This is a genomic window from Streptomyces sp. A3M-1-3, from assembly GCF_024213665.1.
Classification (GTDB): Bacteria; Actinomycetota; Actinomycetes; order Streptomycetales; family Streptomycetaceae; genus Streptomyces.
In genome coordinates, this window is the sequence record NZ_JANAVP010000016.1 from 57,672 (window position 1) to 115,342 (window position 57,671).

The following is a 57,671-nucleotide window of genomic DNA, read 5'->3' on the forward strand; positions in this document are numbered from 1 at the left end:
CCGGCCGACCACATACCGCCCATGCTCCTCCTGGAGGCCGCACGGCAGGCGGCCCAGGCCGTGTGCGCGCCGTACCGGGTGCTGCCCGTCGAAGTGCGCAGCGCCCACCACGCCCGTGCGGAGCTGGACCTCCCGTGCTTCGTCACGGCCATGAAGCTGCCGCTGCAGGACGCCACCGAGGACGCCGCCGTGCGGGTCACCGCCGTGCAGGAGGGCCAGCTGGTCTTCGACAGCCTGGTTGTCGCCGCCTTCTGCGACTGACTCCCCCGCCCGGTCCCGCCCGCGTACGGCCGGATTCTCGCTCCCGCTCACAAACATAGCGAATGTTCAGTATTCTTTTATCGTTCATGACCACTCGGAAGAACCGGCGGGGGGAGATTCTCGTGTCTGTGCATCGCTCGCACCGGCAGCATCCGGATGTCACCGGCTTCGCGGAGAGCCTGTTCGCGCTGCTGCCGCGCACCGACCAGCGCCGGTGGGCCGAGGTCTATCTGCGCGGACTGCTCACCGTTCCGGGCCGCAAGACGCTGCAGCGGCTGGCGGAGACCGTGCCCGGCTCCCGCACCGCCTCGCAGTGCCTGCAGCAGTTCATCAACGCCAGCCCCTGGGACTGGGCGCCGGTCCGTCAGGAGCTGGCCGTCACCGTCGCCGCCGCGCGGCCGACCACGGCCTGGACCATCGGCACGGCCGTGATCCCCAAGCGCGGTGAGCACTCCGTGGGTGTGCACCGCAGGTTCGTCCCCAAGGCCGGACGCACCCTCAACTGCCAGGTGGGCCTCGGCCTGTTCCTGTCCAGCGAGGAGGACGACATCCCGGTCGACTGGGAGATCGTCCTCGACGAAATATGGCGGGCCGACACCAACCGGCTGCAGCGTGCCCGCGTCCCGGAGGACGTCGCCGTACGGCCAGAGTGGGCCCAGGTGCTCGACCTCGTCGACCGCCGCCCCGGCGGCCAACTGCCGCACGAGGCGCCGGTGATCGCTGACCTGCAGAGCGTGGAGAGCGCGGACCGGCTGCTGGCGGGCCTGGCCCACCGAGGCATGGACGTCCTGGCACAGGTCCCGCCCGGGCAGATCCTCGTCCCCACGTCCGCGTCCCCGAACCGAGGTGCCTCCGCACTCACCGCCGAGGCCCTGCTGCCGTCCGGCCCCGCGCAGCACCGGCTCCCGGCCCTCACCTCCCTGCCCGTCCGGCTGCCCCGCCGCGACGGCGCGTACCGGCTCTGGGCCCACCGGCCCTCGCCGGATCCCCGCGCGGTGCGGTTCTACCTCACCAGCCTCGCCGAGGCGGGGGCGGACCGGATCGTCTCCCTGCTGCGCCACCAGGTGCGCACGCGCGCCGTGATGGAGGCCATGGGCGACAGCTTCGGGATGCTCGACTTCGCGGGGCGCTCCTTTTTTGGCTGGCACCACCACATGACGATGACGTCCGCCGCGTACGCGTACAGCCGCCTGAGCCTCTCCGGCCGGCAGACGGCCGCGCGGGTCACCCCGCCGCAGCGGGTGAGCGCCTGCCCGCCGCTGCCGGCCGGAGGGACCGCCGTGCACGCGGGCCGCCGGCGCAGCCCCCGGCTGAGTCAGGCCACCACGTCTGGTTTCGCCGACTGAGGGGAGCATCCGGGGCGGAGCGCGCCACGGGGCGATACGGCTGATGCCGGCCTCCGGGTGCTTCCGCGGACGTGGCGCGGACTCCATACTCAGGGATCGGCTCCAGTCGATGCGGGCCATGCCGAAAGCCGAGGAAGGCGTCAGTGAGCTTGTCCGCCCACTTCGACTCGGCGGGGATCTGATGCATGAGCAGGGTGCGGCAAACAGGACGATCGTATCGTTGCGATCACCGCCGCCGCACCCAGCCCACCGGCCTGACAAGCGGCTTGGGCGCCCAGGGAACTGGACCTCGGCGAGCCCTGCACTCGGATCATCAGCCTGTCGCACATCTCGCCGCACACCACCCGTCCGAACGCGGTGTTGTCGACTAGCGACAAGAACAGAACCCCGGTCAACTCCCGCCAACGCCGCCACAGTCCACTCCCCTGCACCGGCGCTGCTCAGATGGCCACCCCTTGGCCACCCATCCCTTCACAGTTACTGACCAGCGAGTCAGTCACAAGCAAAGAAATTGCAGGTCAGCTACCCAGCGCACCTTCGGTGCGCTGGGTAGCTGACCTGCAACGATGGGACTTGTCTAGGGTCCTGTTGGCTGCACGGAAAGAAGCACTCTCCAGGTGAGCAAGCGTATCGGGTTGTACCCGCGTGTCCGCGTCGAGGGCGGTGGCCGCGGGGCGGTCTCGCAGGCCGGGTCGGTCCTCCTGGTCGAGACGGTCCGCAAGTCCGGCCTGGACACCGCGATATCCGCGGCGTTGGCTCCGTGGCGCAGGCCGCGGGCCGTGCATGACCCGGGCAAGGTGCTGCTGGATGTCGCGCTCGCGACGGCTCTGGGCGGGGACTGCCTGGCCGATGTCGCCATGCTGAGGGCCGAGCCCGGCGTGTTCGGCCCGGTGGCGTCCGACCCGACGGTCTCCCGTCTCCTCGACGCCCTCGCCGCAGCCGGGCCGAAGGCCCTCGCAGCGATCCGGTCGGCGCGGGCCGACGTGCGGTCACGTGTCTGGGAGTTGGCCGGGGCCAACGGCCCTGCCGCCGACGGGCACGTGACCGTGGACATCGACGGCGTGCTGGTCCTCGCACACTCAGAGAAGCAGGACGCCACCGCGACCTGGAAGAAAACCTTCGGCAATCATCCGCTCGTCGCGTTCGTCGACCACGGCCAGGCCGGCTCCGGAGAGCCGGTGGCCGCCCTGCTGCGGCCCGGCAACGCAGGCTCCAACACCGCGGCCGATCACATCACCACCACCCGCCTCGCGCTGGCCCAACTCCCCAAAGCCCTGCGGCGGGGCCGGCAGACGCTGATCCGCACCGACTCCGCAGGCGGCACCCACGCCTCATGGGCAGTGGCTCTCCAAGCCGGGCCGGTGGCTGTCGTATTCCGTCGGCATGACCATCACCGACACCCTCCACCAGGCCGTACTCAAGATCCCGAAGCGGGCCTGGACACCGGCCTGCGCAACCTCCCCCTGCACGACACAGCCCAGAACCAGATCTGGCTGGAGATCGTCTCACTCGCACTCGACCTCCTCGCCTGGATGCCGATGCTCGCTCTGACCGGCGCCACCCGCCGCTGGGAACCCAAGCGCCTTCGCCTACGCCTGCTCTCCGCTGCCGCACAACTCGTGCACACCGGCCGCCGCCGCTGGCTCCGCTTCACCGCCAGGTGGCCCTGGACCGAAGTCATCACCCAGGCAATCAACCGGCTGCAGAGCCTGCCAAACCCGGGCTGACCAGCCACGTCAACCGCCCCAACGACAAGCACGATCGCTCCGGGAAAGTGGAACCCGGCGCCCACCCGGCCCGACAGCCGGGACGTCAACCTGCCCCAGCCCCGGAAAAGGGGCGCCACACAAGCACAGAGTCCCCGTCAGCACACCGACGAGGACTCATGAACGATCGAGGCTAACGCAACGGTGTTGAGGTCAGAGACTCACGGCCGTCCATCACAGCAGGTCACCGCGTTCGCTGGTCTCTTCCGCGACATCTGATTCCGGCGGATGCGGCGCACCACTTCGGACTACGACCGGCCCGGAGCCTGCGAGCCGTCGTGTCCGACTCCGGCCGCGGTTCCGGCCGCCGCCTCCGGACCGAACTCGGCCTCGGCGGGGAGCCGCTGAGGCATCTGGCTCGCGGCGGCGGTGATGAGCAGGGCCGCGGCGATGGCCGTGGCGATGCCGGTGCGGAGCGAGGTGGCCTCGGCGACGAAACCGATGAGCACGGGGCCGATGAGCAGCCCCGCGTAGCCGATCGCGGACACCTGGGCGACGGCGGCGTCCGCGCGGCCGGGGGCGAGGGCGCCGGCCAGGGACATGCACAGGGGCACCACGATGCAGACGGCCAGCCCTGTGAGGCCGAATCCGGCGATGGCCCAGACGGCGGAGGGGGCGATGACCACGAGGAGTACGCCCAGCGCGGTCGTGGTGCCGGCGGCCGCGAGGAGTGACCGGCTGCCGTAGCGCAGGCGCAGCCGGTCGCCGAAGAGCCGCCCGGAGAACGTGGCCAGTTCGTACACCGGGTAGGCGATGGCGGCGACGGCCTCCGTGGTGTGCAGGTCGCGGGCGAGGAGAAGGCCGCTCCAGTCGGCCACCAGCCCTTCGAGGAGGAGCGCCAGGAAGGCCACGGCACCGATCAGATAGACGATTCCGGGAAGGTTGCGGCGGTGTGTGGGCTCCTCCGCTTCGACCGGCTCGTCGAGGTAGGTGCGGCCCACCGCGAGGGCGAGCGGGAAGGCGACGACCGCGACGCCCAGCACCGAGGCGGTGTAGGAGACGTCCAGGGCGGCGAGCAGGACGGCGAGGAGTCCGCCGGCCACCGCGCCGGCGCTCCATCCGGCGTGGAACCCGTTCATCAGGGGGCGGCCGGTGCGACGTTCGACCAGGCTGCCCTGGGCGTTCATCATGGCCTCGGCTATACCGGAGGCGACCCCGAAGCCGGCGGCGGCCGCGAGCAGCAGCGGAAACGAGGAACTGAGGGCGATCAGCCCGACGGCTACGGTGACCAGCGGGGTGCCGACGCGCAGCAACAACCGGTTTCCCAGGGTCGCGACGATCCAGCGCATGCACTGCATGGTCACCGTGGCGGCGACGCCCCAGGAGAGGATGACCAGCCCCACGTCGCCGGTGTCCAGGCCGAGTTTGGCGGCGAGCCCCGGCAGCCTGGCCGCCAGGATGCCGTTCACCACGCCGACGAGGGCGAAGGTGGCGACGACTCCTCTGTGGGAGCGCCGCAGGGTGCCTGCCGGGGAACTCTGCATGGTCCGTCTTCCTGTGTGCGCTGACGAGTTCCTGCCAGGCGTCTCGGGCCGGCACGGCAGGTTTTCTTCTTGATCAGAAGTGTGCCGGAAGACTTGCGCTCATTACTAGATCATCTCGTAATATCTTCTTGCCCGACAGGAAAGGGGAGTTGAGACTCGTCCGGCTCCCACCAGCAGCCACGACCGCCTTGCACGCCCGATCCCCCGCATCCCCGTGATCCAGCCGACACCGCGGCGTCCGAACGAAGGGCCGCCGCGCGAGTGAAGGACGAAGGTTTGCTTTCCCGACTGCACGACCCCGCGTCGCGGGGCTTCGCGAGCGACAACTACGCAGGAATACACCCGGAGATCCTGGCCGCCCTCGCCACCGCCAACGAAGGGCACCAGGCGGCGTACGGGGACGACGTCTACACGGAGCGGCTCCAGCAGCTCTTCCGTGAGCACTTCGGTGAGCGTGCGCGCGTCTACCCCGTTCTCAACGGCACCGGCGCCAACGTGGTGGGCCTCCAGGCGATGAGCGAGCCCTGGGGGGCCGTCATCTGTGCCGAGAGCGCCCATGTCAACACCGACGAATGCGGAGCCCCGGAGCGGGTCGCCCACGTCAAACTGCTCACCGTGCCGACTCCGGACGGCAAGCTCACACCCGCGCTGATCGACCAGCAGGCATGGGGGCGGGGCGATGTGCACCGTGCACAGCCGACCGTCGTGGCGATCACCCAGCCCACGGAACTCGGCACCCTGTACACGCCGCAGGAGATCGCCGACATCTGCGCCCACGCCCACGAGCACGGTATGCGCGTGTACCTCGACGGCGCGCGTCTGGCCCATGCGGCAGCGGCACTTGACGTGCCGCTGCGCGCCCTCACCACCGACGCCGGGGTGGACGTCCTTTCCTTCGGCGGCACCAAGAACGGCCTGCTGCTCGGCGAGGCCCTGGTCGTACTGGATCCGGACGCCGTACGCGGGACGGCCTTCCTGCGCAAGGCCGCGACGCAGCTGGCGTCCAAAATGCGCTTCATCTCGGCGCAGTTCATCGCCCTCATGGAGTCCGGGCTCTGGCTGGCCAACGCACGGCACGCCAACGAGATGGCGCGGCGTCTGGCCGACGCGGTGAGCGGGATGGCGGACGTACGGATCGTCCAACCGGTGCAGACGAACGCGGTCTTCGCCATCCTGCCCGCGGACGCGACCGCCCGCCTGCAAAAGAGCTTCCCGTTCTACGTCCGGAACGAGCGGACCGGCGAGGTCCGCTGGATGTGTTCCTTCGACACCGCCCCTGAAGATGTCGATGCCTTCGCCGCCGCCATTGCCCGGGAACTCACCGGAGACCGGCACGTCGCGGAAAGGGCGACGCATTGAACGCCGACCCCAGCGGACAGCCCCTCTCCTCCCGCGTGCGGCACGCCCCGTTCACGGGCGGTCGCGGCATCGAGGCCGGGCTGACCTGGAGCCAGCAGGAAATCTGGGCGCTGATCGAGAACGCAGGACCGCACGACCACGTCTACAACGTCGTCGAAGAGTTCCGCGTGCCGTCCGGCGTCCGCCCCACCGAGGCCCAATGCCTCGAAGCGCTCTCCTTCTTCCTCTCCCGCCACGAGTCCCTGCGCTCCGTGTTCCCGAGGGGTCAGGGCGGCCGGGTCGTCCAGCGTGTCCTGCCCGAAGGCCGGTTGCCCGTCGAGTTCGTCGATACGAGGACACCCGGGGACGAGCAGGTCACGGCGCTGAAGGAGTTCTTCGGCACCAGGCGGTTCTCGTTCGCGGATGAGCTGCCCCTGCGCCTGGTCCTCCTGGTCACCGAGGGCCGGGTGTGGGGCGGCGTGTATGTGTTCTCACACCTGGCCATCGACTGGTACGGCCTGCGGCACCTGGCCGACGAGGTGACTGAGTACTTCCGGAGCGGCCGGACGCTGCCGGCGCTCGCGCCGGACACGCAGACGCCCGCCGACCTGGCGGTGTGGCAGGAATCGCCGGTGGGGATCCGCAAGCGCGACCGGACCCTGGGCCACGTGGCATCGCTCTTCCGCGACCGGACGCCCCTCGCGCTGCCTCCGGCCGTGGCGGACCTGCCCGAGGAGAAGGCGTACCGGCAGGCCGCCCTCCGCTCACGCGCCGCCCACCACGCGGTCGCCCGTATCGCGGACAGCACCGGCACGAGCGCCGCGGCCGTCATCGTCGGCGCGACGGCGCTGGTGCTGCGGGATCTCACCGGCAGCGACCACGTCGACCTCCATCTGACGAGTTCGCAGCGGTTCGGCCGGCAGAGCCGCTCCATGGTGGCGACCCTGATGCAGGAGACGTACTTCTCGGTGGACCTCGCAGACGCCGATCTGCCACAGGCGGTCAAACGGTCCTGGCTGTCCGCCATCACCGCATTCCAGAACTCCGGATGCGACGCCGACAGCATGAACCGGCTGCTCGCCGAACTGGGCGGCGGCGCGGACGCACCCCTGTGGTTCCCCTACTGCGTCAACGACAGGCGCACCCTGCCGGCGGACGGAACGAAGCCGCGGGACGTCCCCGCCGCGAGCATGCTGGCCGACACCGTGCTCACCTGGCTCCCGGTCACCGAGGAAGAGCCCTTCTACCTCGTCGTCGACGACGGCCTCGACCACCTCGAGTTCTCCCTGACCTGCGACATCCGGCACTTCACCGAGACCGGCATGGAGTCCTTCCTGCGTGAACTGGAGGGCTCCCTCATCACGTTGGCCGACTCCGGACTTTGAACGCGCCGCCGCTTCGGCGGTCGGCCACCACACCAGAAGAAGCACCCACCGAAAGATCGCACCATCATGGACGATTCCGGCTTCAGCACCATGCTCACGCGGCTCTCCGAGAAGTCGCGTGACGACTACTACAACCCCTACACCAAGTTCTCCTGGCCGGACTCCGTGTCCGAGGAGCAGTGGTGGATGAACCCCGACTACCTCACCGTCTCCGGCACCGGCCTGATCGACGACGAGAAGACGCTCAAGGCCCTCGCACGGTACGAGACGGTCAACTTCTTCAGCCTGCACGTGCACGGCATCCGTGAGCTGATGATCGAGGTCGCGAAGCGCATCCACACGCCCGACTTCGCCGAGTACAACGAGTACCTGCACCACTTCATCGGCGAAGAGAACGCCCACATGTGGTTCTTCGCCGAGTTCTGCCACCGGTACACCGGCGGGATCTACCCGGAGGCGGCGTCCCCGCTGCGCCGCGAGGGGTTCGGCGACCTCTGGGACGACGTCGTCGTCTTCTCACGGATCCTCATCTTCGAGGAGATCTTCGACTACTACAACAGCCGCATGGGCAAGGACCCGCTGATCCCGGACATCCTCCGTGAGATCCACTCGGCGCACCACCACGACGAGAGCCGGCACGTCGCCTTCGGCAAGCAGCTCGTCAAGCGCCTGTACGACCGCGCCGCGGCGGCCGATCCGAGCCGCCGGGAAGAGATCGAGAAGTACGTCAAGGACTACATGACGTACTCCGTGCGCAGCCTCTACAACCCGCAGATGTTCCGTGACTGCGGCGTGGAAAAGCCCCTGGAGGTCCGCCGCAAGGCGCTGTCGCATCCGGTCCGCGAGGCGTTCCACGTCAAGCTGATGGCCCGCGTCGACCGGTACTTCGTCGCCAGTGAAATCTTCCGCACCTCTTGGGGGCTCGACCATGTCAACGCTTGAGAACGCAGCACGCGAACCGCACGCGTCGATGGAAACAGTGCTCGAGTTCCTCCGGAAGCTCAATGCCTCCGTGGACACCATCGACCGGGACCGGGACCTCATCGACGCCCGGGTCCTCGATTCGCTGGCCTTCGTGGAATTCCTCCTGCTCATGGAGGAACTGACCGGTGAGCCGATCGACCTCGCCAAGACGGACGTGGACAACTTCCGCACCCTCAACCGCATCGACGCGCTGATCACGAAAGGGGCCGGCCATGCGCACGCCTGACAGTGGTCTCCACTCGCCTGTCGGCGTGAGCGACGGCCTGGTCACCCTCGGCCCCGAGGCAGTCCGCCTCCGGGCAGCGCTGGACACGGTGTTCACCGGCTGGGCCGCCGCTGCCGATGCGGCGGACGTCCTCTACCCGCCGTTGATCCCCGTCGCCGACCTGGCCCGCTTCGACTACTTCACCAACTTCCCGCACCTCGTGCTGGCCGCGGCGCCCATCGACCCGGCCGCGGTCGCCGGGCTGCCCACGCACCCGGCGAAGCCCGGCACGGGGCTCGGCGGCCACCAGCTCGGCGAGGCGGGGTTCGTCCTCCCCTCGGCCGCCTGCTACAACGCCTATCTGTCCCTCTCCGGCACCGAGCTGGACGAGCCGGCCACGTTCACCACCATCGCCCAGTGCTTCCGCCGCGAGACGCGGTACGAGGGGCTGCGCCGGCTGCACGGCTTCACGATGAGGGAGATCATCGCCGTCGGCGACGCCGATGCGGTGAAGAGCCACCTCACCACCCACAAGGCGCTCATCCTCGACTTCGCCGCGCACCTGGGCCTGAGCCTGACGACCGAGGTCGCGACGGATCCGTTCTTCGACGCCAACGGCTCACGTGCCGTCATGCAGCGGCTCTTCCCCACCAAGGAGGAGTTCGTCGCCGACGGAGACCTCGCGATCGCCTCGGTCAACTACCACCGCAACTTCTTCGGCGAACGCGCCGACATCACCTACGCGGGCGGCGAGGCCCACACCTCCTGCGTGGCCTTCGGCATGGAGCGGTGGCTGCACGTCCTCGCCGGCCGCTTCGACGGAGACTGGGGCGCCGCCGAGGAAGCGGTCAGGTCGTTCTCCGGGCCGGGGGCGCCGTGACGGAGCTGCTGATGCCGGCCGAATGGGAGCCCCACGAGTCCTGCATGCTCGCCTGGCCGCCGTACGAGTCGCTGTGGGGCGAGAGCTTCGCATCCGTCGAGCGGGAGCACGCGGCGATCGTCCGAGCCATCGCCGCCTTCGAACCGGTGACCGTGCTGGTCCTGCCCGGCCAGGCGGAGCGCGTACGGGCGCTGTGCGAGGTCGAGGTCACCACGGTCGAGATCCCGATGGACGACGCCTGGCTCCGCGCGACCGGGCCGATCGTCGTGCACGGCCCGCGAGGGCGGGTCGGCGTGGATTTCCGGTACAACTCCTTCGGCGAGCGGTTCCACCCGTACGCGCGGGACGACAGGATCACCGAACGCCTCTTGCCCGTGCTGGGCATCGAGCGCCGGGCCACCATGACGGTCCTCGAAGGCGGAGCGATCAGCGTGGACGGCCAGGGCACGCTGATCGCCACTGAGCAGTGCGTACTGAACGCCAATCGCAACCCACGGCTCGGCCGCGCCGATATCGAGGCCGAGTTCAGGGCCCTGCTGGGCGCCGCCAAGGTGATCTGGCTGCCGTACGGTCACCTCGCCGGTGACACGGACGGGCACGTCGACCACGTATGCCAGTTCACCGCGCCGGGCCGGGTTCTGGTGGAGTCGTGCGGCGACGCCTCCCGTCCGGACCACGCCCGGCTGAAGGCCAACCGCGCCGTACTCGAAGCCTCCACCGACGCCGCCGGCCGGAGGCTGGAGATCCTGGAGCTCCCTCCGCAGCAGCAGGTGCGTATCCACGGCCAGGACGCGGTCGTGAACTATATGAACTTCTACATCGCCAACGGCGGAGTGATCATGCCGCTGGCCGGCACCAGCACGGACGACGAGGCGCGGGCAGCGGCGGCCGCGGCCTTCCCCGGCCACCGGGTCGTCGGCGTCGAAGCCCGCGCACTGGCAACCGGCGACGGCGGGATCCACTGCGTCACCCAACAGCTCCCGGCGCGGCGCACTCAGGAGGGGTGAGCACCTCAGAAGAGCTCAACCCCGACATCCTCGACACGGTCTTCGGCGGCCGGAACTACTGGATGCCGGCCGACGCCGAACAGCGCCCAGACGAACGCTGGCGCGTCTGGCTGCAGACCTACCGCGAAGCGCGGCGCCGGCTTCGCCCACCAGCTGCAGTTCGAACTGGTGCCGCGCACCGGGCAGCCGCTCTACCTCGTCTTCGGCACCGGCTGTCGGCGTACACCGGAATGTGGCTCTGGCAAGATTTTCGTAGCCGAAGGTCATCTCAGAGCGACGGTCAGCCGGTCCGTGTAACGGCGGCGTAGGTGGGCGATCAGTACGACGCGGTGGCGGAGGAGTGAGACGCCAGCTCGTCCTGCCATGATGCGTTTCTGGAGTTTCACGTCGGTGATGCGGCCTTCGTTGACCCCAGAGTTGTAGGGGGTGGTGATTCCCTGGGCGACCGCGTGCTGGTCTTCGCGCAGGGCTCTTGCGACGCCGGCGAGAGGCGCCAGTCCGCTGGCGGTGAGCTGGTCGAGCCAGTCCGGCAGCTGGGCGGCATCGCGGGCATCGAGCATGGCGGCGAACTGGCGGACCAGACTGTGGGTGCGGTGGAGTTCCGGGCAGTGTGCGAGGAGCCGCTGCAAGCGCTGGGTGGTGTGCGGGGTGTGCCGGTCGGCACCTCGGCGCCCGCCGCTGTTCGCATCCGGGGCGCACGCAGAAACGTCCAGCGGACCCTGTACCACGCCGGAGTCGACAGAGTGGCGACCTTCGAGGAGTGACCGGGCGCTGCACGCTCATGGTCCGTTTCTCCGGGCCGTTTCTCAGCGTGGACGTCTGCGGCCCAGTCGGCGGCGTGAACCAGATCGGACTCGCCGCGCGGTCGGAGCAGTTCCGGTGTGCACGGGCGGGAGGGTCAGGTGGGGCTGCGGCCTTCGACGGCTCCAAAGGGGCGGTAGTCGTCAGCCCTGCGGTACGGATATGCTCCCCGGCATGGTTGCGGCCCGGCCGATTCTCAGCGTGCTGCGGTCCCGCTCTCGTGCAGCGGGCCCGACGTGGGTGCTGGCCACGCTGCTCCTCGCACTGATGTACACACACGGTGTCAGCGGGGAGAGCGCCGCAGGCCATGCGCACCCCGGGGCGTCCAGCTCGGTGACCGTGGACGTCCAGGCAGTCGCTGCGGCCGAGCACAGCCACGAGGGGCCCGGCTCGCACTCCGGGCAGCGGCATACCGACCCTCACGATGCCCCAGAGCCCGATCACGCGGCGCATCAATGTGTGTCCGGCCAGCCCGTGCAGGGTGCTGGGCTGCCCGCCCCGTGCGAGGCCCCGGCGGTTCGGCCTCCGCACTCGGTCGTACCCGCCGCCACTCGACCTGCCGCCGCCCCCTGGGCGTCTCCCCCCTTGCAGGACTCAGCGGTCCTACGGATCTAGCCTTCGCGCCTCGAACCGGCCGACGGCACCGGGCACACCCCGCGCCATTTACGCCTCCGTGTCGGGGGGCGGCTCGGCCATGTCTCGCTGTTCGCCGTCTGCTGCTCCCACAGCGAAGAGCGGCGCGGTGCACGGGGCCGGCCTCGGTCCGCTGTTCCCGGGGCCATCAGTCCCCAAGTCCCCCATCGAACTCACCCGCGAAAGGCCAGTTTTGTCCTCCTCATCCACTTTCGTCACGACCCCGCCCCCCACACAGCCGGCTCACAGCCACCGCCGTTCCACCAAGAGGCGGGAAGGTGCCTCCCTGCCGTGGCGCTACCTCGGCTATGTCGGCTACTACGTGGGTGCCGGACTCATCAGTGGCGCGGTCGTCCATCACCCCATGGACCCGGCCCGCTACTCGATGATCGCTGGATCCGGCGTGCTGGTCTTCCTGGTCGCAACCGTCCTCAACGACTTCATCCTCGCGTCCGAGAAGCCCGCCCTGTCACGCGTGCTGCGGGTGCTCGGCACCTCGACGATGCTCTCGTTCGGCCTCGGCATGCTCAGCGGCGGCATGCAGCATTTCGCCGACCTCCCGTACCGCTGTGCCGTGCTGATACCGCTGGGCATCGTCCTGTCCTTCGTCGCCTACTTCCTGAAAGAGGACAAGACGCCGTGGCGGCGCATCTTCGGTCTCATGGGCCTGGCAGTCCTCATTGTCACGGCCATCACCTTTGCGGGCCTGCGCCACATCGCCCCAACCATGGCCGAGCAGCCCGGGGGACACACCCACAGCGATGTAGTGACCGAGAAGGACAGCGGCGAAGGACATGACGGCGGCCAGGGCAGCGGCACCGTCAAGCCGACCTCCAAGCCCACCGCGCCCACGAAGGACACCGACCCCAGCGAGGAGCCCGGGCACGACGACGGCCATCAGCATTGAGCCGAGGTGGACGACCGTGCCCGGCTCGGCGGCTGGCACGCAGTTTCAGCAGCAGGGTGACGCAGAGCAGGCCGGTGCCGTCGACGGTGAGGTCCGCGGCCGGTATGGGGCCGCGGTCATCGGTGCAGGGTCTGGGTGATGCGCCGAAGGCGGCGGGGCCGGCGCCTTCCTCGAAGGCGCAGATCTCGTTCAGGGGCCAGCCGTCGTCGAGGGCGTCGACCAGAGCGTCGCCGGTGTGCGGCACGGTGTAGACGAAGCTCCCCGCCGGGCCGCAGGACACGGCGGACCGTCGCCGACCGCCGCGTGGATTTCCTTGTCGTCAGCCGGCGCCCTTGGCGAGCAGTGGCAGGTCGTGGGCGAAGTCATCGGTAGTGGTGCCGCTGGTGTAGATGACGTGGGCTTTGTCGTCGGCGGGTGAGAAGGCCACGACCTGGGCGCCGTGGTCGGAGGTCACGGTGCCGTCGTGGTGCTTTTTCGGGTCCTCGACGGAGATGCCCAGACTGAGCGCGGCCTTCTTGACCTTGGCGAGGTCGCCGGACAAGCCGGTGAAGTTGGGCCCGAACGCCGTGAGCCACTTCCCGAGCTCCTTAGGGGTGTCGCGCTCGGGGTCGGTGGTGACGAAGACGACGCGGGTGTTCTCGCGTACCGCGGTGGATTGCTTGGTGAGCGCGAGGGAGATGTCGCCCATGGTGGTGGGGCAGGCGTCGGGGCAGTTGGTGTAGCCGAAGAAGACCAGCGTCGTCTTTCCGGCGGTCTGCTTGCGCAGGTCGAAGGGCTTGCCCGTGGTGTCGCTGAGGACGAGCTCGGGCTTGGTGAACGGGTTGTCCAGCGTGGTGCCCCGGTAGGGGGAGTCGCTGGCCGCGGAGACGACTGCGGGCCTGTCCGCGTCGCGGTGCGGCGTGGTCGTGCCGCAGCCCGTACCGGCCGTGCCGAGGGCAAGGACGGCTGCCGCCAGGCTCAAGGCTCCGGTGCGGTGCATCGAGGGTTCAGTTCCAATCAACGTGAGAGGCAGTGCCGGGGCCTGCAGGGGGACGCAGGCCGGCCAGAGTGACCTTAACGAGCCTGTGGACCGCGGCTTTCGAGGGCAGGCTGCCGGCAGCACTGAGGGCATGGAGGCAGTAGCCGGCCAGTTCGTCGGGTGCGACGTCATCTCGCAGATCGCCGCTCGCGACGCCCTCGGCCAGCAGGTCCCGGATCAGGTCGTGGAGCTGCTGGTGTGCCCGGGCGATGTGCTGGCCCTGATGCAGGAGAGCGGCGACCTCGGTGCCGTGGTGCTCGTGCCGCCCCTGGGACATGAGCGCGTATGCCTCCAGCACGGCTTCCAGCCGCCCGCCGGGGCTGCCGGATTCATCCCTGACCGCCCTGAGGTGGTCGAGGTGCGCGGTGACCTGCCGCTCATGCCAGGCGGCGAGGATCGATTCGACGTCCGGGAAGTACTTGTACAGCGTCGCCCGCCCGATACCAGTCGTCTCCGCGATGCGCGACATCGTCACCGAAAGCAGTCCCTGCTCGGCCACCAGCGCAGCCGTCGCGTCCAGGACCGCATCACGCACCGCGTGGCGGTGCGCCTCGATCGTCTCGTTCCACAGCTTCGGCATTCCCCGAATATACGCGCCGACGCTGACGTGACACGACGTGCATGCTGTAGACATACTGTCTTGCAAAACGCTCGATCGACAGAAACCGCCGGAGGACAAGCCATGGCTGAGCTGCCGCCTTCCCCACACGCAGGTGACGGCACGGATGCCGGAGGGCCGGGCCGCGGACCGGCTCACGCCAGGCCGCGATGGGTGAGCGTATTCGCGGCGATCGCCATCGCCCTGATCCTGGCCTTCGTGATCCTGCACTTGGCCGGCGGCGGCATGGGGAGCCACGGCTGATGGCCATGACGCCGCGCCAGCGCAAGCTCGCCCTCACCGCGCACGTCACCGCCTCGGTCGGATGGCTCGGCGCAGTCGCTGTCTTCCTGGCTCTCGCCGTCGCCGGTCTGACCAGCCAGGATGTCCAGCGGGCGCGATCCGCCTACGTCGCCATGGAAATTTCCGGCTGGTACGTCATCGTCCCGCTTGCCTTCGCCTCGCTGCTGACCGGGGTGCTCTCGGCTGTGGGCACCACGTGGGGGCTGGTCCGCTATTACTGGGTCGTGGTGAAGCTGGTGATCACCGTCCTGGCCACGATCGCCCTGCTGGTGCACATGCAGCCGGTCAGCTCCATCGCCGACGCAGCCGCAGGAGCGGCCTCGTCCGGTGGCGCTCTCCACGAGCCGAGGGTCCAACTGGTGATCCAGTCCGCTGCCGCCTCGCTGGCGCTGCTGGTCGCGACCGCGCTGTCGGTGTACAAACCGCAGGGCCGCACCCACTACGGGCAGCGCAAGCAGTACCAGCAGCGCACCCGGCCGGAGGCCGCCGACTCTGCCGCTCCCGCAGGACCGGCGCCTTTGCGCTGATGGGTACGACCTTTGTGCCTCGGTACACCTCCAGCTAACCCCCTCGGCGAGATAGGCGCCCGGGCATCTTCGTCTGCACTCGGGCGCGTTCTCTGCGTGCCGGATGTCAGTGGTAGGCGTGGACGACGGCGTGTCCCCTGCCGCGGCCGATCATCCACTTGTTCACCGGGGTGGTGACCAGAAAGGCGACGGCGAAGCCGCCCAGCAGCGCGGTCCAGAACAGCCCATCGGACAGGTGGGCGTCCATCGCGCCGGGGGTCAGGGCGATGATGCCGTTGTCGACGAGCTCCATGATCGCCGATGCGGAATGAGGATGTGCCGGAGCGCGGCACCCTTCACCGGCCAAGCCGGGGCAAGGAGGTGCCGTGGCCGCTCTATATCCGCAGGAGTTGCAGCTCAGCCAAGTCGGGCAGCGCACGCCCACCTTCGGGAGCCTCTGCGGCGCCGCCGGTCAGCGCCACAGCCGTAGGCGCGAGGTCGACGGCCGCGGCCAGCGCGGGCGCCACGTACGGGGCACCGACACCGGCCGCCGCACAGGTCGCATCCGCGTGACTCACATGGCCCGTTCCGCCGGCGGTGTGCGAGCAGTCCCCACCAGCCTCCGCCTCGCCATGGGCCATCAACATCCCCTGACCGCTGGCAGCAGCCGCGGCCTTCGCGGGCACGGGTCCCGGGCCCAGGCCGTGCATCGCCAGCACGCCTGCCAGTACCGCGAGCACCAGCAGCAGAAAGCCGCGCCCGGCGGGGCGGCGACTCGACAGCTGCGCGGCGGACGTCATGCGGCTCATCGTACGATCCGGCCCCGCGCACGGCTTCGCCCCTACCCGTCAAGGATCCGCCAACGGCGTGACCGGGCCACGTGCGGTTCTCCTAAACGCGGTTTGGGTCGTGTCGGGATGCCCCAATGACAAACCGGTGTCGTCGTGTGCGGGTCAAGCGGTCACCGGTTGCGTTGCTGGTCCGCTGAGCCGCCAGGTGCAGGTCAGTGCGAGAACCACACTGGCGTGCCCTGCGTCGGCCAGGGCCAGCGCAGCCCATGCCAGGCACAGAGGGCAGACCATGCCGCGAACCCAACCGACAGCTGCAGCGCGCACCACCGCGGCCTTCACGCCGCCGACTCAGGACGCCGACGTGCTGTTTTCGATGATGTGGCAGACCAGAGCACTTTCTCCGCGGTCGGCTGCCTGGTCGGCCTGGGCCCGGGCGTGCTGGAGCGTCGTACGGAGGGCTTCGAGGTCGGCGATGCGGCGGTCGAGGTCGGCGAGATGCTGGTCGAGGAGATCGGTGACGAGGCTGCAGGGCTGCTCGCCGCGGCGCTGGAGGTCGAGGATGTCCTTGATCTCTTTCAGGCTGAGGCCGAGGGCCTGGGCCTGGCGGATGAAGCCGAGTACGGGGACCGCTTCGTCGGTGTAGGTGCGGTAGCCGGCGGCGGTGCGCTGGGGCGGGTCGATGAGGCCGTTGGCTTCATAGAGGCGGACGGCCTTGGGGCTCAGCCCGGTCTGGGCGGCGATGCGGCCGACGGTGAGCATGATGGGGGCTCCGTTCGTGCGAAGGGTTCCAGTCTGCGCTTGACCTTGCCCTAAGGGCAAGGTTTTAACGTCCGGTCATGAGTACAGATCAAGGCGACGGCTGTACGGCGGCGATGGCGGTGACACCGCTGAGCGGCCGGTGCGCCGAAGTCGTCGAGCGGGCCGAGCACGCCTGCTTCGGAATCAGCCCGTTCAACAGCTACTTCTCCGCCGCCCGGATCCGTGAGCTGGCGGCGTGGGGGCTGGAGCGGTTCGAGCGGGTGGACTTCTTCGTGCCGGACGCACCGAGCGCGTACACCTTTGAGGCGCTGGGGTACGCCCCCGAGAAGGCGGCGTGGAAAGCGCGCCGGCAGGGCCAGTACACCCGCAACAAGATCGTCACCGCGCTGGGTTCGCTCGGCCTGGCCGACGCGGACAAGCGCGTGCTGGGGTGGGCCGAGCTGGAAGGCAATGCGGCGTTCAGCTGGCTCCACGAGAGCGGGCTGCGGCGGTACGCCGAGGACGCGGACTTCCGGGACGCCTGCCGGGAGGCCACCGGGTGGGTGCTGGCCGGGAAGCTGCCCGGTGGGCAGGTGCCGGACGAGGAGCAGGTCGAGCACGCGGTGCGCTACTTCCTGGCCGAGTTACCGCTGTTCATCGACACCCCGGCCATCGTCGACGCCGGCACTTCCGTGTTCTGCTACCACCAGCCGCCTGCTGTCCTGCGCCGCCTGTACGGGGGCGAGCTGAGCTGGCGTCCCGCCGCTGGGCAGGGCTTCGCCGTTGTGGCACCGGCCGCACCAGACTGAAAGAGACAAGGAACCGTCCATGGCAACCAGCACGCGGCCCGACGCCGAGCAGTCCATAGAACTGGCCATCACCGGGATGACCTGCGCCTCGTGCGTGGCGCGGGTCGAACGGAAGCTGGGCAAGCTGCCCGGGGTGACCGCGACGGTGAACCTCGCGACCGCGACCGCGCACGTGACCCGGGAGAGCCCCGAGGTCGGCGTTGAGGAGCTGATCGCCGCCGTCGAGGCCATCGGTTACGGCGCCGAGGCGCCCCGGACTCAGGCCCCGGCCGCAGAGGAAGAGGAGGTCGATGCCGAGGGCGCACACATCACCGGTCTGCGCCGCCGCTTGGTCGCTTCCGCGCTGCTCGGACTGCCGGTGGTCCTCGTGTCGATGATCTCCGCCCTGCACTTCCCCGGCTGGCAGTGGGCGGCGCTCGCCCTTTCAACTCCGGTCGTCGCGTGGGGTGCGTGGCCGTTCCACCGGGCGGCGGCGGTGAACCTGCGGCACGGGTCGGCGACCATGGACACCCTGGTGTCGCTGGGTGTGCTGGCCGCGTACCTGTGGAGCGCCGGGACTCTCGCCCTGGGCGGGGAGCATCTGTATCTGGAGGTCGCCGTCGTGCTGACGGCGTTCCTGCTGGCGGGCCGCTTCTTCGAGGCCCGGGCCAAGCGGCGGGCCGGAGACGCGATCCGGGCGCTGATGGACCTGGGTGCCAAGGACGTCGCCGTGCTGCGCGACGGGACTGAGGTACGTGTCCCTGTTGAGGAGTTGGCGGTCGGCGACCTGTTCGTCGTACGGCCCGGGGAGAAGATCGCCACGGACGGGGAGGTCGTCGAGGGCGCCTCGGCGATAGACGAGTCGCTGCTGACCGGGGAGAGCGTGCCGGTGGAGGTCGAGCCGGGCTCGCAGGTCACCGGGGCCACACTCAACAGCCACGGACGGCTGACCGTACGGGCCACCCGGATCGGGGCGGACACCAAGCTGGCGCGGATCGCCGCCCTGGTGGAGCGGGCTCAGACCGGAAAGGCGGCGGTGCAGCGGCTGGCCGACCGGATCTCGGCGGTCTTCGTACCGGTCGTCATCGCCCTGGCGGCGGGCACGTTCGGCGTCTGGCTGCTGACCGGCGCCCCGGCCGCCACTGCGCTGACCGCCGCCATCGCGGTGGTGATCATCGCTTGCCCGTGTGCCCTCGGGCTGGCCACGCCGACCGCGCTGATGGTCGGCACCGGACGCGGCGCCCAGCTCGGGCTGCTGATCAGCGGGCCCGAGGTATTGGAGTCCACCCGGCGGATCGACACCGTCGTCCTGGACAAGACCGGCACCGTCACCGAGGGCAAGATGCGCCTCGTCGCCGTCGTACCGGCCGATGGTCAGGACGAGCGGGAGGTGCTGCGGCTGGCCGGCGCATTGGAGGACGCAAGCGAACACCCGATCGCCACCGCCATCGCGAACACCGCACGGGAGCGCCTCGGTTCGCTCCCCGCCGTGACCGGATTCGCCAACACCCAGGGCCGGGGCGTGACCGGGCAGATCGAGGGACGTACGGTCCGCGCGGGCAGGGCCGCGTGGCTGGAGGAACACGGCCACGTACTGCCCGACGAGCTCGACCGCGCACGCAAGGAGGCCGAAGCCGAAGGCAGGACGGTCGTCTTCGCCGCCTGGGACGGACAGGTGCGTGGCGCGCTGGTGGTCGCCGACACCGTCAAGGCGACCAGCGGCGAGGCGGTCGCCGACCTCAAGCGGCTCGGGCTCACCCCCATCCTGCTGACCGGCGACAACACGGCGGCGGCCCACGCGGTGGCAGCCGAGGTCGGTATCGACCAGGTCATCGCAGAGGTCCATCCCGAGGACAAGGTCGCCGAGGTCCAACGGCTGCAGGAGGAGGGCCGGGTGGTGGCGATGGTCGGGGACGGCGTCAACGACGCGGCCGCCCTCGCCCAGGCCGACCTCGGTCTGGCGATGGGCACCGGCACGGACGCGGCGATCGCCGCCTCCGACCTCACTTTGGTACGGGGCGACTTGCGGGCGGCGGCGGACGCGATCCGGCTGGCCCGACGCACCCTTCGTACGATCAAGGCCAATCTGTTCTGGGCCTTCGCCTACAACGTGGCCGCGCTGCCACTGGCCGCGCTCGGTCTGCTCAACCCGATGATCGCCGGAGGCGCGATGGCCTTCTCCTCGGTCTTCGTCGTCACCAACAGCCTGCGGCTGCGCCGCTTCCAGCCGCTGCGCTGAGCCACACACGAAAGGGGGGTGCCGGGGCCAGGGCTTCCGGCGCCTTTCGGCATACTCGGCGGCTCGCCCGGCACGGGCAGTGCCTCACCTGTCGGTGGATCCGGGGGCGGGCTTGCGGGCGGCGAGGCGTTCGACGATGCCGAGCTTGAACTGGTCCCGCTGCTCAATCTTCAGTCCTTGCGCCTGGACGTGCCGGAGCGGTCGGCGCAGGAGGTGCTCGCCGCCGAGCGGAACGGTGACGAGTTCGATGAGCCGTTGGATCGCGCGGACGGGCCAAGCGGAGCTTGAAATGTGGTCCAGCAGGAGGAGTCGGCCGCTGGGCTTGAGCACGCGGCTCATCTCGGCGATGGCGCGCTGGTCGTCGGGGATCGCGCACAGGGACAGGGTGCACACGACGGTGTCGAAGGCGGCGTCGGCGAACGGCAGGGCCTGGGCGTCGCCCTCGCGCAGGTCTGCGGTACGGCCGAGCTCGTCGGCGCGGCGTCGGGCGATGGCCAGCATCTGCGGGCTCCACTCGATGCCGGTCAGCCGGACGCCGGGAGGGTAGAGGGGGAGGTTCAGGCCGGTGCCGATGGCGACCTCCAGGACGTCGCCGTCGGCCTGGGAGCAGACCCAGGTGCGGCTCTCGCCGAACAGGGTGCGGTCGAAGAACCGCATCTGCCGGTCGTAGGAGCGGGCGTGCTTGTCCCAGTAGCGGCGCAGCCGCTCGTTGCTTCTCGGCTCGGGCACGGTGCCATCCTCTGCGCTGCGCGTCGCTTCCGCACGCGCGGGTGGCTCGTCGGCGGGTGGTCGGCCGGTCGGCTTCCCGGCCGACCACCCGCCGGGTCTCTGCCCGCGAGCGCAGTCGGGTCAGTCGGCCGGTCGGGCCGTGTAGTCGCCGGCCTGCTGCACCGCCGCGACGAGTGCGGCGGTGTCCACGTCGGCGCCTTCTTCCAGGCGGATGGTGGTGCGTCCGGCGTTCACGTCGGTGGTGGAGGAGCGGACGCCGGGGATGTCTTCCAGTTCGTCGTCGATGAGCAGGCCGCAGCTGGTGCAGTGCATGCCCTCGACGAGGAGCACCATCTGGGGACCGGTCTCGGTGTGCTTGGTGCGGCTGAAGAGCTTCATGCCTTGTCTCCCTGGAAGGTGATCTGGCCGGTCTGCATGCCCATGGCGCAGGAGAAGCGGAGCGTGCCGGGCTTGCGGGTGCCCAGGTCGACCTTGGTGTCGCCGTCCCGCTTGACGATCTCCTGAACCCCGAGTTCGGGGATGGTGAAGGCGCGGGCGCAGCCGCCGGAGTCCTTGCCGCGCAGCACCAGCGTGGTGGGCACCCCGGCCTTCGCGGTGAAGGCGGTGGTCTCGTAGAAGTCGGTGACGGTCAGGACAATGGTCTGCTTGCCGGAGGCGTCGATGCTGACCGGCCCGTCCGATGCCCCCTTTCCGCCTCCCGACGCCGCGGGGGCGGCGGCCGCCGCAGGGGTGGAGCCGGTGCTGAAGGAGACCCACCCGCCGGCCTGGAGTCCGGAGCCGATGGTCCAGGCCGCGACGGCCAGCACCACGATGCCGGTGGCGATGCCCAGGCGGCCGGACAGTGCCCGGCTGGAGCGGCGGAAGAGGTAGCCGAGGACGGCGAACAGCGGGGCGGTGCCCAGCACGAACCCTGCCATCACCGCCGCGCCGGCCAGCGGGGAGCCCGCGGTGATCGCGACCAGCTCCATCGACAGCGTCACCCCGCACGGCACCAGCACGGTGGCGAAGCCGACCAGCGCCGGGGTGGCCATCGAGCTGGTCTTGGTGCTGCGCCGCACCAGCCGTCCGAAGGAGGCCGGGGGACGGGGGACGAGCCGGCCCACCGCCTTGACGCCGAAGAGGTCGAGGGCGAAGAGCACCATCAGTGCCCCGGCGATGATCAGCAGCGCCGCCTGCGCCCGGGGACTGGGCTGCAGCGCGGCTCCGAAGATACCCAGGAGCGCGCCGAGGACGGTGTGGGAGAGCAGTTTCCCTGCGAGGAACGCGCCGACCGGGGCCAGACTCCCGGCTGTCGGTTCTGAGGATGCGGTGGCTGCTGTGCGCCGGGCCGGGCTGGGGCTCGCGGTTCGGGGCCGCTTCTTGGCGGACGACGAGGACGCGGGGGACGTACGAGCGGGAATGCGGGCCTGGGCGGGATCGCGGCGGGTGACCGCTCCGGCGAGCAGACCGCCTTGGACGGCGGCGCACGAGGCGCCACCGGCGAGCAGACCGGTGCTGACACCGGTGATGAGCAAGGTGATGGACGACGGCATGCGTCGTGACTCCTGTTCGGAAACGACGGCACGCGCCCAGAAGACAGGGTTATGGGCGTGCCGAGGCGGACGTGAGGAATGTCGGGATTCCGCAAGGCAGAAGCAAGGCAGCCTCACGGGAGTCGAACCATCACGTCCGCGACACGCACAACCGGTGGAGATCAGGAGGCGGCAGCGCCGGAGGCGGCGCGTTGGGCAGGGCCATCAGGGCTGCGGCGGAGCAGGCTGTCCCCATCGACAGACCGGTCAGTGCAGGGATTGGCTGGACGTCGGGGCCGAAGGTCGCCTTCGGCGCCTCGCACTGCTTCTCGGCCATCGGGCAGTGCGCGCCGTGCTCGGCCGAACCGCTCGCCATCGCTATTGCCGCCGCCTGTCCGGCCGCTTCGGCCTGCATCAGGCCGGAGGAATCACCGCCGACCGCGCCCGGTGCGGCCATTTCCATCGAAGGCGTCGAGGAGGGCATCGCCATGGCTGGCCGGGCGAGCCCGGTCAGGCAGAACATCAACGCGCACACCAGCAGCGCCCCGGACCACGCCCGGAGCGGCGGCAGCACGCGTCGCGACATGCGCGCCATGCTAGGGCACGCTCTACCGCCGCGTGCTGCGAACACCGCCGGTCCAGTCCTGCCGCTCGCTCGCCGTGCGACGGCGGCCGGGGAGAGCGAGGTCGGTCATCCACAGCCAGGGGACCACCGCGGACATCCAGGCCCCTGGATCACTGCGGACAGGGCGAAACCTGGGATGCCCGGCTAGAGATGATCATCTCTGGCCGAGGCCGGACATACGGCGCAGGAACTCGTCCTCGTCGATATCGCCCGCGGCGTAGCGACGTCGCAGGATGTCCTGCGGCGCCTCGGCGCCAGCGGGCCTACCCGTCGTGTTGTCGCCTGCCGTGTTCCGGATCAGGAGGCGGGCCAGCCACACCAGGCCGAGGATGACCAGCGCCAGGAAGACAAGCCCCACCAGGCCCCAGAGGAGCATCCAGGCGCCCATGCCGCTCATCATGCCGTTCATCGAGCCATACATGGCCATATCACCGCTTTCAGCGTAGCGCGAGGCCGACGTCCTCAGGTCGGCGTCCTCAGCCTGAGCGGCGGTCTCGCTTCCGCCCCGTGGTACTCGCGCCGGTCCGGGGACCGGGCCGCTCAGCCGCGCCGGGGCATCGCCGCCGGTCCGGCTGCGCCCATCCCCAGACGGGCGGCGTCTATTCGCCCGCCGGCCAGTTGTAACTGCTGGGCAGGTCTACCTTCTGGCCCGCCGGTCCGTAGACGATCGCGATCTCGTCGTGGTCCTTGAACACGATCGCGGCCGGGCTGCCGGTGTACGGCTTGCCGTTGACGTACGTGCGCAAGGTGTTGCCGCCATCGGCCTTGAGGGCGCCGATCGAGTCCTGGGTGAGGGCGACGTCCCACTCGGTCATGAACTGGCCGAGGGAGAAGGCGGCCTTGACCGGCGACTCGATGTGGATCACGCCGTTCGCCTCGTGCGCGTGCAGCGGGCTGATCTGCCGCGCCTGCTCGTCGATGCCGATGTTCGCGGGGACGGTGACCGGCTTGCCGTCCACGATGACGTCGAGGTGGGTGTGGATGTGCTCCACGTTGCCCTCCTTGCCGAGCATCGGCAGCCCGGCCGCCTCGACCCGCGCGGCTGCGCTGGCTGCTGTTCACCGCGCTCGCCCTCATGCTTGGCGAGCTGGCAGTGGGCCGCCTCGCCGCCCGCGTCCCCGACGCCCCCGCCCGCCGCCCGCGCCGCTGGACGCTGCCCGCAGCCCTGACCGGCTGCGCGGCCGCCCTCGCCCTGGCAGCCCTCCAGATCGGCGACGGCTCCCTGGCTTCCCTGCTCGACACCCGGCCCGGGGTGCTGTCCGTGGTCGAGGTCGCCGCCTTCGCCCTGGCAGGTGCGGCCGTGCTGGTACGCCGCCGCACCTTGGCCCTCGTTCCGCCGGCCGCCGTGCTGATCGCCGAGGCGCTGCGCGCCCACCCACAGGCCGAACAAGCCGTCGCCGGACCCATGCTCACGTTCGTCCACCTCACGGCCGCCGCCCTGTGGGCCGGAACGCTGGTGCAGGTGCTGCGCACCATGGCCGCCTGGCGCGGCGAACGCACCGCCGCCCGTGCGCTGCTGCTCGCCTACGCCCGCCTGGCCGCCTGGCTGTTCGCCGCCGTCGCCGCCACCGGACTGATCGCCACGCTACTCCTCGTCCCCCTCGACGACCTCGCCACCACCACATACGGCCAAGTCCTCCTGGGCAAGACCGCCCTGGTCCTCACCGTCGCCTCGCTCGCCCTCGCGGCCCGCCGACGCCTACGGCGTTCCGACCGATCAGCGCAGCGCCCGGCCCGGGCCGAAACCGGCGTACTCGCCGTCGTCCTCGCCCTGTCCGCCACCCTCACCGTGCTGCCGGTGCCCGCGGACGCCGACCGCCCCCTGCCCTTCGCGCCCCCGGCCGACGGCCCGACCATCCCCGTCGGCACCCGTGCCGGGGAGATCGGCATCAGCGCCCGCGCCAGCGCCGGCCAGTTCGTCGTCGACCTCACCACGCCCCGGACCGGCGACAGCACCGGCCAGTCCTACGCGCTCACCGCCACCCTCGCCGACCCGCGCGGCACTACCCGCCCGCGGAAACTGCGCGGCTGCGGCACCGGCTGCTTCTACGCCCCCGTCTCCTGGCGCGACGGCACCAGCCGCCTCACGCTGACCGCCTCCGCCGGCCCGTGGCAGGGCGGGCGCGCCGGCCTGACCGTGACCTGGCCGCCCCGCCCGGACGCCGACCTGCTGCGCGAGGCCGTGGCCGCCATGAAGGCCACCCCTCGCTTCACCCTGCACGAACTGGTCACCAGCAACACCGTCCGTGACCTCGGCAACCAGAAGGAACTCCCCCTCACCGGAGCCGACTTCCTCGCCTCCGAGCCGTACGGCAGCGGCACCGCCTCCGTCACCACCCGCCTGCCCGACGAGACCGGGCACCGCCGCCTCGCACTCGCCTACCCCGCCGAGCACACCCAGCTCGAACTCACCCTCGACGACGACGGGCGCATTCTCCACGAGACCATCGCCGCCCCCTACCACCTCGTCACCCGCACCTTCGTCTACCCCGAACCCGACGAGGACACCAGCCATGACCACTAACCACCCTCCCTCCTTGCCCGGTACCCGGAGCGTTGGCACACCTCTCCGGACCACCACGACAAGGAAGTTGAAGCAGATACGGACGTGGCCTCTCGCGGCCACCGCGGTCCTCACGCTCACCCGGCCGCATGCTCCAGCGGCACAGACGGCAAAGGCGAGGCCGCGGCGGCATCCCAGCCGACGGTCAGCCACATTCACGGGCTCGGCATCGACCCCGCCGACAACCGGCTCTACGTCGCTACCCACGAGGGCCTGTTCACCGCGGGGAAAGGAGGAGCGGCTCAGCGAGTCGGCGACAGCCAGGACGACTTCATGGGCTTCACCAGGCGAACACATTCCTGGCCAGCGGCCATCCCGCCCCCGGTGCCGGCGGCCCCGGCAACCGCGGCCTGATCGAGAGCACCGACGCCGGCAAAACCTGGAAGACCCGCTCCCTGGCAGGCGAAGCCGACTTCCACGCCCTCGACTACGCCGACGGCACCGTCTACGGCTACGACAGCACAGGCGGCCTGCTGCGCGTCAGCAAGGACGGGACCACGTGGGAGAACCGCGCGCGCCTTGAGGCCCTGGACATCGCCGTCAACCCCATCAGCCCCGGCACCGTCCTGGCCACCACCGCAGACGGGGTCGCGAAGAGCACCGACGGGGGCAAGACCTTCACCGCGGGCAAAGGGCCGGTCATGGCCTTCGTGTCCTGGGCGAAGCCCGACGCGCTGTACGCGATCGACCCCACAGGCGGCCTGAACCGCAGTACCGACGGCGGAATCACCTGGAAGAAGACCGCCACCGTCCCGGGCGGGCAGCCCCAGGCGCTCACCGCCGTCGACGCCCGGCGGATCCTGGCCGCCACCCAGGACGGCGTCTACGAATCCCGGGACAGCGGCAAGACCTTCACGAAACGACTCGCCGTCTCCGACAGCACCCATTGACCCGCACAGGGGCAGGGATGCCACAGCTCAGGACCGAGAAGAGGGGGAGTTGGCGCCGCCTGAGCAATCGCCATAGCTGGCAGGGAAGAAGAACAGCGCGGTCGGCTTGTCCCCCGGGCATCTTGATCTTCTCGTCACCGTGCGTACCACGCTGCCCCTATGGCCCCGGCGAGGGCGAGATCAGTGCGGCGGCGGGGGCAGGAGCGGCATCACCAGAAGCAGGGGCCTCAAGGTCGGCCAGGTCGTGCGGGCGGTTCCGGGCGGTGCGACCCGGCCGATGTGGTGGGCGAACAGCAGGTGTCACGCCTGGAGCGGCGGCGGACGAGCAGAGTGATTCCGGCGGCGATGAGCACGACGGCAGCACCCGCATCGACGCCCGCATCATCGCCAAAGACCCCGGATGACGCCACAACACCACGCAGGCACACCCATGTTCACGGCTTGCGACACCCAGCGTCGATGGTGCAGTCGACATCAGGACATCAGGTTAGCCCCGAACCGTATCCGACTATCAAAAATCTAGACATAGAAAGATTTATCAGAGCATCAACGTTCCCAGGATGTTCCCATCTGGGCACAGAGAATGCCCCCCCACGATCTTCGTGGGGGGCTTTCTTGAGCCGCCTTCGGGATTCGAACCCGAGACCTACGCATTACGAGGCCCCACAAGATCATCCCGGGTGGTGCCGGGCCGTACCAGGGAATCCCTTTTCCCCAGGTCAGGAAGGTACGTCCCGGTACCCGAGTGCCGCCCAATCCACCTTGTGCCGCCCCGTCCGCTCACGCACCGCTCACGCAGGACGGGTGCCCTCAGACAGAGAGAGCTCGAATACGGCGGCGCCTGGCATGAGCTCAGATCCGTCCGAGGTCGACCTCTACCGGGAACGGCGCCGAAACCTTGACGACGCCGGTGAACACGTCCCCGTCCCGGTAAGCCCTGGTCGCGGGGTCGAGAACATGCGTGTACACGAGGGGGGCGCCGGTCACGGCCTGCTCGACCCGCCAGTAGAAGGCAATGCCGGACTTGGCGTACTGGTCCGTCTTCACGATCCGATCGGTGGTCTCCGATCCCGGCGAGACGACTTCTACGACCAGCAGCACATGCTCCGGACGGGTGGGCGCGATGTCGATCGTGTCCGCACGGTACACAACGACATCCGGACGGCGATTGGTCAGCGGGACGTCCTGAAGCCGGACGTCGAAGTCGGTGTCGGCGTTCCAGTCCGGCCCCGCGGCAGCATCCAGGACGTTCGCCAAGATCCGAGCCAGTCGATTGTGGCGCTTGGACGCACTGGGACTCACGACGACCATCCCGTCCACGATCTCGATCCCCGCGCACTGCTCCTCGGACCAGGAGTCGTACTGCTCCGCCGTGATCTGCTCGTGCATCCACGCAGGGGCTGCCATCTCGGCAGTCATGACGCACCTCCTGGACACCATGCAGACGGGCCCGATCCCGCTGAGCTCAGCGTACTGTCTCCGCACGTCCGGCACGCTGGCCCCGGCACGGCGATCTGCGTGCTCCGGGCCGTCGAGCGGATCGACACCTGTGGCGGCCTTCGAACACCGGGCTGGGCTTTCGCCGCACGCCTGCCGGTACCAAGCGCGTCAGCCGAGGTCCGAGAGGAGCGCGGTCAGCAGGCGTTCCTCCATGACGGCCCGGCCCGATGCCCGCAGGGCGGAAGCGAGGTCGGGGTCCCAGGGGGTGGGCGCGGGCGGTCCGGTCAGCGGAGTCGACTCGCCTCCCGCAAGGGCGCTGCGGTAGTCGGCGGTGCTCATGCGCCAGGGCCGGGCACCGTGGCGCGCCACCGCGGCGGCGGTGATGCGCAGGCCGGTCCAGTCGAAGTCGGCGCGCCAGTGCAGGCGGGCGCCGGACCGGACGGCGGCAGCGAGCAGCTTGTGGCAGGCGGCCGACGGGATGCCTTCGGTGCAGACCAGGGCGGCGGCGCGGTCTTCGAGTTCGGCGGCGGCCGCGCGCAGCACGGCCGGGTTCTCGCAGACGTGGATCTCGCGGGCGGCGGGGACGACGGCAGCAGTCGTCAGCTGGTGGAGGGTGAGGCGGAAGGGGATGCCGAAGCCTGCGGCGTCACGCAACCAGTCGCACACCACGTCGTCGCCGCGGGCACCGATGTTGAGGACGAGAACCTGGCTGGCGAGGTCGTCGGCGACGGCTCCGGCGCTCTCCCACAAGGCGCGGCGCCCGGCCCGGTCGCGGGGGACCGCCCCGACCGGCTGCCCGTCGCCCGCGGCGGTGCGCTGGGCGAGAGCGCGCAGGACGAGCTGTTCGAGCGGGCCGCCCGGCAGCAGCGCTTTGGTGTCGCCGGTGGCCCACTCGGCGAGGACCGGCAGGGGCAGGGGGCTTCGGCCCGCGTCGCCCCGTATTCCGGGGAGTTTCTCCAGGACCCGGACGGCGCGAAGCTGTGCCGCGTCGCCTCGCCGCAGGAGGCGGGTGAGGGTGCCGTCGGCGGCGATCCGCTCCAGCCAGGCCGGGTACCACCCCTGGTCCGCGAGAGGTGAGGCCTGGGCGGCCGCGAGGGCCCGGGCACCGGCGGCCGCCTCGTCGGCGCGCTCGGCGGGGCGGTCGCGCAGCGGGCCGTGCAGGCGGCCCAGGGTCTGGAGCAGGCCGGTTCCGTAGCGCGTGTGCAGGTAGGCGTCGAGGTCGGCCAGGGGGATGGTGAGGCGTCTGGCGGTCTCGGGGCGGTACCGGCCGGTGACCCCGATGACGATGCGGCGTTCAGCCTCGGTGGGGGAAGTGAGGCCGATGTCGCCGTGGAGGGTGCCGCCGGTGCGCTCCAGACGGCGGCGGGCGGCGGCGAGCAGGCGCCGCCAGCCTTCCTCGCGGAGCTCGGTGTACGACGGCGGGGTCGGCCGGCTGTCAGTCGACAAGCTGGGCCTCCTGGACCTTCCGTTCCTGCCGGCCTACGGAGCGGGTACCTGGTGAGCCGAGCATGCTGCTCAGGGTGCCGCTGTCGTCGGCGTGCAGGCGTTCGCCGTCCCACAGGAGCAGGAGCGCGGAGACGGTGTGGTCGACGGCGGAGTGCGCGAGGTCGTAGTGGGCGGCGGCACGCACCGCGCTGTGCACGGCCCACAGGTCGTACCCGGTCATGAACAGGTCGAGGTCGAACTGGGCGGCCAGTGACATGAGCTCGCCGCGACCGGTGTCGTCGACGCCGGCGAACGCCTCGTCGAGGGCGAGCAGACGCGGGGCGTCGGGGTGCGCGGAGTTGAGCATGGCGTGGGCGGCGGCGAACAACGGCAGGTGCAGGGAGACGGACTGCTCGCCGCCGGAGAGGCGGCTGTGCCGGGCGCGGGTGAGGCGTTCCTCGGCGCCGCCGGGGCGTACCAGCTGGAAGGCGAACTGGCGCCAGCTCCGGTAGTCCAGGACCTCGGCGAGCAGCTGCCGGTAGGGGGCCTCGCGCTGCCGGGCTCGGGCGTTCTTGATCTGCGCGGCGAAGTGGGTGCGCATGCGGGCCAGCTTTTCGGGCCCGAGGCGTGCGGCGTCGGCGTCCAGGAGGGCACAGACGGCACGCTGTTCGTCGTCGAGGCCGTCTGCTAGCAACCAGCTGACGCCGACCGTGGTGCCCGAGGACATGCGGCGCTCGCGCATGTCGGTGTTCATGCGGCGAATCAGGTCACGGGCGTCGACGGTGCGGTCGTGGATCTGCTGGGCAAGGCGGGTGAGCAGGGCGTCCTCGAGGATGCGCTGCTCGGAGTCGGAGAGGAGTTCGGCCTGGTCGCGGCGGTGGGAGGCGATCTTCTCGGCGAAGGAGGCGATGGGCAGCGGGCCCTGTTCGTCAGCGACGGTGACGGTGATGACGCCGCTGGAGCTGTCCCAGGCGGGCTGGTAGTCCTGTCCGGCGGCGGCGAGACGGGCGTGCAGATCCTCCAGAGCCGTGGTGAGGCGGGTGACGGACTGCTTGACGCTGGACTCGGTGGGCGCGAGTTCACGCGTGGCGGTCAGGATCGCCTCGTGGACGGTGACGGCGGCGGGCGGCAGACTCTCGCCCGTCCAGTCGGCCTCCTGCGCGGGCCAGGCCAGGCCGGACGGGCAGCGCAGGATGTCGAGGAGTTCGCGGGACGCGTACGGGGCCAGGCCGCGGGCGGTGTCCTTCTCCTCGGTGACGGCGACCCGCAGCGCTTCGGCGGCGGCGGTGCGCCGAGCCTCGGCGGCGGCCAGGCGGCCGATCGCCTCGTCCTTGACACCGCGGGCGGCGTCCGTCTCCCGCGCGGCGGCCTCCAGGCTGCTCTCGGTCTCCTCGACGCGTGCCATGACCTGCCGCGCCTCGGCGCCGACAGCCTCGCGCAGCGCCTGGAGTCCGGCGGCCTCCTCGGCGTGGCGGCGGCGGGCGGCACGTTCGGCCTCGGCGGCGGCCTCCTCGTCCTCGGCGGCGGCCGTGAGCCGGTCGGCGGCGGCCGTGGCGGTCTCGGTCTGCCGGAGGTGCTCTCGACGCCGGGTGGCCAGTTCGCCGGCCTCCCGTTCGAAGGCGCGCGTGGCGGACTCGGTGTCGTCGGCGTCCTGGGCGGTGACTCCATGCTCGGACTCGGCGCGGTGCAGGGCGCGTACGGCGACCGCGCAGGCGGCCTGCATCTCGTCGTAGACGGACTGGGCGGCATCGGCGGCTGCCCGGGTGGCGCGCAGGGCTGCGACGGCGCGGTCCAGTGCGCGCAGGTACGGCGCGAGGGCGGCAGTACGGGGCAGGGCGGCGCGAGCGGTGTCGTACTCCTGAAGGCTCTGCTCGCAGCCAGCCGCGGCCTGCGCCAACTCCTGCAACTGGATGTCCAGTTCGGAAAGGATGGTGTCGCAGGCGGCGATGCGTGCGGCGCGGCGGCGCGTCCGGGCGGTGGCGCCGACGTACTCGGCGTGCGGCTTGCTGTGGGAGCCGACGAGGATTCCGGCGGCGTAGCGGCCGTCCGGGCAGACGGCGGTGGCCGCGCCCGCCGTGTCGGCGACGGCGACCGACCTGAGTACGGCGGTGATCCGGGCGGCCGGGATGGGCGTACCGGTCTCGGGGCGCAGCAGGCCGGCGAGGCTGGGACCGTCGACGGGGGCGGTGGCACGCAGGTATCCGTCGCCGCCACCGGTGGGGGGCTCGTCGGAGGTGACGAGCGCGTCGAGCAGGCCGGAGGCCTCCAGGGCCGCCTCCACTCCCGCGCGTTCCATATCGTCGAGGCCGTCCGCGAAGTCGACCAGCCGCCACAACGGGAGAGCGCCTTCCAGGCTGTCACGGTCGGCGGTGCGGCCGCGGGCGGCAGGCGGTGCGTCGTCGTGTTCGGCGGCGATCCGGGTCCGCTCGGCCTCGGTCTCGGCCCGGCGGGCCTCCAGCGCGCCCCGCTCGCCACGCAGCGCGGCGAGCCGGTCACGCAGGCCCTGGACGGCGGCGGCGGTGGCCTCGGTGAACAGGTCGGTGAGTACGGGGGTACCGGCTTCCTGGCCGTCCGGTTCGGCGGCGGCATCGAGTGCCTGCGCGAGCAGCTCGGCGGCGCCTTCGGGCAGCAGCTGACCGTACTGGTCCTGCCACCGCCGAAGTTCCTCCCGGGCCCGCGTGTGGACGGCGCCGAGCGCGTCCTGGGCCGCTCGCTCCTCCGTCTCGACGGCCCGGGCCGCCTCCTGGGCGCGCTCCTGTCCGGCGCGGGCCGCGTCCCGGCCGCGCTCGGTGTCCCGCAGGTGTGCCGCGGCGGCCCGTACCGCCCGTACGCCTTCGTGGCGGGCGGCAGCGCGGGCCGAGGCGCGTTCGGCAAGAGCCATGGGGACAGCGTCGGCAGGGGTCCAGGGGATGCCGGCGCCGTGCGCGTGGTCGGCGAGGGCGGCGGCCGAGGCGCTGACGGCGGTGGCGAGTTCAGCGGCCAGTTGCCCGGCGCGTTCGGCCTCGGCGCGGGCCCGGCCGGTGGCGGCGCTGCGGCGTTCACGCTCGGCGGCGGCCTGCCGGGCGGTCTGTTCGCAGGTGCGCACCAGGCGTTCCAGGTCGGCGAGTTGCTCGACGGCCTGGTAGGCGGCCGAGGAGCGCAGCTGCTCCAGGCGGGCGCGCAGCGCGGCGAGCGCGGCATCGGCCTCGTCGGCCCGTTCTCCGGCCGCCTCGCGCTGCTCCCGGGCCTGGTCGAGATCCGCTTCCGACGCGGCGTGGGCGCGTTCACGCTCGCCGCTCTCGGCCCGCCGCGCGCTGAGCCTGTCGGCGGCGACGCGGGCGTTGACCCGCAGGTACGTCGAGTACGCCGCGAGGAAGGACCTGGTGGCCTCGTCGGCGGCGACCAGGCCCTCCAGGGTGCGCTGCACGGACTCCATGTCGTCGAAGGAGCGGGCGGCCTCACCGATCAGGTCCTCGTCCAGCGGGCGCAAGCCCTCGGTGAGCGTGTCGGAGAGCTTGGCCGGGTCGAGGTTCTTGGCGAGCTGGGGGCGGCGCAGCGTGAGGATGAGGGTGAGCAGCTGTTCGTAGCGCTCCCGGCCGAGGCCGAACAGGCGCTGGTCGACGGCGGTGCGGTAGTCCGCGGCCGAGACGATCACCTCGGCGCTCAGCGGGGCGAGTTCGGCTGCCAGCTGCTTCTTCGTCAACGGCCGGTCGTCGTCGGTGAGCAGGGAGAAGTCCTCGCCGACGCGGCCGTCGGCGACGAAGTGCCAGCGGGCGGGGATGTCCCTGTGTTTCTGGGCATGCAGGCCGATGCCGCAGGTGACGGCCTGCCCCGTGGTGCGGTGGGTGAACTCGATCCATACGTAGCCGAGCGCGCCCTCCTGCCCGCGAAAGAGCAGGTTGGACTTCATGGTGCGGTCCTCGGCGGCGAACGGGTTGAGCCGCTTGGGGTCGATCCGCCCGTCAAGGACGAACGGGAAGAGCACTTCGAGGGCCTTGGTCTTGCCGGATCCATTGGGGCCGCGCAGCACCAGCCAGCCGCCGGCGAAGGAGAACTCCTCGTCGCGGTAGTCCCACAGGTTGACGATCCCGGCGCGGGTGGGCACAAACCGGGGCTGGAGGTCGGTGGGAGGGGTGCTCACTGGGCGGGGTCCTTCACGTCGTCTGCGGGGAAAAGGGCGTCAGGGGCCGCTGCTCCGGGGCTTTCGGCGCTCCCGGGGCTCGGGGTGGTACGAAGGCGGGCGCGCCACTTCACCTCAGCCGTCACCCCGCGATAGCGGGCCAGCAGCGGCAGTGCGAGAACCCCGCCCGCCACCCGCACGACGAGCGACATGGCGGCCAGCAGGTCCAATGCCTGGTCGAGGAGCCGGTCGGGGTCGCCGCGCAGGTCGGCGGCGAACCCGGCACCGTACTGCTCGGTGATCTCCTTTGTCCGGGCGCGCAACCAGGATGTGGTGACGAAGGGATAGCGGACCTCCGGGGCGGTCGACGCCTCGCTCTCCCCCTCCGCTTCCTCCGCCGCATCCTCCCGGTCGGCCGTGGCCTGTTCGAACACACCCTGCGCCGGGAGAGCGAGGTCGATCCGGCCGGCCCGGTCCGCGAGGCGCTCGGCAGCACTCGGCACGGGCAGCAGTTGGGGCGCGTGCCGCCCGGTGCGCGCCGCGGCCTCGCTGATCCGCGCGCCGAGCAGCAGGGCGGCCTGCGCGACGGTGCCGCCTCCGGGGAACCGCGTATCGGAAAGGCGTCCCGAGGTGTCCACCAGGGCGACACCCTCCGCACGCCGCTCGACGGTGAGGCCGGTGAGGCGGGTGAGGTCCTCGGCGAGCGCGGGGGCACGCAGCTGGCCGGTCAACTCGGGGTCGGCGTCGGCGTAGTAGGCGACCGGGTGCTCCAGGACCAGGCGCCTCGCCCGCCGGAACGCGGAGAGCCGCTGGGCCCGGCGCCCCTCGGACAGGCTCCGCGCACCCGCCGAGTCCAGCAAGGCGGTCACCGACGTGACGTGCTGGAGGACGCGGGTGGGCTGGTGGACGGCGGTGAGCACCTCCCGGTCGATGTCGTACAGCGCCTCGGCCCGCTCCGGATCAGCGGCCCAGGAGGCGGCCGAGCCGTCGGCCAGGCGCAGCGCGCCACGTTCGGTGAGCCAGCTGACGGCGTCGACGAAGGCGTCCCGGTCGTGCTTGCGGCCGGTGTCCAGGCCGAGCCCGTCGATGCGGGCGGCGTCGGCGGCGACGGCGTCGGCGAGTTCGCCGAGCGCGACCTGCGCGCCGTGCCGGCCCAGCACGGCCAGGGTGAGGGCGAGGTAGGCGTAGCGGCGCCGGTCGAAGGGGCGACCGGACCGGCTGAGCGCGGGCCGGGTGGGGTCCAGTTGGTCCTGCGCACGCTGGAGGCGGGCGGTGTCGGCGGTGGTGATCAGCCGGTAGCCGAGCACCTCCATCAGATCGGTACGCAACTGCTCGGCCCAGCGCCGCACTGTCGCCAGCGCGCCGCCATCCGGGTACACCGGCGTGATCAGTGGATGCCGCAGCACGAGACGTACGGCCTTCTGGTAATCGGCCAGTTCCAGGGCCGATACGTTCTCGGCGACGCGGGTGCTCATCCGGTGACCTCCAGGCGCAGTCCGTCCAGGTGCAGGTCGCCACGCACGGTGCGCACCGTGGTGAACGCCTCGCCGGGCCCCGTCGGGACGAGGGTGAGCCGCACTCCGTGCGCCGAGCCTGAGGCCGTCGGCCCCGCGACACCCCGGGTGACCGGCACCCGTGCGGCCAGCGCCACGTCCATGAGGGAGAGCAGCGCGCGGGTCTCGGCCTCGTCCAGGACCCTGCCGTACGCGCCGTCGCGGGCCAGCGCGACAGCCGCCCCCCGGCGCTCGGTCTGCTCCTTGATCTGCGCGGCCCGCAGCCGGGCCCGCTCGGCGTCGTTACGTTCGATCCGTCCCGGCCCCTTGAGGGCAGGAGTGCGGCCGGACTGCACCAGCGTGCGGGCCAGCTCCACCGGCTCGGCCTCCCACCACGAGGTACGCCCGGAAATCAGCTCGGGGTCCGGATAGGGGACGGCGATGTGACGGGGCGCACCGAGCCCGAACACCGCCTGGAACAGGGCGTGCGCGTCGTCGTCGCTGACACATGAGGTGAACCACTGGGCCAGGTGGCGCAGCTGGCTCTCCCGGCTGACTCCGCCGCGCCGTGCTTCGGTGACCCGCCGCAGCAGCGCGAGGACCGAGCGGATCGCGGTGACCGTGGCGTCCTGCAGCCGCTCGGCCTCGCTGTGCTCACGCTCCCCGAACCAGTGCACGATGCCACCCCACCGCTGCCGCCAGTCCTCCAAACGGGCGGCCGGGGTCCGGAAGAGCCGCTCGTCGGCCTCCGCGGCGTACTCGACCATCCGGTCCACGCCGCTGGCCGCGGCCTTCTCCACCGCCTCGGCGAGCAGCGGGGCGTAACGCCCGAGTTCGGCGGTGAACTCCCGCATGTGCGCGAGCAGCGCGTCCTTGTGCGCGAGGAACACCTCGGGCCGGGTGTCGTTGGTCCGCGCCAGGTCGCCGAGCATCAGATAGAAGCGGGCAGCCCGCTGCGCCATCTCGTTCAGCACGGAGTCCAGGCGGCCCAGCTTCCGGTAGACCTCCTCGGCGTCGCCCGCGGCGTTCGCCTCGGCAAGCGCGGCCAGGTCGGCGAGGATGTCGGGGAAGACGAGCCGGGAGAGCTGCGCGTCCTCCAGGGCGGCGCCGAGCACGTCCTCCACCGCCCGGTAGGCCCGGTATCCGGCCTGGGTGAACTGGTACACGTAGTGCCGGTTGCGGTACTCCGCCAGGTTCGCCGCCCGCGTCCCGTCGTAACTGCGGTCCAGGACCCGCCACTCGGCGAGCGCGTCCAACAGCGGCTGTACGTCGCCCACGGCCGCCCCTGGATGGTCCGCGACAAGCCTGCCCACCAGGGCGGCCGCGTCGGAAGCGTGCAGCAGCACCTGGTAATTGGCCCGGCCCCTCTCGAAGGCACGCAGCAGCCACAGGTACTCGTGACGCTTCTCGGCGGCCGCGAAGTGGAAGAGCCGCAGCCGGTCGTCGAGGGTGAAGGCATCGATCCCGAAAGCATCCTCGCCCCCGTCCTCCGGGGGCGTCGGGCCCGGAGGCGCGGAGCCCAGGGGCACAGAGGCTGCCGGCACAGCCGAGGGCGGGGCCAGGGAATCGTCACTCACGGGTGTCAGCGGCTTCCTCGAACGACGGGACGGAACCGGCGGGACAGGGCCGGACCTGACCCCAGTCTGCCGCCCCGACACCAGGCTGGGAAAACCCGCTCACCGAATCCATCCGCGCAGGTAGACTCCGCGCCCGTCCAGATCCTTCCTTTTGCCGCGGGACACTCCGCAGCCGAGCCCCCACAGAGGGCGACGCGGTCCTCTCCCGTCCCATGCCGCCCGGGCCGACTCCGGGCACCACGCGGGCCCACGACGCTCCCCTCGGACCGCCCAGACCCGTACTGCGCAGATCATCCGATCGTGAATACGGGGCGGCCGGACGGCGTCCTCACAGCGAGGGGCGACTTCGCGGGCCCCGGAAGAATGGGCCATCCCCGACCGGGCGCTGATGCGTCGTCGAGGGTCACGTCGTGCGACACAGTCACCGACAAACGCGACCGGGGAGCCCCCCAGCGATCGGCCTCGTGATCGCGTCGGCCCTCCGGCCCAGGCGGGGAAAACCTCTGACCTACGCATCACGTTACATAGATCAGAATCCGTGTTCACGCCTGGACCAGCCAGCACGAACGCCAAGAAACCCCAGGTCAGACGCCCAACCTGGGGTTTCAACTGAGCCGCCTTCGGGATTCGAACCCGAGACCTACGCATTACGAGTGCGTTGCTCTGGCCAACTGAGCTAAGGCGGCAAGCTGCAGAAATACCTCTCCGCGCACGAAGAGGCTCGCATCAGCAGCGGCGCCAAGTCTACAGGGTTCTTTCGGGTGCCCCGCACCGGTCCCCGATTGCGGGGAACTGGGAAATCCTGGTCATATTGGGCTGGCTCGAGCCTTGACACCCACAGGCCCCGCCGCGGAAAGCCACCGTACGTCCGGTTCCGGACGCTGGGCCATGCTAGTGACCGGTTCGGACGCAAGCGGCTCTTCCTGGCCGGCTTCGTGCTCTTCGGCGTCGCCTCCGTCGTCGCCGCCACCGCCGGCACCTCCTGGCAGCTGATCGCCGGGCGCGTGCTGCTCGGCGTCGGCGGTGCCATTGTCAGGCCGTCGACGCTCTCGCTCATCCGGAACATCTTCACCGACGCCAAGGAACGCGCGCTCGCCATCGACATCTGGGCCGCCGTCGCCGACGCCGGGGCCGCGATCGGGCCGCTCGTCGGCGGTCTGCTGGTCGAGCGGTACCGCTGGTCGGCCGCGTTCTGGGTCAACGTCCCCGTCGTCGTCGTGACCGTGATCGCCGGAATCTGGCTGCTGCCGGAGTTCAAGGACGCAGGCCGCGGCCCGCTGGACTGGCTGGGCGCCCTGCTCTCCGTCGTCGGCATCGTGGCACTGGCCTGGGGCATCAAGCATGTCGCCAAGGGCAGCCTGGCCGCCTCCGACCTGGCCTTCCTCGCCGCCGGCCTGCTGGCGCTCACCCTCGTGCCGCGCGGGTTCAAGGCGACCACCGGGCACTGATCCGCCGACGCCGGAGGATCAGCACTTCGTGCCGTCGGCCGGAGCCTTGCCCTCCAGCAGGTAGCGGTTGATCGCCCTGTCGATGCAGTCGCTGCCGCGGCCGTACGCGGTGTGGCCGTCGCCGTCGTACGTGAGCAGGGCGCCGGAGGAGAGCTGGCCGGCCAGCGCCTCGGCCCACTTGTAGGGGGTGGCCGGATCCCGGGTCGTGCCGACGACCACGATCGGTGCCGCCCCCTTCGCCTCCAGGCGCTGGGGCTTGCCGGTGGCCTTGACCGGCCAGTACGTGCAGTTCAGCGAGGCCCACGCGAGCCCCTTGCCGAAGACCGGGGAGGCCTTCTCGAAGGAGGGCAGGGCCGCCGCGACCGCTTCCGGCCCGGTGAACGCGGGCGGCAGGTCGAGACAGTTCACGGCGGCGTTCGCGTACATCAGGTTCGAGTACGAGCCGTCCTGCTCCCGCTCGTAGTAGCTGTCGGCGAGGGCGAGGAGCCCGGCGCCGTCGCCCGCCATCGCCCGGCTGAGCCCTTCGCGCAGCTGCGGCCAGGCGGATTCGTCGTACATCGCGGCGATCACGCCCGTGGTGGCGAGGGACTCGCCGAGGTCGCGGCTTTCGCCGGTCGGCACCGGGCCGGCGTCGAGCTCCTCGAGGAACGCCTTGAGCTTCTTGCCCGCATCGGCGGTGCCGTCGTCGCCCAGCGGGCAGTCCGGCTGCGCGGCGCAGTCCTTCGCGAAGGAATGGAACGCTGTCTCGAAGCCGGCCGTCTGGTCGCGGTTCAGCTCGATCGCGGGCAGCGCCGGATCCATCGCGCCGTCCAGGACGAGCCGGCCGACGCGGCTGGGGAAGAGTTCCGCGTACGTCGCGCCCAGGAACGTGCCGTACGAGGCGCCGACGTAGGCCAGCTTCTCGTCGCCCAGCACCGCACGCAGTACATCCATGTCCTTGGCCGCATCGACCGTCGACACGTGCTGCAGGATCTCGCCGGACCGCGTCGCGCAGCCATCCGCGAAGCCCTTGAAGGCGGCGACCAGCCGATCGGTCTCTGCCCGGTCGTCCGGAGTCTGGTCGACCTGCGTGTACGCGTCCATCCCCTTGCCGTCCAGGCACTCGACGGGCTCGCTGCGGGCCACCCCACGCGGGTCGATGGCGACCATGTCGTACTGGGCACGGACCGGGGCGGGGTAGCCGATGCCCGCGTACGCCTGGACGTAGCCGATCGCCGAGCCGCCGGGGCCGCCCGGGTTGACCAGCAGCGATCCGAGGCGCTTGCCCGGACCGGTGGCCTTCTTGCGGGCCACGGCGAGATCCACGTCCTCGGCGGCGTCCGGCTTCTCGTAGTCGAGAGGCGCCTTCATCGTGGCGCACTGGAATCCCGGGACACCGCAGTCGCGCCAGCGCAGCTTCTGGTCGTAGTACGGCTTGAGGTTCGCGGGCACGTCCGGCGTTGCCGCGGCACCGGCACCCGGGGCCGACGCGGAGGCCGTCGGGCTCGAACTCCCGGTCGTACAGCCGGAAATGAACAGGCCGGTGGCCGCGAGTACGGTGCCGGTCGTGCGAAGCAGGCGCCTGGTGTCCATCACCGGAGCGTAGCCCCCCGGCGGGTGGACCTGCACCGTTCGCCCCCGTACGTGCTCATACGAGTGATCCGGTCAACCTCTCGTCAACCGCTGGCCGGCCCGCCGGTCAACCCACTGGTCAACCCGGCGGTCAACCCGCCCGGAGGGCCATCGTCATGGCCTCGACAGCGAGCAGCGGAGCGACATTGCGGTCGAGGGCTTCGCGGCAGGCGATCACCGCCTCAATACGGCGCAGGGTGCGCTCGGGCGTCGAACTTTGCGAGATCCGGTTCAGCTCGTCTCCCATCTCGACGTTGGCGATCGCCAGCTGGGAGCCCAGCTGGAGTGCCAGTACGTCCCGGTAGAACCCGGTCAGGTCGATCAGCGCGAGGTCGAGGCTGTCCCGCTGCGTACGCGTCGAACGGCGCTTCTGCTTGTCGGCCAGCTCCTTCATCGCCCCGGCCGTACCGCGCGGCATCCGGCTGCCGGCCCCCGCGCCGAGCGCGGCGCGCAGATCCTCGGTCTCCTTGGCGTCGACTTCCTCCGCGACCTGCTTGGCGTCCTCGGCGGCGGCGTCGATCAGCTCCTGGGCGGCCTTGAGGCAGCCGCCGATGTCGTCGACCCGCAGGGGCAGCCTGAGCACGGCCGCGCGGCGGGCGCGGGCGCGCTCGTCGGTGGCGAGGCGGCGGGCCCGGCCGATATGCCCCTGGGTGGCGCGGGCGGCTGCCTCGGCGACGCCTGGCCCGATCCCGTCCCGCCGGACCAGCACGTCGGCGACGGCCTCGGCGGACGGTGTACGGAGGGTCAGGTGCCGGCAGCGCGAGCGGATCGTCGGCAGCACGTCCTCCAGCGACGGCGCACACAGCAGCCACACGGTGCGGGGGGCGGGCTCCTCGACAGCCTTCAGCAGGACGTTTCCCGCGCCCTCCGTGAGGCGGTCGGCGTCCTCCAGGACGATCACCTGCCAGCGGCCGACGGCCGGTGACAGCTGGGCGCGGCGCACGAGGTCCCGGGTCTCCTTCACGCCGATGGAGAGTTGATCGGTGCGGATGATCTCCACGTCCGCGTGCGTGCCGATGAGGGTGGTGTGGCAGCCGTCGCAGAACCCGCACCCCGGGGCGCCGCCGAGCGCGCGGTCCGGGCTGGTGCACTGGAGCGCCGCCGCGAACGCGCGGGCGGCGGTGGACCGCCCCGAGCCGGGCGGCCCGGTGAACAGCCAGGCGTGCGTCATCTTCGATGCGGCGGAAGGCGGGGTGCCGGTGCCTGTTGCGGTGCCGGTGCCTGTTGCGGTGGCGGTGGCGGTGGCGGTGACCAGAGCGTCCGCATCCCGCGCGGCCGCGGCAAGCTGCGCCTGCACCCGGTCCTGGCCCACCAGGTCGTCCCATACGGCCATACGGATCCCGCCCTCTGCGCGTCGTACCCCTACGGCCCCCATTGTGGTCCACCCCACTGACAACCGGCCCGCGCCGGGGGCGGGCCCCGGACTCACCGCGCAACCGCCGTTGGACTCGGCCGGGCGGGTGGTTCGGCGATGGGGGCCTCCAGAAGGCGGTGGGTCTCCCTCCGCCGTCGGGGATGTTGCCGAGCTTCTTGATGTCCACGTGCACCAGCTCGCCCGGCCGGTCGCGTTCGCAGCGGCGTATCGGCCGGCCGGTGGCCCGGTCCAGATGGGTCAGGCGGGCCAGGCGGTAGCGGGTCAGTACGCGGTGCACGGTCGAAGGGACCAGGCCGAGCAGGCCGGCGATCCGGGCCGGCCCCCACCGGCGCAGGATGCGGACTTTGATGATCCGGCGTTCGGTGCGGGTCGGGGTACGTCGCGGACTGTGCTGCGGGCGGCTTGAACGGTCGGCCATGCCCGCCTCGCCGAACAGCCGGTAGCGGTCGGCCCACCGCTGGGCTGTGGTCGGGGAGACCTGGAAGCGTTCGGCCGCCCGGCGCAGGGTCCAGCCGTCCTCGATGACGCAGCGGGCAAGCCGCAGACGGCCGGTCTCCGTCAGGTGTGCATTACGGTGGGCACGAGGGCCTGCCCTGTCGCCGGTGCAGATGTCGCAATCCACACCAGGCCAGAAGGCCCTCACCCGTTGCAAGATCTCTCAGCCGAGACCTGCATCACCCGTCCACAACCTCCCCGGACAGAACAGCTAGGGGCTGTCCGGCGGATCAGGGTCAGGCAGGCCGCGGCGTCTGGTGCGGTGCATCGCAAGGCGCCGGAGCGTCCCAATAGCGGAGCTATTCGGCGTTTCGGCAACGCAGCGAGGTGCCGTGCCTGGGGGCACCCCCAGCTGGGGGAGCGTCGCGGCCCCGGCCAAGATCCGTCGGACAGCCCCTAGCGGCGGCGCTTGTCCTCGGCTTCCGGGGCTTCCTCGTCGCCGTCGTGGGGGCCCAGCAGCTCGTCCGCCAGAGTGGGGAGGTCGTCCAGCGGGGTCTCCTCCGCCCAGTCCGAGCGGCGCCGCGGCCGTCCCCCCGCGTCCATCTGCGGGAGCTCGCGGGTGCGCTCGGCCGGCGCCTCCGGCTCGTCCCTGAAGATGCCCGGCGGTACCCGGTCCGCGGGGTTGCCGGATCCGGCCTCGCGTACCGGCGGCAGCACAGCCGTCTCGTCCATCGCCCCCACCCGGGGGTCGGCCGGGGGCAGTACCGTCTGGGTCTCCTCTTCCGGGCCGACCACCGGGGTCGGCACAGTCGGCGCCGCAGCCGAAGCCGAAGACGCCGCTGCCGCCGCCGACTCCGCCGCCCGGCGCGCCTCCTCCGCCCGCAGCAGCGCCTCCTCCGCCTTGCGCTGCTTCTCCAGGCGCCGTTCCTCCGCCTCCGCCCGCAGCCGCGCCTCCTCCTCGGCCTGCCGCCGGCGCCGCTCCTGCTCCGCCGCCAGCGCCTTCTCCTCCGCGGCGCGGCGTGCCCGCTCCTCCTCGGCGAGCCGGCGGGCCTCCTCCGCGCGCTGCCGCGCCTCCTCCGCCTGCCGCTCGGCCTCCCGCTGCTGCGCCTCTTCGATCTCGCGGCGCTTGCGCTCTTCTTCCTCGGCCCGGAGCTTGGCGAGCTGAGCCTGCCGCTCGCGCTCCAGTCGCTCCTCCTCCGCCTTGCGGGCAGCCGCCTCCTCGGCCCGCCGGAGCGCGTCTTCCTCCGCCGCCTTCCGCGCTTCCTCCCGCGCCTTCACCTCGGCGTCCGACAGCGGCAGCATCTGGTCCAGCCGGTGCCGTACGACCGTCGTCACCGACTCGGGCTCCTGGCCCGCGTCCACCACCAGGTACCGGCCCGGATCGGCCGCGGCCAGGGTCAGGAACCCGGCCCGTACCCGCTGGTGGAATTCCGCGGGCTCGGACTCCAGCCGGTCCGGCGCCTCGGTGAAACGCTCCCGCGCGGTCTCCGGGGAGACATCCAGCAGCACAGTCAGATGCGGTACGAGTCCGTCCGTCGCCCAGCGCGAGATACGGGCAATCTCGGTCGGCGAGAGGTCGCGGCCGGCGCCCTGGTAGGCCACGGACGAATCGATGTACCGGTCGGAGATGACGACCGCGCCCCGCTCCAGCGCCGGCCGGACGACGGTGTCGACGTGCTCGGCCCGGTCGGCGGCGTACAGCAACGCCTCCGCGCGGTTCGACAGCCCGGCCGACGACACGTCCAGCAGGATCGACCGCAGCCGCTTGCCGACCGGCGTCGCGCCCGGCTCCCGCGTCAGGACGACCTCGTGTCCCTTGGCTCGGATCCACTCCGCCAGCGCCTCGGCCTGGGTCGACTTACCGGCCCCGTCGCCGCCCTCCAGGGCGAGGAAGAACCCGGTGGCGGCGGGCGCCTGCGCGGGCTCCCCGCCCCGGAACGCGTCCCGCAGGTCGCGCCGCAGCGGTACGCCCTGCCGGTCGTCCGCCTTGCCCAGCACGATCGCCGCGACAGGCAGCAGGAGTGCGCCCACCAGCATCAGCGTGAACGCCGCGCCGCCGTGGGCGAAGACGAAACTGCCGTTGGCCAGCCGGTGCGGACCGATGGCCGCGGCCAGCAGCGGGGCCGCGACGGCGCCGAGGGCGATGGAGACGCGTACGACCGCCTGCAGGTGCTCGGTCGTTCGGGCCCGCCGGAAGTCCTCGCTCTCCTGCTCCAGCAGCGTGTGCCCGGCGCGCGCGGCGACACCCGCGCAGCAGCCGGCGAACAGCGCGATGATCAGTACGGTCGCCGTGTCCGGTACGAGGCCCAGGACGAGCAGCGCGAGCCCGGTCAGCGCGATGGCCAGGGCGAGCAGCCGGCGCCGCGAGAGGGCGGGCAGCACCCTCTGCGCGCCGCGGATGCCGAGCACCGTGCCGCCCGTCAGCGCCAGTACGAGGAGGGCGAAGGCGGCCGGGCCGCCGCCCAGGTCCACGGCGTGCAGTACGGATACGGCCACGGCGGACGCGATCGCGCCCGCCACCGCCGCGCAGGCAAGTACGAGCAGCGAAATCGCACCAGTGCGTCCCTTGTCGGCCCCGTTCCCGGACTTCGGGCGGCGCAGTCCCTCCAGCGGCGAACGCGGCCGGGGCGTCTGCGTATCGGGCAGCTCCAGCAGGTACAGCACGGAGACGGAGGCCGCGAAAAGTCCGGCCGCGACGTACGACCCGAGGGCCGCCTGGTGCAGCGAGAACCACTCGACACCGGTACCGAGCAGGTTGCCCACCAGTGTGGCGAGCAGCAGCACGGCAGCCGCGGCGGGCAGCGCGACGAAGCTCGTACGGAGGGAGAGGCGGCGCAGCGCGTCGGTGTGGTCCGGCAGCGGCCGTACGGTCGCGCCTTCCGGCGGCGGCGCCGGAAGCAGCGCGGGCGCCGCGCTCTCCTTGGCGACCGTCCAGAAGCGTTCGGCGACGCCGGCGACGAAGACGGTGGCGAGGAGGAAGGCCAGAGCCTCGTCGGGCGTCCAGTCGATCCACAGCGGCGCGACGACGAACAGCGCGATCCGCACCCCGTCCGCGGCCATCATGGTCCAGCGGCGGTCGAGTGAGCCGCCAGGCGCGGTGAGCGCCGAGAGCGGACCCAGCAGCACGGCGCCGAAGAGCAGCGTGGCGAGAATCCGTACCCCGAACACCGCGGCCACGGCGAACGCCGCGCCCCGGTACCCCCCACCGAACGAGCCCTCACCGACTGCCGCCTGAAGCGACAGCAGCACCAGCACCAGGAGGGCCAGCGCATCGCCGATACCGCCGACGAGATGCGCACTCCACAGCCGCCGGAGCGGGGGGAAGCGCAGCAGCGCGCGCACCGCGCGCTCACGTGAGTCTGCGGCAAGGGCGTCGTCGGAGGGGGTGCTCACGACCGTTGGCTGCTCGGCTCGCGTCATCCGCCCAGCCTATCCGGAGCACACCGATCCATGCGGGCCCACCCGAACAAGTGACCACGCCGACAGAACCAGCCACTCCCCGACCCCGCCCCGGCCGCACGAGACCCACGACCCCCCAGCCGACAGCATCCGCGGCCGCCGGCACTCAGGGCTCTCCCAGCAGAGACCGGCCACCGGCCCCGGGTGCCGACACGAGACTCACGGCTCCCAGGCCGTCGGCACCGGCACCCGGCGCATCGCTGCGGCCGGACTCAGGGCATCCACAGCCGGGACCGGCCACCGGCCGGCTCCGGCACGGGACTCACGGCTCGCAGACCGCGGCCACCGGCGCTCGGCGCATCCGCTGCCGCCCCGACCCGGCTCATCGCCCTCCCTGTGCCCCGACCGCCCGTTCCCGTGGCGGCCGGGCCGCCGGGGGGACCACTGACCGCTCGTCCTACCGGCCGGCTACTCGTCCGCCGAAGCGTTCACGCTCGACGCCGTCTTCTTCGCCGCCGCCGTCGTCGTCTTCTTCTTCGCGACCGTCTTCTTCGCGACCGTCTTCTTCGCGACCGTCTTCTTCGCCGTCGTCGTCTTCTTGGCAGCGGTCTTCTTCGCGGCCGTCGCCTTCTTCGCCGGCGCCTTCTTGGCGGGAGCCTTCTTCGCCGTCTTCTTGGCCGGGCCCTTCGCCCGCTTCTCCGCGAGCAGTTCGTAGCCCCGCTCCGGCGTGATCGTCTCGACGTCGTCGTCCCGCCGCAGCGTCGCGTTCGTCTCGCCGTCCGTCACGTACGGGCCGAAGCGGCCGTCCTTCACCACGACCGGACGCTCGCTCACCGGGTCGGTGCCGAGTTCCTTCAGCGGCGGCTTGGCCGCCGCCCGCCCGCGCTGCTTCGGCTGCGCGTAGATCGCCAGCGCCTCGTCCAGCGTGATCGTGAAGAGCTGGTCCTCGGTCTCGATCGAGCGCGAGTCCGTGCCCTTCTTCAGGTAGGGGCCGTACCTGCCGTTCTGCGCGGTGATCTCGACGCCCTCGGCGTCCACACCCACCACCCGCGGCAGCGACATCAGCTTGAGCGCCTCGTCGAGCGTGACCGTGTCGATGGACATCGACTTGAAGAGCGAGGCAGTCCGCGGCTTGACCGCGTTCTTGCCCGTCTTCGGGGTGCCCTCGGGCAGGATCTCCGTGACGTACGGACCGTAGCGCCCGTCCTTCGCGACGATCTGGTTGCCGCTGACCGGATCCGTCCCCAGCTCGAATTCACCGCTCGGCTTGGCGAACAGCTCCTCCGCGAACTCCACGGTCAGCTCGTCGGGCGCGAGCTCGTCCGGCACGTCGGCCCGCTGGTGGCCCTCCGCGTCCTTCTCGCCGCGCTCGATGTACGGGCCGTAGCGCCCGACCCGGAGCACGATGCCTTCGCCGACCGGGAACGAGGAGATCTCCCGGGCGTCGATCGCGCCGAGGTCGGTCACCAGCTCCTTCAGGCCGCCCAGGTGGTCCCCGTCGCCGTTGCCGGCCTCGGAGGCGGCACCGGCGCCCGCGTCGCCCTCACCGAAGTAGAAGCGCTTCAGCCACGGCACGGCCTGGGCCTCGCCACGCGCGATGCGGTCGAGGTCGTCCTCCATCCGCGCCGTGAAGTCGTAGTCGACGAGCCGCCCGAAGTGCTTCTCCAGAAGGTTGACCACGGCGAAGCTCAGGAAGGACGGGACCAGCGCGGTCCCCTTCTTGAACACATAGCCGCGATCAAGAATGGTCCCGATGATCGACGCGTACGTCGACGGGCGGCCGATCTCGCGCTCTTCGAGCTCCTTGACCAGCGAGGCCTCGGTATAGCGGGCCGGCGGCTTGGTCGAGTGGCCGTCCGCCGTGATCTCCTCGGCCGACAGCGCGTCGCCCTCGGCGACCTGCGGCAGCCGCCGCTCACGGTCGTCCAGCTCGGCGTTCGGGTCGTCGGCGCCTTCGACGTACGCCTTCATGAAGCCGTGGAACGTGATCGTCTTGCCGGAGGCCGAGAACTCGGCGTCCCGCCCGTCGCTCGCCCGGCCGCCGATCTTCACGGTGACCGAGTTTCCGACCGCGTCCTTCATCTGGGAGGCAACGGTCCGCTTCCAGATCAGCTCGTACAGCCGGAACTGGTCGCCGGTCAGGCCCGTCTCGGCCGGCGTACGGAAGCTGTCGCCCGAGGGGCGGATCGCCTCGTGCGCCTCCTGCGCGTTCTTGACCTTGCCGGCGTACGTACGCGGCTTCTCCGGCAGGTGGTCGGCGCCGTACAGCTGCGTGACCTGCGCCCTCGCGGCGGAGATCGCGGTGTCGGACAGCGTGGTCGAGTCCGTACGCATGTAGGTGATGAAGCCGTTCTCGTACAGCTTCTGGGCCACCTGCATGGTCGACTTCGCACCGAAGCCCAGCTTGCGCGAGGCCTCCTGCTGGAGGGTCGTCGTACGGAACGGGGCGTACGGCGAGCGACGGTACGGCTTGGACTCGACCGATCGGACGCTGAACGACGTGCCGTCGAGGGCAGCCGCAAGGGCCCGCGCATTCGCCTCGTCGAGGTGCAGGACATCGCTCTTGAGCTGCCCGTTCGAACCGAAGTCGCGGCCCTGCGCGATGCGCCGGCCGTCGACCGTGTTCAGCCGGGCGACAAGCGTCGACGGGTCGGAAGTGTCACCGGCGCGGCCGGTGGAGAACGCGCCGGTCAGGTCCCAGTACTCGGCGGAGCGGAACGCGATGCGCTCACGCTCACGCTCGACGACGAGTCGGGTCGCGACCGACTGGACCCGGCCCGCCGACAGCCGCGGCATGACCTTCTTCCACAGGACCGGCGAGACCTCGTAGCCGTAGAGGCGGTCGAGGATGCGGCGGGTCTCCTGGGCGTCGACCATGCGCTGGTTCAGCTCGCGCGGGTTGGCGACGGCGTCCCGGATCGCGTGCTCGGTGATCTCGTGGAAGACCATCCGGTGGACCGGAACCTTGGGCTTCAGCACCTCGAGGAGGTGCCACGCGATGGCCTCGCCCTCGCGGTCCTCATCGGTGGCGAGGAAGAGTTCGTCGGACTGGGCCAGCTGCTCCTTGAGCTTCCTGACCTGCGCCTTCTTGTCGGCGTTGACGACGTAGATGGGCTGGAAGTCGTGTTCGACGTCCACGCCGAGGCGGCGCACCTCGCCGGTGTACTTGTCGGGCACCTCGGCGGCGCCGTTCGGGAGGTCGCGGATGTGCCCGACGCTCGCCTCGACGACATAGCCCGGGCCCAGGTAGCCCTTGATCGTCTTAGCCTTGGCAGGAGACTCGACGATGACGAGTCGGCGGCCGCCCTTTGCGGTCTCGCTGGTCGGGGACAACTTGGCTCTTCTCTCCGGTCGGCACTCGATGGCAGTTCGGTGGACGCTGCGGAGTGTGACGGTACAACCCGCCCCCGTGTCAAACGGCAGAAGCCCGCAACGGCCACTCGAACGGTAACCCGACTAGTGCCCTTCGTGCCGCCCCGACCTCCGCCCCGTCGTGCCGATGCCGCTGGAGAGCCTCTTTTCCGAAGCTTTTCAGAACCTCCCGAAGCACCACGCCGCGAGGACGAGGGACACCGTCCCGGCCAGTGTGGCGAGTGTGACGGAGGTGGCGGGTCGCACCCCGTACGCGACCGGCGCGCGGTGCAGCACGCGTGCTCCCGTCCAGACCAGCAGCCCGGCGCCGAACAGCGCGAATGTCGTTCCGGCGAAGATCGCGGGTCCGCTCTCCATGTCCGTACCTCTCCCCGTGTCCGATTCCCGGACGCCCCCGGACGGGGAGGCTGACACGCCGGGGCGTCGGCAGCACGAACCTCAAGTGAACACCGCCCGATCGGGGTCTCGGCGATGGCCGGTTTCCGCCGCGCCGACGGACGCGGAGGGTTTCACTCCCGCCCCTCCCTCCCCTCCGTCCCCTTTCCTCTCCTCTCTCTCCCTCTCCCCTCTGTCGGGACCGTCACATCACATCGAGAGTCGCCCGGCGTCTGCTGCCCCGCTCGAAGATCTTCAGCAGCACGACGGCGACCAGCGCGTACCCGGCGCCCACCACCAGCTCCGCACCCACCGGCTGCCAGGGGAAGCCGCCGCCGGCGGCGAGCCGGCGGGCGGCGTCCGCCGCGTGGGTCAGCGGCAGCGCCTCCCCCGCCGCCCGCATCCAGCCGGGCAGCGTCTCGCGGGGCACAGGGTGAACACGCTGACGACCAGCCCGTTCAGTACGTACGGAAGGGCGCGTCCGAACCACAGCGGGGAGCGGTGCCGGGGGCTGAGCAGCACGGCGCCGAGGGTGCCAACGACGCTCGTTGGCGACCGCCATGGTGCCGCCGTACACGCAGGCGGTGGAGGCTGCGAGCACGGCGTTGCCGACAAGATAGAAACGGTCGTCGGCGACCCCGAGTTCCCGTCCCAGGTACACGAAGAAGAGCAGCTGAAGCAGCGGCCCGGCCAGCAGGGTTCCGATGAACATCGGGGGCGTCGTCCAGTTGAACAGCGCCCGGTACGAGATCCCGCCGGCGATGACGACGAGCCGTACCGTACGGCTGAGTTGACGCAGGAACAGCATCGACGGCTCCATCAGGCGAGGGAAAGAGTGGCGGCGGCCCGGGCCCGGCGCTCGACGCGCCCGAGGACCAGGACGGCGAGCAGCGCGTAGAGCGCGCCCAGCGCGAGCGACAGCAGCAGCGGAGTCAGCACATCCCCGCCCGAGGTCGCCGCATGGACGGCCCGCGAGCCCCAGGTGGTGGGCAGCGCCCAGGAGATCGGGCGCGTCCAGTCGGGCAGGACCGTGACCGGTACGAGCATCCCGGAGAGCAGCCACACCGGCGCGTCCATCGGGTTGGCCAGGGCGTTGGCGTTGCGCAGCAGCACAAAGGTCGCGGCCGGCAGCAGCCCCGTCATCCCGAGCGCCAGCACGCACGCGGGGACGGCCAGCAGGAACAGCAGCGGATGCGCGAAGTCCATGGGCACGCCGAAGAGAAGGGCGCCCCAGAGCACGGTCGCGACCATCGCGTACGTACCGACGACGGCCGTCGCGAGGGTGATCGGCAGCAGCACGAGTGCCAGCCGGGTGGGCGCGACGACCAGGGTCTCCAAGGTGCCGAGCCAGCGCTGGTTCTGCACCGCCCCGCCCGAGCCGAAGAGGACGGACGACCAGATGCCCATCAGTCCCGCGCCGACGGACGCCGTCAGCAACCGGTCCGGATCCTCCGCCGCACGGAAGAGGTGGACGGCGAGCGTCGCGTACACCAATGGCACCAGGACCGCGAAGGTGATCTCGATCGGGGATCGGCTCATATACGTGACATGAGTACGCACACCGACGGCGGTCAGCCGCAGCAGCCGGCTTACCGAACTCATACGGAAGCCACCTCCAGCCCCTCACGCTCCTCCTCGACGATGGCGATGTACGCGTCTTCCAGGGTGGGTTCACGCGTGAGCACCCGCCCGATCCGTATCCCGTCGAGCGTCGCGAGCACCTGCGCGTGCAGGTCGGCGCCGCGCTCCGTCTGCACGGTGAGCGCCTGCAGGACGCCGCGGTCCTCGGCGGATGCGCCCCGCACGCCCGGGAGCGCGCGGATCCGCTCGAGATGCCCGTCCGACACTCCGTACGCCTCGATCTCCACGATGTCGCGTTCCTGGACCCGGGACTTGAGGCGGTCCGGGGTGCCCAGCGCCCGGATCGCGCCGCCCGCGATCACGGCGATCCGGTCGCACAACTCGTCGGCCTCGGCCATGTAGTGAGCGGTGAGCAGCACGGTCGTGCCGCCCGCCCGCAGGTCGGCGACGGTGCGCCGCAGATCGCGGGCGGCGACCGGGTCCACGCCGATCGACGGCTCGTCGAGGAAGAGCACCTCGGGCCGGTGCAGCAGCCCGCGCGCGATGTGGAGGCGCTGGCGCATACCGCGCGAGTAGCCCTCGACCCGCTCGCGCTCCCGCCCCGACAGACCGACCAGGTCGAGGAGTTCGGCGATGCGGCGCTTCTGATCGCGCGGCTCGACCGCGTACAGCTCGGCGAAGTAGCGCAGGTTGTCGAGCGCGGAGAGCCGGTCGTAGAGCCCGCGGTCGCCGCCGAAGACATAGCCGATGCGGCGGCGGACGGCGACGGGATCGCGTGCCACGTCGTGTCCGAGGACCCGGGCCGTGCCGGAGGTCGGCAGCAGCAGGGTGTTGAGCATCTTGATGGTGGTGGTCTTGCCGGCGCCGTTGGGGCCCAGCAGGCCGAACAGTTCGCCGCGCGCCACCTCGAAAGTGACCCCGCGCACGGCCTCCACCTCGGTGCGGTGCGGACGCAGAAAGCCGCTACGGGTGCTGTAGGTACGGCGGAGATTCCTCGCCTCGATCGCAAGCATGGCGGGGACGCTAGAGGCGTACGTACCGGCCCGGCCATCGATTCGGCGGCGCCCGAATCCTCAGGACACCGCCCGCAGCACGTCCCCGCCCGACACCAGCGCCAGCAGCGCCAGCAGCGACCGCCCGGTGTCCGTGAGCTGGTAGTACACACTGCGCCCGACCCGGTGCCGGGTCACCACCCCGGCCTCGGCGAGCACCGACAGATGCTCGGAGACGGTACTGGGCGCGAGCGACAGGCGGTCGGCCAGTCCGGCCGTGGTGAGCGGCCCGCCCAGCTGCCGGAGCACCGCCGCGCGCCCGCGCCCCAACAGCACCCCGAGCCGGTCGACGGCCTTCGGCTCGGGCCGCTCCCGCAGCGCGCCCGCCCCACGCGCCTGGATGGAGATCGCGAGCACCTCGGGGTCGTCGGTCGAGTACAGCCGGCACCCCTCCGCGAAGACCAGCGGCACCAGCAGCACCCGCCGCTCCCCCGCCCGGTACTCGGCGTCGATGTGCTTGATCAGCTCCAGCACCGGCGGGTTCCAGCGGCCGCGCGACTCCAGCCCGGCGAAGAGGGCATCGGCCCCTTCCGTCGCGAACGTCCGGGCGCGGACCAGCACTTCGTCCTCGACGAGCCTGCGCATGGTCGGCCACAGCGGCTCCAGCGCGCCCTCCCAGTACGCGGCGTAGGCATCGGCCAGTGCGGCGTAGGCCGCCTCCGGGTCCGTCACGTACGGCTGTACGAGCGGGTGGTCCGCCATCCCCGGACAGTGCGCGGCGAGCTGCGCCCGTACGACCTCGGGGGAGGTGGACCGCACCAGGTCCAGCTCCGCCTCGATCGAGGTGGTGCCGGGCGGCAGCGGCAGCATGAAGTCCGGGAAGCTGTACGGGCCGGCCAGCAGTTCGCGCAGCGGTGCCACGCGCTCGTCCTCCCGGATCACCTCGCGCGCCCGCACCACCCACTCCTGGTACGGCCAGGAGGGGCTGCGGTGCGGCAGCGCGAGGTGCAGGCTGCAGAACGCCTCCCACAGCGGGCTCAGCGCGATCCGAGTGCGCCGAGGGCCGCCTCGTCCAGCTCGATCCGTATCACTCGGCCCCCGCAACCGGCTCCAGGAAGCCCTGCTCCACCAGCAGCCGGATCGCCTCGGGCGTACGGTCGCGGAGCAGGACCGGGTCCTCGTGCAGCAGCTGGGCGATCGCGTCCAGGATCCGCCCGGCGCTCAGCGTCCCGTCGCACACCCCCGCGAATCCCGCGCCGACGGTGTCGACCTTGGTGGCGCGCCGCATGCCGCGGTTCTGCCGGAGCACCACATGCTCGGGGTCCTCGGCGCCGGGCATGCCGACCTGTTCCTGTACGACCTCGTCCGCCAGCCTGAAATGGCCGGCGAGCAGCGCCGCGTCGTCGTGCTGCCGCAGATAGTCCTGCCGCTCGAAGTGGGCCTGTACGGTCGCGCCGAGCGGCTGCTCGACGGGGTGCGGCCACTCCTCGACGACGATCGAGGGCCGGTCGGAACCGGACTTCCGCAGGCTGATCCAGCCGAAGCCGACCGCCTTGGTCTTGCGCGCCTCGAACTCCTCCAGCCAGGCCGCGTACCGGGTGTCGTATGCGGCCGGGTCGCTGCGGTGGTCACCGGCGTCGCGCAGCCACAGCTCCGCGTACTGCGTGACGTCCTGCACCTCGCGCTGCACGATCCACGCGTCGCAGCCGCGCGGCACCCAGGAGCGGAGCCGGTCGTGCCACTCCTCGCCCTCCACGTGCTGCCAGTTGGCGAGGAACTGCGCGTATCCGCCGGCGTTCAACCGGTCACCGGCCTGCTGCACGAGCGTGCGGCACAGGTCGTCGCCGCCCATTCCGCCGTCGCGGTAGGTCAGCCGGGCGCCGGGTGAGATCACGAAGGGCGGGTTGGACACGATCAGGTCGTACGTCTCGTCGGCCACCGGCTCGAACAGCGACCCCTCCCGCAGGTCCGCCTCGGGCGCCCCGGAGAGCGCCAGCGTGAGCCGGGTGAAGTGCAGCGCCCGCGGGTTGAGGTCGGTGGCGGTGACCCGGGTGGCGTGCTGCGCGGCGTGCAGGGCCTGGATGCCGGAACCGGTGCCGAGGTCGAGCGCCTTGGCGACGGGCGTACGGACGGTGATCCCGGCGAGCGTGGTGGACGCGCCGCCCACCCCGAGGACGACGGCCTCATGGCGGCTGCCGATGCCGCCGGCGCCGCCGACGGCGCAGCCCAGATCGGACACGATGAACCAGTCCTGCCCCTCGGGCCCGCCGTACGGCCGCACATCGACGGCCGCCCGCACGTCGTCGCCGTCCCGGGTGACCCAGCCGTCGGCCAGGGTGTCCTCGACGGGCAGCGCGGCGGCGGCGTGCGCGTACGCGACGGGGCGCTGGAGCAGGAAGAGCCGTACGAGCGTCTGCAGCGGGCCGTCGTCGCGGGTGGCTCGCACGGCGGGGACCGTCTCGCTGCGGGCGAGCGCGGCGTACGCGGGGGCGCCGAGCAGGTCGAGCAGCCCGTCCGCGGTGAAGCCGGCGCGGAGCAGGGCGTCACGCAGCTGGGAGGAACGGTCGGGCGCGGGAAGGCTGGGCGTACTCACCCGCCCATTGTGGCCTCCGGCACTGACATTGCGTACGACCACGACGCGGTGGGGCGCCCGGACCCCACCGCACAACACCGGACACCGCCCGCCCCCGGCCCGAGCCCGGCCGCCCCCGGTCTGAGCGCGGCCCGCCCCCGGCCCGGGCTAGGACGGCGAGGGCGAAGCCGAGCGCTGGCAGCACTACTCCTCGACGGCGCCCTCGCACCGATCGGCCCCACGGGGCCTCCCGGGCTTCGGCCGCCTGCCGCCGCTGCGACACCAGCCGCTGCGCGGCGGGCCGTCCGTCGTACGGGTGCCGGCCCTAGGACGGCGAGGGCGAAGCCGAGCGCTGGCAGCTCTGCTGCTTCTTCATCGCCTTGCCGACGTCGCCGGACTGCAGCTTCGTCAGGGCCTGGTTGCCGCTCTTGCTGAGCTTGTCGAGCTCGGCGGCGATGCCCTTGAGGCCGTCGGCGAACTTGGCCTGGTCCTTGGTGTCGAGGCCGTCGACCTGCTTCTTCAGGTTGGCGTAGGCCGTCGAGATGCCGTCGAGCTCCTTGACGGCTTCCTGCTGCGTCTTCTCGCCCTCGTCGACGGGCGGCGCGCCCGCGCTCTTCACGGCGGCGCCCATCGCCTTGTACGCCTCCGACATGGACTGGAAGGCCGCCGAGTCGGTCTTCTGGACGACGTCCGCCTTGCTCTGGTCCGTCGTCTCCTTCTGGATCGCGGTGTTGGCTTCCTCGATCTTCTTCACCTGGGGCTGCACCTGGTCGCAGACCTGCTTGGCCCAGGCGTTCACCTTGTCGTCGCTGTCGTCGCTGCAGCCCGACAGCGCGAGTACGAGTACCGCACCGCCGGACAGTGCGGCTGCAAGCTTCTTGTTCACCGGATCGGTCCCTTCCAAGGTTCTCGGCCCCGGAACATACACGCCAAGTGGGCGACATCCGCATGTCGTACGACCGATGTAGACCATATTGTAACCATTTGCACCAAGAGAGACGAGGCTCACGTCCGCACACCAAAAGGGCGGGCGGCGCGTCAATCCGCGCCGCCCGCCCCTCTTTTGAGCAGGTGTTACGAAACCACCGCCGGATCAGCGGACTTGGTGATCCGCTCCACGTTGCCTTCGTCACCCACGGCGATGCCTCGCCGCTTGGAGATGTACACCGCGCCGATGATGACGAGGATGGCGAGCGCCGCCACCACCGCCCGGACGCCGGGACTGGCGTCGTCGCCGTAGCTGAACTGCACCACCGCCGGAGCGATGAGCAGGGCCACCAGGTTCATCACCTTGAGCAGCGGGTTGATCGCGGGACCCGCCGTGTCCTTGAACGGGTCACCGACCGTGTCGCCGATCACGGTCGCGGCATGGGCCTCGCTGCCCTTGCCGCCGTGGTGGCCGTCCTCGACGAGCTTCTTGGCGTTGTCCCACGCGCCACCGGAGTTGGCGAGGAACACCGCCATCAGCGTGCCGGTGCCGATCGCGCCCGCCAGGAACGAGCCCAGTGCGCCCACCCCGAGCGAGAAGCCCACCGCGATGGGGGTGAGCACGGCGAGCAGGCCGGGCGTCGCCAGCTCGCGCAGCGCGTCCTTGGTGCAGATGTCGACGACGCGCCCGTACTCCGGCTTCTCGGTGTAGTCCATGATCCCGGGGTGCTCGCGGAACTGCCGCCGCACCTCGTAGACCACGGCTCCGGCGGACCGCGAGACCGCGTTGATCGCCAGCCCCGAGAAGAGGAAGACGACCGCGGCGCCCAGGATCAGGCCGACCAGGTTGTTGGGCTGCGAGATGTCCAGGCTCAGGCCCATGTCGCCGGCCTTGGCGCCCACCTCCGCGACCGCCGTGGCGATGGCGTCGCGGTACGAGCCGAAGAGCGCGGCCGCGGCGAGCACCGCGGTGGCGATGGCGATGCCCTTGGTGATCGCCTTCGTGGTGTTGCCGACCGCGTCCAGGTCGGTGAGGACCCGGGCGCCGGCGCCCGTGACGTCGCCGGACATCTCGGCGATGCCCTGCGCGTTGTCGGAGACCGGTCCGAAGGTGTCCATGGCGACGATGACGCCGACGGTGGTGAGCAGGCCGGTGCCGGCCAGGGCCACCGCGAACAGCGCCAGCATGATGGACGTACCGCCGAGCAGGAACGCGCCGTAGACGCCGAGGCCGATCAGCAGCGCGGTGTAGACGGCGGATTCCAGGCCGATGGCGATGCCCGCGAGCACGACGGTGGCCGGGCCGGTCAGCGAGGACTTTCCGATGTCCCGTACGGGGCGCCGGTTGGTCTCGGTGAAGTAGCCGGTGAGCTGCTGGATGAGCGCGGCGAGGACGATGCCGATGGCGACCGCGACGAGCGCGAGGATCCGCGGGTCGCCGTCGTGCGCCCGGACGGCGACGTCGGTGATGCCGTTCAGTTCGGCGTACGAGGAGGGCAGGTAGACGAAGACCGCCACCGCGACCAGGGCGAGGGAGATCACCGCCGAGATGAAGAAGCCCCGGTTGATGGCGGTCATCCCGCTGCGGTCGGAGCTCCGGGGCGCCACCGCGAAGATGCCGATCATGGCCGTGACCACGCCGATCGCCGGAACGATCAGCGGGAACGCGAGCCCGGCGTCACCGAACGCGGCCTTGCCGAGGATCAGCGCGGCCACCAGGGTCACCGCGTACGACTCGAAGAGGTCCGCCGCCATCCCCGCACAGTCGCCGACGTTGTCGCCCACATTGTCGGCGATGGTCGCGGCATTGCGCGGATCGTCCTCCGGAATGCCTTGCTCGACCTTGCCGACCAGGTCGGCGCCGACGTCGGCGGCCTTGGTGAAGATGCCGCCTCCCACACGCATGAACATGGCGATCAGCGCGGCGCCGAGGCCGAAGCCCTCCAGCACCTTGGGAGCGTCAGCGGCGTAGACGAGGACGACGCAGGAGGCACCGAGCAGGCCGAGGCCCACCGTGAACATGCCGACCACGCCGCCCGTACGGAAAGCGATCTTCATGGCCTTGTGTGCGACGGCCGTCAGATCCTTTGCCGGTTCGCCTTCCGCGGGAGTCGCTTCACGCGCGGCTGCTGCCACGCGCACATTCGCCCGTACGGCCAGGCGCATGCCGATGTATCCGGTCGCCGCCGAGAAAAGCGCGCCGACCAGGAAGAATGCCGAACGCCCGGCCCGTTGCGACCAGTTGTCCGCCGGGAGCAGGAAGAGCAGGAAGAACACGACCACGGCGAATACGCCGAGCGTGCGCAACTGCCGTGCCAGATAGGCGTTGGCGCCTTCCTGGACGGCTGCCGCGATCTCCTTCATCTTCTGGGTGCCTTCGCCGGCCGCCAGGACCTGGCGGACCAGCAGCTGGGCCACGACCAGCGCCGCGAGGGCGACGGACGCGATGACGATCACGATGAGGCGGTTGTCGTCAGTGAGAACCGCTGCTGCGAGGGTTGAGGGGTGGTCTTGCTGGTGAGGGGTGAAGAGCCCCGTCATTCGTCCTCCTTGACGTGATGAGCTCAAGATGTGGACGGATTGTAGGGAGCCGCACTAGATCAAAACAGAGCGCGGTAAACGGAATTGGCCTTCACTCGCTCCTCAGCAGAAGATCGCGCCTCACGAGTACCCCCCGAAAGCGGTAATGGGGCAAAAGCATTGACGACCGGTGAATGATCTAGATAAATGAAAAAGGCCCTGCTCAGCAGGGCCGCGATGGAGGTCGGACAGAGAAAGCAGAAAGTTGCAGAAAGAGGTTTGAATCAGGGAAGGGGGTGACTGGGGGGCTTCGGCCAGCTCATCCGGATCAGGCCGCCGAGTTCACCGGCGCTGACCTCGACGTCGTCGACGAGCCCGCTGATGACGGCGAGGCCCATCTCGTCCTCGCCCTCGGCGTCCGCGTCGTCGGCCCCGCCGTGCGAGCCGGGCGCCGCCCCCGACGGGCCGGGCACTTCGTCGCCGACCTCGATGGAGAACACCTTCTCCTCCTCGGTCAGCACGACCCGGACAGGGGCGGTCACACCATGACTGCGGTGCAGCCCGACAGCACGGGAGCAGGCCTCGCCGACAGCGAGCCTGACCTCGTCCAGCACGGCCTCCTCCACCCCGGCGCGGCGCGCCACGGCGGCCGCCACCAGGCGGGCCGTCCTGACATGCTCGGGCAGAGCGCTGAAGCGGAGTTCAACGGTGGCCATGCGATCCCCCTCAGACGT

General features: G+C 71.1%; 45 protein-coding genes, 1 tRNA gene and 3 pseudogenes (1 of these 49 only partly in view). 16 read left to right on the forward strand and 33 right to left on the reverse strand.

Translation table 11 applies throughout. The features are described 5' to 3' along the window. The 3 genes and pseudogenes from NLX86_RS34770 to NLX86_RS19635 all read left to right on the forward strand — a co-directional run. Positions 1-261, forward strand: partial view of an AfsA-related hotdog domain-containing protein gene (locus NLX86_RS34770; protein WP_254373036.1) — the 3' portion only. 411 nt of this gene lie to the left of the window's left edge; 261 of the gene's 672 nt are visible here — the last part of the coding sequence; its start codon lies beyond the left edge, outside the window; its stop codon occupies positions 259-261. A 122-nt stretch (positions 262-383) separates the two neighbouring features. Next, positions 384-1,607, forward strand: coding sequence for a transposase (locus NLX86_RS19630; RefSeq protein WP_254373037.1), 1,224 nt, complete (start codon positions 384-386; stop codon positions 1,605-1,607). Between the two features lie 617 nt (positions 1,608-2,224). After that, positions 2,225-3,334: pseudogene (locus tag NLX86_RS19635) on the forward strand (IS1380 family transposase). Positions 3,335-3,621: 287 nt separating this feature from the next. On the opposite strand, the gene NLX86_RS19640 reads toward NLX86_RS19635, so the two are convergent. Next, entirely contained in the window at positions 3,622-4,857 is a 1,236-nt protein-coding gene (locus NLX86_RS19640) for an MFS transporter (protein WP_254373039.1), read from the reverse strand. Between the two features lie 276 nt (positions 4,858-5,133). Here NLX86_RS19640 and NLX86_RS19645 point away from each other — a divergent pair, with 276 nt between their 5' ends. The 6 genes from NLX86_RS19645 to NLX86_RS19670 all read left to right on the forward strand — a co-directional run bounded on the left by NLX86_RS19645 (position 5,134) and on the right by NLX86_RS19670 (position 10,656). Continuing rightward, positions 5,134-6,216 (forward strand): low specificity L-threonine aldolase, encoded by a 1,083-nt coding sequence (locus tag NLX86_RS19645; protein WP_254373040.1) that lies wholly within the window; start codon positions 5,134-5,136, stop codon positions 6,214-6,216. After that, positions 6,213-7,580: a condensation domain-containing protein gene (locus NLX86_RS19650; protein ID WP_254373041.1), complete on the forward strand. Its 1,368-nt coding sequence runs from the start codon at positions 6,213-6,215 to the stop codon at positions 7,578-7,580. The genes NLX86_RS19645 and NLX86_RS19650 overlap by 4 nt, the downstream gene beginning before the upstream one ends. A gap of 66 nt (positions 7,581-7,646) precedes the next feature. Beyond that, positions 7,647-8,522: a diiron oxygenase gene (locus tag NLX86_RS19655; RefSeq protein ID WP_254373042.1), complete on the forward strand. Its 876-nt coding sequence runs from the start codon at positions 7,647-7,649 to the stop codon at positions 8,520-8,522. Further along, positions 8,509-8,790: an acyl carrier protein gene (locus NLX86_RS19660; protein WP_254373043.1), complete on the forward strand. Its 282-nt coding sequence runs from the start codon at positions 8,509-8,511 to the stop codon at positions 8,788-8,790. Before NLX86_RS19655 ends, NLX86_RS19660 begins: the two co-directional genes overlap by 14 nt. Next, positions 8,777-9,649, forward strand: coding sequence for a hypothetical protein (locus NLX86_RS19665; RefSeq protein ID WP_254373044.1), 873 nt, complete (start codon positions 8,777-8,779; stop codon positions 9,647-9,649). Before NLX86_RS19660 ends, NLX86_RS19665 begins: the two co-directional genes overlap by 14 nt. Next, a complete protein-coding gene (locus tag NLX86_RS19670; protein WP_254373045.1) occupies positions 9,646-10,656 on the forward strand; it encodes an agmatine deiminase family protein in 1,011 nt (336 codons plus the stop codon). Before NLX86_RS19665 ends, NLX86_RS19670 begins: the two co-directional genes overlap by 4 nt. A 263-nt stretch (positions 10,657-10,919) precedes the next feature. On the opposite strand, the gene NLX86_RS19675 is transcribed toward NLX86_RS19670, so the two are convergent. Further along, a complete protein-coding gene (locus NLX86_RS19675) occupies positions 10,920-11,384 on the reverse strand; it encodes a transposase (protein ID WP_308409611.1) in 465 nt (154 codons plus the stop codon). A gap of 899 nt (positions 11,385-12,283) precedes the next feature. On the opposite strand from NLX86_RS19675, the gene NLX86_RS19680 reads away from it, so the two are divergent. Beyond that, positions 12,284-12,997, forward strand: a complete 714-nt coding sequence (locus NLX86_RS19680) for a hypothetical protein (RefSeq protein ID WP_254373047.1) — start codon at positions 12,284-12,286, stop codon at positions 12,995-12,997. A gap of 319 nt (positions 12,998-13,316) precedes the next feature. Here NLX86_RS19680 and NLX86_RS19685 read toward each other — a convergent pair whose 3' ends face one another. Together NLX86_RS19685 and NLX86_RS19690 are read right to left on the reverse strand one after the other, a co-directional pair. Further along, positions 13,317-13,976, reverse strand: coding sequence for an SCO family protein (locus NLX86_RS19685; RefSeq protein ID WP_254373048.1), 660 nt, complete (start codon positions 13,974-13,976; stop codon positions 13,317-13,319). 7 nt (positions 13,977-13,983) lie between these two features. Further along, positions 13,984-14,595, reverse strand: a complete 612-nt coding sequence (locus tag NLX86_RS19690) for a TetR/AcrR family transcriptional regulator (protein ID WP_254373049.1) — start codon at positions 14,593-14,595, stop codon at positions 13,984-13,986. Between the two features lie 281 nt (positions 14,596-14,876). Between NLX86_RS19690 and NLX86_RS19695 the strand changes: the two genes are divergently transcribed. Continuing rightward, positions 14,877-15,443 (forward strand): hypothetical protein, encoded by a 567-nt coding sequence (locus tag NLX86_RS19695; protein WP_254373050.1) that lies wholly within the window; start codon positions 14,877-14,879, stop codon positions 15,441-15,443. 106 nt (positions 15,444-15,549) lie between these two features. Here the strand turns inward: NLX86_RS19695 and NLX86_RS19700 are convergent. The 3 genes and pseudogenes from NLX86_RS19700 to NLX86_RS19710 form a co-directional block, all read right to left on the reverse strand. Then, positions 15,550-15,741 (reverse strand): annotated as a pseudogene (locus NLX86_RS19700) (DUF4396 domain-containing protein); the annotation flags it as partial. Between the two features lie 76 nt (positions 15,742-15,817). Continuing rightward, positions 15,818-16,222, reverse strand: a complete 405-nt coding sequence (locus NLX86_RS19705) for a DUF6153 family protein (RefSeq protein WP_254373051.1) — start codon at positions 16,220-16,222, stop codon at positions 15,818-15,820. A 339-nt stretch (positions 16,223-16,561) separates the two neighbouring features. Beyond that, complete coding sequence (locus tag NLX86_RS19710; protein ID WP_254373052.1) at positions 16,562-16,972, reverse strand: heavy metal-responsive transcriptional regulator; 411 nt, start codon at positions 16,970-16,972, stop codon at positions 16,562-16,564. Between the two features lie 77 nt (positions 16,973-17,049). Between NLX86_RS19710 and NLX86_RS19715 the strand changes: the two genes are divergently transcribed. After that, on the forward strand, positions 17,050-17,760 hold the full coding sequence (locus tag NLX86_RS19715) for a tRNA-dependent cyclodipeptide synthase (RefSeq protein ID WP_254373053.1): 711 nt from the start codon (positions 17,050-17,052) through the stop codon (positions 17,758-17,760). A gap of 19 nt (positions 17,761-17,779) precedes the next feature. Then, positions 17,780-19,978: a cation-translocating P-type ATPase gene (locus NLX86_RS19720; protein ID WP_254373054.1), complete on the forward strand. Its 2,199-nt coding sequence runs from the start codon at positions 17,780-17,782 to the stop codon at positions 19,976-19,978. An 84-nt stretch (positions 19,979-20,062) separates the two neighbouring features. Here NLX86_RS19720 and NLX86_RS19725 read toward each other — a convergent pair whose 3' ends face one another. From NLX86_RS19725 to NLX86_RS19750, 6 genes are all read right to left on the reverse strand, one after another. Continuing rightward, positions 20,063-20,707: a class I SAM-dependent methyltransferase gene (locus NLX86_RS19725; RefSeq protein ID WP_254373055.1), complete on the reverse strand. Its 645-nt coding sequence runs from the start codon at positions 20,705-20,707 to the stop codon at positions 20,063-20,065. A 120-nt stretch (positions 20,708-20,827) separates the two neighbouring features. Then, on the reverse strand, positions 20,828-21,085 hold the full coding sequence (locus tag NLX86_RS19730; protein ID WP_254373056.1) for a heavy-metal-associated domain-containing protein: 258 nt from the start codon (positions 21,083-21,085) through the stop codon (positions 20,828-20,830). Further along, positions 21,082-22,239: a sulfite exporter TauE/SafE family protein gene (locus NLX86_RS19735; protein ID WP_254373057.1), complete on the reverse strand. Its 1,158-nt coding sequence runs from the start codon at positions 22,237-22,239 to the stop codon at positions 21,082-21,084. Before NLX86_RS19735 ends, NLX86_RS19730 begins: the two co-directional genes overlap by 4 nt. Before the next feature lie 130 nt (positions 22,240-22,369). Continuing rightward, on the reverse strand, positions 22,370-22,804 hold the full coding sequence (locus NLX86_RS19740; RefSeq protein WP_254373058.1) for a hypothetical protein: 435 nt from the start codon (positions 22,802-22,804) through the stop codon (positions 22,370-22,372). 193 nt (positions 22,805-22,997) lie between these two features. Further along, positions 22,998-23,270: an SHOCT domain-containing protein gene (locus tag NLX86_RS19745; RefSeq protein WP_254373059.1), complete on the reverse strand. Its 273-nt coding sequence runs from the start codon at positions 23,268-23,270 to the stop codon at positions 22,998-23,000. 172 nt (positions 23,271-23,442) lie between these two features. Then, positions 23,443-23,835: a hypothetical protein gene (locus NLX86_RS19750; protein ID WP_254373060.1), complete on the reverse strand. Its 393-nt coding sequence runs from the start codon at positions 23,833-23,835 to the stop codon at positions 23,443-23,445. 83 nt (positions 23,836-23,918) lie between these two features. On the opposite strand from NLX86_RS19750, the gene NLX86_RS19755 reads away from it, so the two are divergent. Both NLX86_RS19755 and NLX86_RS19760 read left to right on the forward strand, forming a co-directional pair. Beyond that, on the forward strand, positions 23,919-25,367 hold the full coding sequence (locus tag NLX86_RS19755) for a CopD family protein (protein ID WP_254373061.1): 1,449 nt from the start codon (positions 23,919-23,921) through the stop codon (positions 25,365-25,367). Between the two features lie 128 nt (positions 25,368-25,495). Then, positions 25,496-26,296 carry a F510_1955 family glycosylhydrolase gene (locus NLX86_RS19760; RefSeq protein WP_308409612.1) on the forward strand — a complete coding sequence of 267 codons (801 nt, stop codon included), beginning with the start codon at positions 25,496-25,498 and terminating at the stop codon, positions 26,294-26,296. Positions 26,297-27,148: 852 nt separating this feature from the next. On the opposite strand, the gene NLX86_RS19765 is transcribed toward NLX86_RS19760, so the two are convergent. The 6 genes from NLX86_RS19765 to NLX86_RS19790 form a co-directional block, all read right to left on the reverse strand. After that, the gene (locus tag NLX86_RS19765; RefSeq protein ID WP_254373062.1) at positions 27,149-27,715 is read right to left on the reverse strand and encodes a Uma2 family endonuclease; all 567 of its coding nucleotides are present in this window, start codon (positions 27,713-27,715) and stop codon (positions 27,149-27,151) included. Between the two features lie 189 nt (positions 27,716-27,904). After that, positions 27,905-29,182: a TIGR02679 family protein gene (locus NLX86_RS19770; RefSeq protein ID WP_254373063.1), complete on the reverse strand. Its 1,278-nt coding sequence runs from the start codon at positions 29,180-29,182 to the stop codon at positions 27,905-27,907. Continuing rightward, on the reverse strand, positions 29,172-33,281 hold the full coding sequence (locus NLX86_RS19775) for a TIGR02680 family protein (RefSeq protein ID WP_254373064.1): 4,110 nt from the start codon (positions 33,279-33,281) through the stop codon (positions 29,172-29,174). Before NLX86_RS19775 ends, NLX86_RS19770 begins: the two co-directional genes overlap by 11 nt. Continuing rightward, the gene (locus tag NLX86_RS19780; RefSeq protein ID WP_254373065.1) at positions 33,278-34,735 is read right to left on the reverse strand and encodes a TIGR02678 family protein; all 1,458 of its coding nucleotides are present in this window, start codon (positions 34,733-34,735) and stop codon (positions 33,278-33,280) included. The genes NLX86_RS19775 and NLX86_RS19780 overlap by 4 nt, the downstream gene beginning before the upstream one ends. Next, the gene (locus tag NLX86_RS19785; protein ID WP_254373066.1) at positions 34,732-36,330 is read right to left on the reverse strand and encodes a TIGR02677 family protein; all 1,599 of its coding nucleotides are present in this window, start codon (positions 36,328-36,330) and stop codon (positions 34,732-34,734) included. Before NLX86_RS19785 ends, NLX86_RS19780 begins: the two co-directional genes overlap by 4 nt. Before the next feature lie 612 nt (positions 36,331-36,942). Continuing rightward, a tRNA-Thr gene (locus tag NLX86_RS19790) sits at positions 36,943-37,016 on the reverse strand. A 75-nt stretch (positions 37,017-37,091) separates the two neighbouring features. Here NLX86_RS19790 and NLX86_RS19795 point away from each other — a divergent pair. Then, a complete protein-coding gene (locus tag NLX86_RS19795) occupies positions 37,092-37,778 on the forward strand; it encodes an MFS transporter (protein ID WP_308409613.1) in 687 nt (228 codons plus the stop codon). Positions 37,779-37,796: 18 nt separating this feature from the next. Here NLX86_RS19795 and NLX86_RS19800 read toward each other — a convergent pair whose 3' ends face one another. The 14 genes and pseudogenes from NLX86_RS19800 to NLX86_RS19865 all read right to left on the reverse strand — a co-directional run bounded on the left by NLX86_RS19800 (position 37,797) and on the right by NLX86_RS19865 (position 57,653). After that, positions 37,797-39,350, reverse strand: coding sequence for an alpha/beta hydrolase (locus NLX86_RS19800; RefSeq protein WP_254373068.1), 1,554 nt, complete (start codon positions 39,348-39,350; stop codon positions 37,797-37,799). 130 nt (positions 39,351-39,480) lie between these two features. Then, the gene (locus tag NLX86_RS19805) at positions 39,481-40,722 is read right to left on the reverse strand and encodes a DNA polymerase III subunit delta' (protein ID WP_254373069.1); all 1,242 of its coding nucleotides are present in this window, start codon (positions 40,720-40,722) and stop codon (positions 39,481-39,483) included. A gap of 166 nt (positions 40,723-40,888) precedes the next feature. Then, positions 40,889-41,374: pseudogene (locus NLX86_RS19810) on the reverse strand (helix-turn-helix domain-containing protein); the annotation flags it as partial. A 281-nt stretch (positions 41,375-41,655) separates the two neighbouring features. Further along, positions 41,656-44,619, reverse strand: coding sequence for a dTMP kinase (gene tmk, locus NLX86_RS19815; RefSeq protein ID WP_254373070.1), 2,964 nt, complete (start codon positions 44,617-44,619; stop codon positions 41,656-41,658). A 447-nt stretch (positions 44,620-45,066) separates the two neighbouring features. Beyond that, the gene (gene topA, locus NLX86_RS19820; protein WP_254373071.1) at positions 45,067-47,931 is read right to left on the reverse strand and encodes a type I DNA topoisomerase; all 2,865 of its coding nucleotides are present in this window, start codon (positions 47,929-47,931) and stop codon (positions 45,067-45,069) included. 198 nt (positions 47,932-48,129) lie between these two features. After that, the gene (locus NLX86_RS19825; protein WP_254373072.1) at positions 48,130-48,327 is read right to left on the reverse strand and encodes a hypothetical protein; all 198 of its coding nucleotides are present in this window, start codon (positions 48,325-48,327) and stop codon (positions 48,130-48,132) included. Positions 48,328-48,550: 223 nt separating this feature from the next. Then, entirely contained in the window at positions 48,551-49,165 is a 615-nt protein-coding gene (locus NLX86_RS19830) for a hypothetical protein (RefSeq protein WP_254373073.1), read from the reverse strand. Continuing rightward, positions 49,165-49,947 carry an ABC transporter permease gene (locus tag NLX86_RS19835; RefSeq protein ID WP_254373074.1) on the reverse strand — a complete coding sequence of 261 codons (783 nt, stop codon included), beginning with the start codon at positions 49,945-49,947 and terminating at the stop codon, positions 49,165-49,167. The genes NLX86_RS19830 and NLX86_RS19835 overlap by 1 nt, the downstream gene beginning before the upstream one ends. Then, entirely contained in the window at positions 49,944-50,939 is a 996-nt protein-coding gene (locus tag NLX86_RS19840; protein WP_254373075.1) for an ABC transporter ATP-binding protein, read from the reverse strand. The genes NLX86_RS19835 and NLX86_RS19840 overlap by 4 nt, the downstream gene beginning before the upstream one ends. A gap of 60 nt (positions 50,940-50,999) precedes the next feature. Continuing rightward, complete coding sequence (locus tag NLX86_RS34775) at positions 51,000-51,875, reverse strand: helix-turn-helix domain-containing protein (protein ID WP_254373076.1); 876 nt, start codon at positions 51,873-51,875, stop codon at positions 51,000-51,002. Between the two features lie 130 nt (positions 51,876-52,005). Further along, on the reverse strand, positions 52,006-53,511 hold the full coding sequence (locus NLX86_RS19850) for a class I SAM-dependent methyltransferase (protein ID WP_254373077.1): 1,506 nt from the start codon (positions 53,509-53,511) through the stop codon (positions 52,006-52,008). A 304-nt stretch (positions 53,512-53,815) separates the two neighbouring features. Further along, positions 53,816-54,376 (reverse strand): small secreted protein, encoded by a 561-nt coding sequence (locus NLX86_RS19855; protein WP_254373078.1) that lies wholly within the window; start codon positions 54,374-54,376, stop codon positions 53,816-53,818. Between the two features lie 188 nt (positions 54,377-54,564). Further along, entirely contained in the window at positions 54,565-56,958 is a 2,394-nt protein-coding gene (locus NLX86_RS19860) for a sodium-translocating pyrophosphatase (RefSeq protein WP_254373079.1), read from the reverse strand. A 263-nt stretch (positions 56,959-57,221) separates the two neighbouring features. Then, complete coding sequence (locus NLX86_RS19865; RefSeq protein WP_254373080.1) at positions 57,222-57,653, reverse strand: ATP-binding protein; 432 nt, start codon at positions 57,651-57,653, stop codon at positions 57,222-57,224. Positions 57,654-57,671 lie beyond the last annotated feature (18 nt).

Bases quoted from the DNA above. Each gene is read 5' to 3' on its own strand.
- NLX86_RS19740 (WP_254373058.1), bottom strand. From the start codon at position 22,804: ATGTCGCGACGCGTGCTGCCGCCGCTCCGGGCGTGGTCCGGGGCGCTG.
- NLX86_RS19860 (WP_254373079.1), bottom strand. From the start codon at position 56,958: ATGACGGGGCTCTTCACCCCTCACCAGCAAGACCACCCCTCAACCCTC.
- NLX86_RS19685 (WP_254373048.1), bottom strand. From the start codon at position 13,976: ATGCACCGCACCGGAGCCTTGAGCCTGGCGGCAGCCGTCCTTGCCCTC.
- NLX86_RS19710 (WP_254373052.1), bottom strand. From the start codon at position 16,972: ATGCTCACCGTCGGCCGCATCGCCGCCCAGACCGGGCTGAGCCCCAAG.
- NLX86_RS19640 (WP_254373039.1), bottom strand. From the start codon at position 4,857: ATGCAGAGTTCCCCGGCAGGCACCCTGCGGCGCTCCCACAGAGGAGTC.
- NLX86_RS19825 (WP_254373072.1), bottom strand. From the start codon at position 48,327: ATGGAGAGCGGACCCGCGATCTTCGCCGGAACGACATTCGCGCTGTTC.
- NLX86_RS19705 (WP_254373051.1), bottom strand. From the start codon at position 16,222: ATGACGTCCGCCGCGCAGCTGTCGAGTCGCCGCCCCGCCGGGCGCGGC.
- NLX86_RS19715 (WP_254373053.1), top strand. From the start codon at position 17,050: ATGAGTACAGATCAAGGCGACGGCTGTACGGCGGCGATGGCGGTGACA.
- NLX86_RS19730 (WP_254373056.1), bottom strand. From the start codon at position 21,085: ATGAAGCTCTTCAGCCGCACCAAGCACACCGAGACCGGTCCCCAGATG.
- NLX86_RS19665 (WP_254373044.1), top strand. From the start codon at position 8,777: ATGCGCACGCCTGACAGTGGTCTCCACTCGCCTGTCGGCGTGAGCGAC.
- NLX86_RS19830 (WP_254373073.1), bottom strand. From the start codon at position 49,165: ATGGAGCCGTCGATGCTGTTCCTGCGTCAACTCAGCCGTACGGTACGG.
- NLX86_RS19800 (WP_254373068.1), bottom strand. From the start codon at position 39,350: ATGGACACCAGGCGCCTGCTTCGCACGACCGGCACCGTACTCGCGGCC.
- tmk (WP_254373070.1), bottom strand. From the start codon at position 44,619: ATGACGCGAGCCGAGCAGCCAACGGTCGTGAGCACCCCCTCCGACGAC.
- NLX86_RS19865 (WP_254373080.1), bottom strand. From the start codon at position 57,653: ATGGCCACCGTTGAACTCCGCTTCAGCGCTCTGCCCGAGCATGTCAGG.
- NLX86_RS19780 (WP_254373065.1), bottom strand. From the start codon at position 34,735: ATGAGCACCCGCGTCGCCGAGAACGTATCGGCCCTGGAACTGGCCGAT.
- NLX86_RS19805 (WP_254373069.1), bottom strand. From the start codon at position 40,722: ATGGCCGTATGGGACGACCTGGTGGGCCAGGACCGGGTGCAGGCGCAG.
- NLX86_RS19660 (WP_254373043.1), top strand. From the start codon at position 8,509: ATGTCAACGCTTGAGAACGCAGCACGCGAACCGCACGCGTCGATGGAA.
- NLX86_RS19720 (WP_254373054.1), top strand. From the start codon at position 17,780: ATGGCAACCAGCACGCGGCCCGACGCCGAGCAGTCCATAGAACTGGCC.
- NLX86_RS19755 (WP_254373061.1), top strand. From the start codon at position 23,919: ATGCTTGGCGAGCTGGCAGTGGGCCGCCTCGCCGCCCGCGTCCCCGAC.
- NLX86_RS19655 (WP_254373042.1), top strand. From the start codon at position 7,647: ATGGACGATTCCGGCTTCAGCACCATGCTCACGCGGCTCTCCGAGAAG.
- NLX86_RS19840 (WP_254373075.1), bottom strand. From the start codon at position 50,939: ATGCTTGCGATCGAGGCGAGGAATCTCCGCCGTACCTACAGCACCCGT.
- NLX86_RS19745 (WP_254373059.1), bottom strand. From the start codon at position 23,270: ATGGCCATGTATGGCTCGATGAACGGCATGATGAGCGGCATGGGCGCC.
- NLX86_RS19765 (WP_254373062.1), bottom strand. From the start codon at position 27,715: ATGACTGCCGAGATGGCAGCCCCTGCGTGGATGCACGAGCAGATCACG.
- NLX86_RS19760 (WP_308409612.1), top strand. From the start codon at position 25,496: ATGCTCCAGCGGCACAGACGGCAAAGGCGAGGCCGCGGCGGCATCCCA.
- NLX86_RS19835 (WP_254373074.1), bottom strand. From the start codon at position 49,947: ATGAGTTCGGTAAGCCGGCTGCTGCGGCTGACCGCCGTCGGTGTGCGT.
- NLX86_RS19735 (WP_254373057.1), bottom strand. From the start codon at position 22,239: ATGCCGTCGTCCATCACCTTGCTCATCACCGGTGTCAGCACCGGTCTG.
- NLX86_RS19690 (WP_254373049.1), bottom strand. From the start codon at position 14,595: ATGCCGAAGCTGTGGAACGAGACGATCGAGGCGCACCGCCACGCGGTG.
- NLX86_RS19695 (WP_254373050.1), top strand. From the start codon at position 14,877: ATGGCCATGACGCCGCGCCAGCGCAAGCTCGCCCTCACCGCGCACGTC.